General features: G+C 72.6%; 58 protein-coding genes and 3 tRNA genes (1 of these 61 cut by a window edge). 40 read left to right on the top strand and 21 right to left on the bottom strand.

The window, feature by feature from the left end; genetic code table 11:
- Together VK501_RS10875 and VK501_RS10870 are read right to left on the bottom strand one after the other, a co-directional pair.
- Positions 1-41 carry the 5' end (the start) of a hypothetical protein gene (locus VK501_RS10875; RefSeq protein ID WP_324337432.1) on the bottom strand. The gene continues 328 nt to the left of window position 1, outside the view, so only the first 41 of its 369 coding nucleotides appear in the window; it begins with the start codon at positions 39-41; its stop codon lies beyond the left edge, outside the window.
- 145 nt (positions 42-186) lie between these two features.
- The gene (locus VK501_RS10870) at positions 187-996 is read right to left on the bottom strand and encodes a prolipoprotein diacylglyceryl transferase (protein WP_324337431.1); all 810 of its coding nucleotides are present in this window, start codon (positions 994-996) and stop codon (positions 187-189) included.
- A 53-nt stretch (positions 997-1,049) separates the two neighbouring features.
- Here VK501_RS10870 and VK501_RS10865 point away from each other — a divergent pair, with 53 nt between their 5' ends.
- The 10 genes from VK501_RS10865 (at position 1,050) to VK501_RS10820 (ending at position 8,735) form a co-directional block, all read left to right on the top strand.
- Positions 1,050-2,333, top strand: a complete 1,284-nt coding sequence (locus VK501_RS10865; RefSeq protein WP_324337430.1) for an MFS transporter — start codon at positions 1,050-1,052, stop codon at positions 2,331-2,333.
- Between the two features lie 28 nt (positions 2,334-2,361).
- Complete coding sequence (locus VK501_RS10860) at positions 2,362-2,799, top strand: organic hydroperoxide resistance protein (protein ID WP_324337429.1); 438 nt, start codon at positions 2,362-2,364, stop codon at positions 2,797-2,799.
- Positions 2,777-2,983, top strand: a complete 207-nt coding sequence (locus VK501_RS10855; protein WP_324337428.1) for a hypothetical protein — start codon at positions 2,777-2,779, stop codon at positions 2,981-2,983. The genes VK501_RS10860 and VK501_RS10855 overlap by 23 nt, the downstream gene beginning before the upstream one ends.
- Before the next feature lie 72 nt (positions 2,984-3,055).
- Positions 3,056-3,301 (top strand): hypothetical protein, encoded by a 246-nt coding sequence (locus tag VK501_RS10850; RefSeq protein ID WP_324337427.1) that lies wholly within the window; start codon positions 3,056-3,058, stop codon positions 3,299-3,301.
- A gap of 92 nt (positions 3,302-3,393) precedes the next feature.
- Positions 3,394-3,546, top strand: coding sequence for a hypothetical protein (locus VK501_RS10845; RefSeq protein WP_324337426.1), 153 nt, complete (start codon positions 3,394-3,396; stop codon positions 3,544-3,546).
- A 70-nt stretch (positions 3,547-3,616) separates the two neighbouring features.
- Positions 3,617-4,048, top strand: coding sequence for a hypothetical protein (locus tag VK501_RS10840; protein ID WP_324337425.1), 432 nt, complete (start codon positions 3,617-3,619; stop codon positions 4,046-4,048).
- 286 nt (positions 4,049-4,334) lie between these two features.
- Complete coding sequence (locus VK501_RS10835) at positions 4,335-7,010, top strand: hypothetical protein (protein WP_324337424.1); 2,676 nt, start codon at positions 4,335-4,337, stop codon at positions 7,008-7,010.
- A gap of 4 nt (positions 7,011-7,014) precedes the next feature.
- The gene (locus tag VK501_RS10830) at positions 7,015-7,854 is read left to right on the top strand and encodes a hypothetical protein (protein WP_324337423.1); all 840 of its coding nucleotides are present in this window, start codon (positions 7,015-7,017) and stop codon (positions 7,852-7,854) included.
- 124 nt (positions 7,855-7,978) lie between these two features.
- Positions 7,979-8,362 (top strand): hypothetical protein, encoded by a 384-nt coding sequence (locus VK501_RS10825; protein ID WP_324337422.1) that lies wholly within the window; start codon positions 7,979-7,981, stop codon positions 8,360-8,362.
- 22 nt (positions 8,363-8,384) lie between these two features.
- A complete protein-coding gene (locus VK501_RS10820; RefSeq protein WP_324337421.1) occupies positions 8,385-8,735 on the top strand; it encodes a hypothetical protein in 351 nt (116 codons plus the stop codon).
- A gap of 10 nt (positions 8,736-8,745) precedes the next feature.
- On the opposite strand, the gene VK501_RS10815 is transcribed toward VK501_RS10820, so the two are convergent.
- Positions 8,746-8,943 (bottom strand): hypothetical protein, encoded by a 198-nt coding sequence (locus VK501_RS10815; RefSeq protein WP_324337420.1) that lies wholly within the window; start codon positions 8,941-8,943, stop codon positions 8,746-8,748.
- A gap of 104 nt (positions 8,944-9,047) precedes the next feature.
- On the opposite strand from VK501_RS10815, the gene VK501_RS10810 reads away from it, so the two are divergent.
- The 4 genes from VK501_RS10810 (at position 9,048) to VK501_RS10795 (ending at position 13,368) form a co-directional block, all read left to right on the top strand.
- The gene (locus tag VK501_RS10810) at positions 9,048-9,392 is read left to right on the top strand and encodes a hypothetical protein (protein ID WP_324337419.1); all 345 of its coding nucleotides are present in this window, start codon (positions 9,048-9,050) and stop codon (positions 9,390-9,392) included.
- 52 nt (positions 9,393-9,444) lie between these two features.
- Positions 9,445-10,863, top strand: a complete 1,419-nt coding sequence (locus VK501_RS10805; RefSeq protein WP_324337418.1) for an HD-GYP domain-containing protein — start codon at positions 9,445-9,447, stop codon at positions 10,861-10,863.
- Positions 10,864-11,052: 189 nt separating this feature from the next.
- Positions 11,053-12,882, top strand: a complete 1,830-nt coding sequence (locus tag VK501_RS10800) for a glycerol-3-phosphate dehydrogenase/oxidase (RefSeq protein ID WP_324337417.1) — start codon at positions 11,053-11,055, stop codon at positions 12,880-12,882.
- Positions 12,883-12,951: 69 nt separating this feature from the next.
- Positions 12,952-13,368, top strand: a complete 417-nt coding sequence (locus VK501_RS10795; RefSeq protein ID WP_324337416.1) for an HIT family protein — start codon at positions 12,952-12,954, stop codon at positions 13,366-13,368.
- On the opposite strand, the gene VK501_RS10790 is transcribed toward VK501_RS10795, so the two are convergent.
- From VK501_RS10790 to VK501_RS10775, 4 genes are read right to left on the bottom strand one after another with little or no spacing between them, the layout of a single operon-like run.
- Positions 13,365-13,955, bottom strand: a complete 591-nt coding sequence (locus VK501_RS10790; RefSeq protein ID WP_324337415.1) for a helix-turn-helix domain-containing protein — start codon at positions 13,953-13,955, stop codon at positions 13,365-13,367. The two genes, VK501_RS10795 and VK501_RS10790, sit on opposite strands and share 4 nt — an antisense overlap.
- A gap of 4 nt (positions 13,956-13,959) precedes the next feature.
- On the bottom strand, positions 13,960-15,222 hold the full coding sequence (locus VK501_RS10785; protein WP_324337414.1) for an acyl-CoA dehydrogenase family protein: 1,263 nt from the start codon (positions 15,220-15,222) through the stop codon (positions 13,960-13,962).
- A 54-nt stretch (positions 15,223-15,276) separates the two neighbouring features.
- Positions 15,277-15,948, bottom strand: a complete 672-nt coding sequence (trhA, locus tag VK501_RS10780) for a PAQR family membrane homeostasis protein TrhA (protein ID WP_324337413.1) — start codon at positions 15,946-15,948, stop codon at positions 15,277-15,279.
- Positions 15,949-15,961: 13 nt separating this feature from the next.
- Positions 15,962-17,296, bottom strand: coding sequence for a hypothetical protein (locus VK501_RS10775; RefSeq protein WP_324337412.1), 1,335 nt, complete (start codon positions 17,294-17,296; stop codon positions 15,962-15,964).
- Positions 17,297-17,326: 30 nt separating this feature from the next.
- Here VK501_RS10775 and VK501_RS10770 point away from each other — a divergent pair, with 30 nt between their 5' ends.
- A complete protein-coding gene (locus tag VK501_RS10770; RefSeq protein WP_324337411.1) occupies positions 17,327-17,503 on the top strand; it encodes a hypothetical protein in 177 nt (58 codons plus the stop codon).
- 12 nt (positions 17,504-17,515) lie between these two features.
- Here VK501_RS10770 and VK501_RS10765 read toward each other — a convergent pair whose 3' ends face one another.
- A complete protein-coding gene (locus tag VK501_RS10765) occupies positions 17,516-18,061 on the bottom strand; it encodes a YqgE/AlgH family protein (protein ID WP_324337410.1) in 546 nt (181 codons plus the stop codon).
- 432 nt (positions 18,062-18,493) lie between these two features.
- Here VK501_RS10765 and VK501_RS10760 point away from each other — a divergent pair, with 432 nt between their 5' ends.
- Complete coding sequence (locus VK501_RS10760) at positions 18,494-19,036, top strand: Crp/Fnr family transcriptional regulator (RefSeq protein WP_324337409.1); 543 nt, start codon at positions 18,494-18,496, stop codon at positions 19,034-19,036.
- A 46-nt stretch (positions 19,037-19,082) separates the two neighbouring features.
- Here VK501_RS10760 and VK501_RS10755 read toward each other — a convergent pair whose 3' ends face one another.
- Both VK501_RS10755 and VK501_RS10750 read right to left on the bottom strand, forming a co-directional pair.
- Positions 19,083-20,738 (bottom strand): MFS transporter, encoded by a 1,656-nt coding sequence (locus VK501_RS10755; RefSeq protein ID WP_324337408.1) that lies wholly within the window; start codon positions 20,736-20,738, stop codon positions 19,083-19,085.
- Positions 20,739-20,789: 51 nt separating this feature from the next.
- Positions 20,790-22,970, bottom strand: a complete 2,181-nt coding sequence (locus VK501_RS10750) for a DUF2339 domain-containing protein (protein WP_324337407.1) — start codon at positions 22,968-22,970, stop codon at positions 20,790-20,792.
- An 82-nt stretch (positions 22,971-23,052) separates the two neighbouring features.
- Here VK501_RS10750 and VK501_RS10745 point away from each other — a divergent pair, with 82 nt between their 5' ends.
- Positions 23,053-23,703 carry a TetR/AcrR family transcriptional regulator gene (locus VK501_RS10745; protein WP_324337406.1) on the top strand — a complete coding sequence of 217 codons (651 nt, stop codon included), beginning with the start codon at positions 23,053-23,055 and terminating at the stop codon, positions 23,701-23,703.
- Positions 23,704-23,714: 11 nt separating this feature from the next.
- Here the strand turns inward: VK501_RS10745 and VK501_RS10740 are convergent, their stop codons facing one another.
- Complete coding sequence (locus tag VK501_RS10740) at positions 23,715-25,001, bottom strand: TIM44-like domain-containing protein (protein ID WP_324337405.1); 1,287 nt, start codon at positions 24,999-25,001, stop codon at positions 23,715-23,717.
- Positions 25,002-25,061: 60 nt separating this feature from the next.
- Between VK501_RS10740 and VK501_RS10735 the strand changes: the two genes are divergently transcribed.
- On the top strand, positions 25,062-25,421 hold the full coding sequence (locus tag VK501_RS10735) for a hypothetical protein (RefSeq protein ID WP_324337404.1): 360 nt from the start codon (positions 25,062-25,064) through the stop codon (positions 25,419-25,421).
- Positions 25,422-25,439: 18 nt separating this feature from the next.
- Here VK501_RS10735 and VK501_RS10730 read toward each other — a convergent pair whose 3' ends face one another.
- A complete protein-coding gene (locus VK501_RS10730; RefSeq protein ID WP_324337403.1) occupies positions 25,440-26,087 on the bottom strand; it encodes a PilZ domain-containing protein in 648 nt (215 codons plus the stop codon).
- Positions 26,088-26,187: 100 nt separating this feature from the next.
- Here VK501_RS10730 and VK501_RS10725 point away from each other — a divergent pair, with 100 nt between their 5' ends.
- From VK501_RS10725 to VK501_RS10715, 3 genes are all read left to right on the top strand, one after another.
- Positions 26,188-26,418, top strand: coding sequence for a hypothetical protein (locus VK501_RS10725; RefSeq protein WP_324337402.1), 231 nt, complete (start codon positions 26,188-26,190; stop codon positions 26,416-26,418).
- Positions 26,419-26,604: 186 nt separating this feature from the next.
- Positions 26,605-27,390, top strand: coding sequence for a fumarylacetoacetate hydrolase family protein (locus VK501_RS10720; RefSeq protein WP_324337401.1), 786 nt, complete (start codon positions 26,605-26,607; stop codon positions 27,388-27,390).
- A gap of 55 nt (positions 27,391-27,445) precedes the next feature.
- Entirely contained in the window at positions 27,446-28,426 is a 981-nt protein-coding gene (locus VK501_RS10715) for a glycerophosphodiester phosphodiesterase family protein (protein WP_324337400.1), read from the top strand.
- Between the two features lie 543 nt (positions 28,427-28,969).
- Here the strand turns inward: VK501_RS10715 and VK501_RS10710 are convergent.
- A complete protein-coding gene (locus VK501_RS10710) occupies positions 28,970-29,551 on the bottom strand; it encodes an ATP-dependent Clp protease proteolytic subunit (RefSeq protein WP_324337399.1) in 582 nt (193 codons plus the stop codon).
- A 268-nt stretch (positions 29,552-29,819) separates the two neighbouring features.
- On the opposite strand from VK501_RS10710, the gene VK501_RS10705 reads away from it, so the two are divergent.
- Positions 29,820-33,758 carry an ATP-binding protein gene (locus tag VK501_RS10705; protein ID WP_324337398.1) on the top strand — a complete coding sequence of 1,313 codons (3,939 nt, stop codon included), beginning with the start codon at positions 29,820-29,822 and terminating at the stop codon, positions 33,756-33,758.
- Positions 33,759-33,850: 92 nt separating this feature from the next.
- On the opposite strand, the gene VK501_RS10700 is transcribed toward VK501_RS10705, so the two are convergent.
- From VK501_RS10700 to VK501_RS10690, 3 genes are read right to left on the bottom strand one after another with little or no spacing between them, the layout of a single operon-like run.
- A complete protein-coding gene (locus VK501_RS10700) occupies positions 33,851-34,411 on the bottom strand; it encodes a dihydrofolate reductase family protein (RefSeq protein WP_324337397.1) in 561 nt (186 codons plus the stop codon).
- 10 nt (positions 34,412-34,421) lie between these two features.
- Complete coding sequence (locus VK501_RS10695; protein WP_324337396.1) at positions 34,422-35,399, bottom strand: hypothetical protein; 978 nt, start codon at positions 35,397-35,399, stop codon at positions 34,422-34,424.
- A 13-nt stretch (positions 35,400-35,412) separates the two neighbouring features.
- Entirely contained in the window at positions 35,413-37,500 is a 2,088-nt protein-coding gene (locus VK501_RS10690; protein WP_324337395.1) for an NAD(P)-binding protein, read from the bottom strand.
- Between the two features lie 183 nt (positions 37,501-37,683).
- On the opposite strand from VK501_RS10690, the gene VK501_RS10685 reads away from it, so the two are divergent.
- From VK501_RS10685 to pgsA, 3 genes are all read left to right on the top strand, one after another.
- Entirely contained in the window at positions 37,684-38,121 is a 438-nt protein-coding gene (locus VK501_RS10685) for a universal stress protein (protein ID WP_324337394.1), read from the top strand.
- Between the two features lie 220 nt (positions 38,122-38,341).
- Positions 38,342-39,223 carry an EamA family transporter gene (locus VK501_RS10680; RefSeq protein WP_324337393.1) on the top strand — a complete coding sequence of 294 codons (882 nt, stop codon included), beginning with the start codon at positions 38,342-38,344 and terminating at the stop codon, positions 39,221-39,223.
- Positions 39,224-39,268: 45 nt separating this feature from the next.
- Complete coding sequence (gene pgsA, locus VK501_RS10675; RefSeq protein ID WP_324337392.1) at positions 39,269-39,847, top strand: CDP-diacylglycerol--glycerol-3-phosphate 3-phosphatidyltransferase; 579 nt, start codon at positions 39,269-39,271, stop codon at positions 39,845-39,847.
- On the opposite strand, the gene VK501_RS10670 is transcribed toward pgsA, so the two are convergent.
- A complete protein-coding gene (locus tag VK501_RS10670) occupies positions 39,844-42,339 on the bottom strand; it encodes a diguanylate cyclase domain-containing protein (RefSeq protein ID WP_324337391.1) in 2,496 nt (831 codons plus the stop codon). The two genes, pgsA and VK501_RS10670, sit on opposite strands and share 4 nt — an antisense overlap.
- A 145-nt stretch (positions 42,340-42,484) precedes the next feature.
- Complete coding sequence (gene mptA / locus VK501_RS10665; RefSeq protein ID WP_324337390.1) at positions 42,485-43,483, bottom strand: GTP cyclohydrolase MptA; 999 nt, start codon at positions 43,481-43,483, stop codon at positions 42,485-42,487.
- 258 nt (positions 43,484-43,741) lie between these two features.
- On the opposite strand from mptA, the gene rpoD reads away from it, so the two are divergent.
- Positions 43,742-44,866: an RNA polymerase sigma factor RpoD gene (gene rpoD, locus VK501_RS10660; protein WP_349260998.1), complete on the top strand. Its 1,125-nt coding sequence runs from the start codon at positions 43,742-43,744 to the stop codon at positions 44,864-44,866.
- 88 nt (positions 44,867-44,954) lie between these two features.
- Here the strand turns inward: rpoD and VK501_RS10655 are convergent, their stop codons facing one another.
- A complete protein-coding gene (locus VK501_RS10655; RefSeq protein ID WP_324337388.1) occupies positions 44,955-46,016 on the bottom strand; it encodes an RNA polymerase sigma factor in 1,062 nt (353 codons plus the stop codon).
- Between the two features lie 65 nt (positions 46,017-46,081).
- Here VK501_RS10655 and VK501_RS10650 point away from each other — a divergent pair.
- From VK501_RS10650 to VK501_RS10640, 3 genes are all read left to right on the top strand, one after another.
- Positions 46,082-46,163 (top strand) — tRNA-Tyr (locus tag VK501_RS10650).
- Between the two features lie 81 nt (positions 46,164-46,244).
- A complete protein-coding gene (locus VK501_RS10645; protein WP_324337387.1) occupies positions 46,245-47,177 on the top strand; it encodes a class I SAM-dependent methyltransferase in 933 nt (310 codons plus the stop codon).
- A 48-nt stretch (positions 47,178-47,225) separates the two neighbouring features.
- A complete protein-coding gene (locus VK501_RS10640) occupies positions 47,226-48,620 on the top strand; it encodes a sensor histidine kinase (protein WP_324337386.1) in 1,395 nt (464 codons plus the stop codon).
- A 96-nt stretch (positions 48,621-48,716) separates the two neighbouring features.
- Here the strand turns inward: VK501_RS10640 and VK501_RS10635 are convergent, their stop codons facing one another.
- Complete coding sequence (locus tag VK501_RS10635) at positions 48,717-49,070, bottom strand: hypothetical protein (protein WP_324337385.1); 354 nt, start codon at positions 49,068-49,070, stop codon at positions 48,717-48,719.
- A 123-nt stretch (positions 49,071-49,193) separates the two neighbouring features.
- On the opposite strand from VK501_RS10635, the gene VK501_RS10630 reads away from it, so the two are divergent.
- A complete protein-coding gene (locus VK501_RS10630; protein ID WP_324337384.1) occupies positions 49,194-49,889 on the top strand; it encodes a response regulator transcription factor in 696 nt (231 codons plus the stop codon).
- 26 nt (positions 49,890-49,915) lie between these two features.
- Here VK501_RS10630 and VK501_RS10625 read toward each other — a convergent pair whose 3' ends face one another.
- On the bottom strand, positions 49,916-50,323 hold the full coding sequence (locus VK501_RS10625) for a DUF202 domain-containing protein (RefSeq protein WP_324337383.1): 408 nt from the start codon (positions 50,321-50,323) through the stop codon (positions 49,916-49,918).
- 97 nt (positions 50,324-50,420) lie between these two features.
- Here VK501_RS10625 and VK501_RS10620 point away from each other — a divergent pair, with 97 nt between their 5' ends.
- The 10 genes from VK501_RS10620 to VK501_RS10575 all read left to right on the top strand — a co-directional run.
- Positions 50,421-51,032: an FKBP-type peptidyl-prolyl cis-trans isomerase gene (locus VK501_RS10620; protein ID WP_324337382.1), complete on the top strand. Its 612-nt coding sequence runs from the start codon at positions 50,421-50,423 to the stop codon at positions 51,030-51,032.
- A gap of 103 nt (positions 51,033-51,135) precedes the next feature.
- The gene (locus tag VK501_RS10615; protein WP_324337381.1) at positions 51,136-51,582 is read left to right on the top strand and encodes a hypothetical protein; all 447 of its coding nucleotides are present in this window, start codon (positions 51,136-51,138) and stop codon (positions 51,580-51,582) included.
- Between the two features lie 86 nt (positions 51,583-51,668).
- Positions 51,669-52,283, top strand: coding sequence for a response regulator transcription factor (locus VK501_RS10610; RefSeq protein WP_349260997.1), 615 nt, complete (start codon positions 51,669-51,671; stop codon positions 52,281-52,283).
- A 111-nt stretch (positions 52,284-52,394) separates the two neighbouring features.
- Positions 52,395-52,467 (top strand) — tRNA-Thr (locus VK501_RS10605).
- A gap of 104 nt (positions 52,468-52,571) precedes the next feature.
- Positions 52,572-53,012, top strand: a complete 441-nt coding sequence (locus VK501_RS10600) for a hypothetical protein (RefSeq protein ID WP_324337379.1) — start codon at positions 52,572-52,574, stop codon at positions 53,010-53,012.
- Positions 53,012-53,641 carry a hypothetical protein gene (locus VK501_RS10595; protein WP_324337378.1) on the top strand — a complete coding sequence of 210 codons (630 nt, stop codon included), beginning with the start codon at positions 53,012-53,014 and terminating at the stop codon, positions 53,639-53,641. Before VK501_RS10600 ends, VK501_RS10595 begins: the two co-directional genes overlap by 1 nt.
- Complete coding sequence (locus VK501_RS10590) at positions 53,641-54,177, top strand: tyrosine-type recombinase/integrase (protein WP_324337377.1); 537 nt, start codon at positions 53,641-53,643, stop codon at positions 54,175-54,177. The genes VK501_RS10595 and VK501_RS10590 overlap by 1 nt, the downstream gene beginning before the upstream one ends.
- Before the next feature lie 14 nt (positions 54,178-54,191).
- Complete coding sequence (locus VK501_RS10585; RefSeq protein WP_324337376.1) at positions 54,192-54,758, top strand: hypothetical protein; 567 nt, start codon at positions 54,192-54,194, stop codon at positions 54,756-54,758.
- A tRNA-Pro gene (locus VK501_RS10580) sits at positions 54,725-54,816 on the top strand. Before VK501_RS10585 ends, VK501_RS10580 begins: the two co-directional genes overlap by 34 nt.
- A gap of 88 nt (positions 54,817-54,904) precedes the next feature.
- On the top strand, positions 54,905-55,519 hold a 615-nt coding region (locus tag VK501_RS10575; protein WP_324337375.1), incomplete at its 3' end, for a DUF6444 domain-containing protein.

Raw genomic sequence — 55,519 nt, 5'->3', positions numbered from 1 at the left:
TCGACTCGAAGGGTGACGTCGAGGCAGAGCGTGAAGGGCACTGCGCGCGACCCTATTCGAGCCGCCTTCAGCCGTAAAGCGATCAGCGACTCTGCGTACCTTGGGGCCGCGAAGCGCCCAGAGTCCTGCAGCGCGCGTCACACGCGGGCGCCCCGGGGAACCTGGCCCTCTGGGCCAGTGTTCCCCCTAAACGGCGTGCAGCTGCTCGGGCGGGCCGACGCGGCCGCGCCGGGCCCGCTGCGCCTCGGGCAGCATCAGGCTGCCCTGGCGGCGCAGCACGACGGCGATCCACACGGCGCCGGCCACGAAGAGCGACAGCGCCTCCAGCTGCGCGGCGGTGAGGCCGATCAGCACGTCCTCGTTGCGGCGCAGGAACTCCACAAGGAACCGCTCCAGCCCGCTGCCGACCAGGTACAGCGCGAACAGCACGCCCGGGCGCACGCGGTCGCGCAGCTGCCAGAGCACGAAGGCCAGCAGGCCGATCGTGAACGTCTCGTAGATCGGCGTGGGGTGGACGGTCTCGCCGGGCGCGGTCGGCACGGTGCCGTTCGGGTAACCCATCGCCCACGGGCCGTCCCAGGCCTTGCCGTAGTCGCCGTCGCCCGAGACCTGGCAGCCGATGCGCCCGATCGCGTAGCCGAGCGCCAGGCATGGCCCGGCGAGATCGAGCAGGGCGAGTGAGATGAAGTCCTTGCGACGCGCCCACGCCAGCACGGCGACGACGCCCCCCAGCAGGCCGCCGTACCAGATGAGGCCGGAGCCGCCGAAGATGTCGCCGATGCTCAGGCTGTCGTGGTTCTGCAGCAGGTAGTAGCCGCGCGCGCCGACCAGCCCGCCGATGAGGGCGACGGTGACCATCTCGTAGGCCCAGTCGGCGGGCTTGCCCAGCTCCTTCAGCCGGCGGCCGGCCAGCAGGCCCCAGGCTGCGAAGTTGAGGGCGAAGAAGAGGCCGAACGTCTTGATCGACAGGCCGAGGAAGTGGATCTCGGGCTTCACGGCCGTCCACTGTACGGCGCGCGGGCGCGGGCCGTTACCGTGGCGGACCGCTCGTGCCGCCTCGCCTGTTCTCCCGCATCGCCGTCGACGTCACTCCGCTGCGGGAGTCGCGCGACCTGCGGCTGCTGATCGGGGGCGAGGTGATCACCGGCCTCGGCACGCAGGCCGCGCTCGTCGCACTGCCCTATCAGGTCTACGTCGAGACGAAGTCGGCGTTCCTGACGGGCCTGCTCGGCGCGGTCGAGCTCATCCCGCTGATGGCGATGGCGCTGCTGGGCGGCGCGCTGGCCGACCGCCACGACCGGCGCCGCCTGCTCCTCTTCGACCAGATCGGGCTCGTGATCGGCGCGAGCGCCCTCGCCGCTCTCGCCTTCGCGGGGTCGCCGCCGATCGCGCTGCTCTACGTGCTCGGCGCCATGATGGCCGGCTTCGGGGCGATCCAGAGCGTCACGACCGCGTCGATCGTGCCCAACCTCGTGGCGCCCGAGCGCCTGCGCTCGGCGCTGGCCCTGAACTACGGGCTGGGGACGCTGACGATGGTGGTCGGGCCGGCGATCGGGGGCCTGGTCATCGCCGGTCTCGGCCTCGGCGCGGCGTACCTGATCGACGCCGCCAGCTGCCTGGCGATCGTCGCCACCGTGTGGATGATGGCGGCCCAGCCGCCGCGCGGCGCGATCGCCGAGCACGAGCCCGTGCTGCGCGCCATCGGCGAGGGCCTGCGCTTCGTCCGCGGCAACCAGGCGCTGATGGGCTCGTTCGCGATCGACCTGGTGGCGATGACCTTCGGGATGCCGCGCGCGCTGTTCCCCGTGCTCGCGGTGAGCGTCTATCACGCTGGCGCGGCCGGGACGGGTCTGTTGTACGCCGCGGTGGCCGCCGGCGCGACGGTGGCCGCGTTGACCACCGGCTGGCTGGCCCACGCGCGCCGCCTCGGACGCATCGTCATCTTCGCGGTGCGGGTCTGGGGCGTGGCGGTCGCGGTCGCCGGGCTCGCCAGCTCGTTGTGGGTCGCGGCCGGGCTGCTGGCCGTCGCCGGCGCCGCCGACAGCATCAGCGCCGTCTGCCGGTCGTCGATCAACCAGTCGGTGACGCCCGATCACCTGCGCGGGCGGATGTCGTCGGTGTTCTCCGTCGTGGTGACCAGCGGCCCGCGCCTCGGCGACGTCGAGTCCGGGTCGGTCGCGGCGCTTGCCGGCGTGCGCTTCTCGGTCCTCTCCGGCGGCCTGGCGTGCCTGGCCGGCGTCGGGGTGATCATGCTCGCCTTCCCGGCGCTGCTGCGCTACGACCACGAGCAGGTCGCCGCGGCCGCGCCGCTTCCGTCCCCGGCCCCGGTCTGACCCCTGACCGCCCGCTATGGTCGAGCGCATGGCGAAGACCCTCTACACGGCACAGGCGCACGTCACCGGCGGACGCGACAAGGGCCACGGCAAGACCAGCGACGGCGAGCTCGAGGTCGACCTCCGGCTCCCGCCCGAGATGGGCGGCCAGGGCGGCGGCACGAACCCCGAGCAGCTCTTCGCGGTCGGCTATGCGGCGTGCTTCGAGGGGGCGCTCGGCGCCGTCGCGCGCCGCGCGAAGGTCGAGACCGGCGACGCCTCCATCGAGTCCTCCGTCTCGCTGCACCCCAACGAGAGCAAGGGCTTCGACCTCTCCGTCGAGCTCGCCGTGACGCTGCCGTCGGTCGACGGCGCGCAGGCGGTGGAGCTCGTCAAGGCGGCCCACCACGTGTGCCCGTACTCCAACGCGACGCGCGGGAACATCCCCGTGACGCTGACGGCCAATGGCCAGCCGGTCGAAGGCTGAGCCGGACCCCGCCTGCCCGTCGGGCGTCTGCGGCTCCGACGTCCCGCCGGTCGTCGGCTCCGTGCTCACGGGCACAGGCCTGACCATCGCCCAGGCAGCCGCCGCGCTGGAGCGTGGCGAAGAGCCGCCGCTGACCGACGTCCAGCGCCGGATCGTCGAGGAGCACGCGCTGCGGGGCGTGTGAGGGCGCGGCCGCTCGGCGGGCGGTCAGCGGTGCTTTGCAGTCGGGGCCGCTGTGTGCGAGGCTGGCGCGGCGATGGAGCACGCTCAGGCGACGACGGACGCCCGGACATGGTCGACCAAGCCGGCCTTCGTCGTGCTGGCCCTGGTCGCCGCCGTCCTGCTGCCGCTGATCTCGCTGGTGATCATCGTCCCGGGCCTCGTCCAGGCTGCGCGCCTGCGGCATGCCGGTGCGGTCGCCGGGTTCGGACTCGCCCTGGTCCTCTCGGTGGCGTTGGGCACCATGCTCCTGCTCGGCGCGTTCGCCGCCGGCCCGGCGTGACGGTGGCGGATGTCTGCGGTGTGACGAGAGCAGGTGACCACGACGGACGATGAACCGAGACCGACTGCCCGCCGGAGGAGGCCGTGCGGGAGATGCTCGCCGGCTTGGGTGACACGGCGCTCTCTGTCCGGTGTGAGGAGGAGCAGCCGGGCCGGTACTACTGCGTTGCGGAGCTCGAGGGCGGCGGCGTCTGGGAAGGATGGGTCGCTGCCGGCGCGTGGATCGACGACGACGCGATCGACTGAGGGGAGCGATCCGATGTCACGAGAGTCAGAGCAGCTCAGGCGTCACCTTGCGCGGGCGACGATCGTGCCTTTGGCGCTGGCATCAGCGCAGGAGGTGCGGCTGGGAGGTTGGGGTCCGGGAGGCCGGCCGGAACGGCTTCGATCTCTTGACCTGTACTGCCGATCAACGCGAGGGCATGCCGCAGTTGCGGTGTACGAGGAGGATGATTGCCTGCCCTTCGACGTGCAGGAGGCTCAGCTTCTCGACACGGCCGCTTCGCTGGACGCGGCGAGCGACAGCGAGCAGATGACGTCCGCTCGTCGCACGGTCGTCATCGACATCGACGGCGTTCCTCATCAGGCCGAAGCGTCGGTCCAGGGCGCGCTCGCCGCGGTCGTCATCCGCGGCGCGCCGCAGGCTGCGCTGGTGCTGATCGCCACCTCCGGGCTCGACGTGGGGGCGTTGCACCTGACGACCAAGTTCGACTTCGACACGGTGATCGTGAAGACGCTCGGCGCCTGAACAGGCTGCAATGCGCGGGCATCGGAAGTAAACCGGCGGGATCGTGATCAGGAGGCGATCATCACCGTAGATCAGTGCTGCTGTGCAATTTGGGTATTGACACGCGATACGGAACTGTGTTTGATGGTCCCGCTCTCCAGTGTGGTCCCGCCACTGGCGTTGTCGATGTGAACTAGCCAGTCGATCACGAGCCCGCCGGCTCACCCCTCGGGGTGGTCACGCGGCTTGCGCGTGCTCGGTCAGCCGCCTCGCTCACACGAGATCCCAGAAAGCACAGGTCATCCACATGTCGAATCCTGCTGTTTCGGGGCGTCACCAGCCCGGCGGACGTCGCGCACGGGGCTTCGCCCTCGTGCTGTTGGCGGCCGTGCTGGTTCTCGCCGACGGCTGGTCGCGGGCACATGCCGACGGGACCGCTGACATCGAGATCCACGAGCCGTCGGTGCTGGTCGGTAGCGCGCTGGCGGAGCTGAGCGCGGGCAGTGAGGCGGCACGGCGGAAGTTGGCGGTCGCGGAGGCGGCGTATCTGCGTCCAGAGGCGGTCGAGCGGCGGCGTGCGACGGCCGATGATTTCGCTGGTCTGGCCGATGACGCGGCGCTTCGTGTGTTTGCGGAGCATGAGGCGAGCGCGCTGGGGACGCCGGGGTGGGTCGACGACGAGCAGGTCGAGGAGCGGATGCCCGGCGTCGCGTCGATGACGGTGGCGGGCACGCACATCGCGCAGTTGGTCAACGACGATGGCAGCCGTGGGGCGATGGTGTCGACGATCCCCCTGGGCTTCGAGTCTGCGGACGGTGACGTCGAGCCGATCGACCTGAGCTTGCGATCGGCGGCGGACGGCCGCGCGGAGGTGGCCGACTCGCCGGTGGAGACGACGCTGCCGGACAGCAGTGGCGATGCGATCGTCGTCGGAGGCGGTGACGCGCGGCTGTCGCTGCGCAGCCGCGGGACAGATGATGTCGACGGGCAGCGCGCAGAGACGGGCGTGTTCTATGCCAACGTCGATGACGACACGGATCTGTTCGTCAAGCCGGTGGTCGGCGGCGTCGAGACGTTCACCATGCTGCGCTCGCCCGACAGTCCGGAGGAGCTGACGACGACCGTGCGTGGCGGGGAGGGTGCGTCGCATCTGGTCGCGCAGGGTGGCAGTGGCGGGGCGTTGATCCAGAACGACGAGAACGCCACGGTCGGGACGCTGAGCCCGGCCGCGGCCTGGGACGCCGAGCACCATCCCGTCGCGGTCGAAGCAGAGATCAACGGGCTCGACGTCACCTACCGCATTGCGCACCGGGGCAAGGACTACGCCTATCCGATCACCGTCGACCCGACCGCGGTGGATGCGTGTTGGCAATGGGTCATCGCCGGCGTGGGCTGTCAGGTCGACGACTGGGAGAACAGCGCCGGGAACGTGTACGGCAGCGGCATCGCCAACTGGGCCTTCGAGGGCCCCGCCGATGGAACGTACGCCCCATACGCCGGCTCGGCGTATCTCGGGACAGGGCTCTACGTCCGCAACATGCTGCACAACTACTACTCGCACAACGTGATCGGCGACTGGTACTACACCACGCCGTGGGGCACCAGGATCTACGGGGTCCAGTTCTTCAACATGTCTCAGGACAACCTCGCCGACAACACCACCTGCCTTCAGGCGGGAATCGTCGAAACCAACTTGCAGCTCGGCGCGCACACCAACTACTGGTGCGCCCAGCAGACGCTCGACGCCTGGGGCTGGTCATGCTCAGCACCCGACTGCAGCGGCTACGCCGGGACCGAGCAGAACAAGGTGTTCTTCGGTGCCCAAGCCCAGCGCACCGGTTGGAGTGACTACTGGTTCGATCACATGGGCGGCGTTGCGATGAACATCAGCGAACGGAACTCCCCCGACTTCATCCCCAACATCCGCTCCACCAACTTCCCGACCGACTGGCAGACCGACCCCAACCGCCGGATCGAGTTCAACGCCGGCGACCAAGGCCTCGGTCTCAAGCGCATCCAGGTCTGGTCACCGGAGAACCCGGGCTGGCACCCCCAGCTGTCCAACCCCAACGACCAGAACAACTACGACGCCACCAACTTCCTGTTCAACTGCACCGGCGGAATCCGCCTACCCTGCCCCAAGGACTACTGGTTCAGCATCGCACTCGCCGGCCTCCGGACGGGCTACAGCACGGTCAATGTCGCGGTCAGCGACGTCAACGGGAGGTCTCGCAACTTCAGCCAGGTGGTCGGCTACGGGACGTACAAGACGAGCTGGGACTACGGCGGAGCGAACGGCGCCGTCGACACCGCCGGCGAGGCCGCCGCGCTCGACGCAGCGATGACCGCGACCGACGCTACGGGCCGGTTGGTCCTGTGGAATGCCCTGACGCCTGCAGATCAGGGAAGGAACCCGAAGCTCACTCCGGCGATCTACGAGGATCCCATCGTCACCGACGCTGAAGGAGGCAACCCAATTGCGATCGCGAGTGACTCCAGCCCTTCGTCCGACTTCCGCGGCTGGTGCCAGGACCACGTCAGTGGGTTCGGCACCGGCTCTGGGAAGCGGCACCGGATTACGGTTTGGGACGCGAACATCGGTCTGAAGTCGTTCGTCATCGGCGTCGATCGTGCGTTCGTATTCGACTGCAGCGACAATCACTCGCGCGTCTACTTCAACACCTATCAGGACACGCGATCTTTCCCCGATCTCATCGACGGCTCGGCGTCGGTCCTGTATCAACTGTGGTATACGCGGTTCAACGGTCAGGACAAGGCGGTGGCGCCATTCGCCAATCTGCAGAACGGATACCTCACAAGATGCTGCAAGGCGGCGAAGGACCTCCCAATGGGCGAGATGTGGCCGTTGGCCGGCGGTTCCGCCGCCGGCAGGATGAAGGAGGCCCGTATCGAGCTTGGCCCGGACCCCCAAGTCCAGACGTACTTCAAGCCGAGGACCTATCGCGTCGCCGTCAGCTATTGAGCCCATGCGTCTGACTGCGTGCCTCATCGTCCTGACCTGCTGCCTGGGCAGCACGATCGGCTGTGGCGGGCCGAGCAGCGAGGCGGCCTCGACGACGTCAAGCCGCGCTGGCTCATCCGCACCGCCGGCGCCCGTGGACCAGGCGCGGAATGTCGTGGAGGGCATCTACGGCCCGTCGTTGCGTGCCTGGCGCAACGTCTTCGACCGACGTTGGGCGACGCGGACGCGGTCTCGCTGGTCGCTGCGGAAGGTTGGCCCCGATCACTTCGTGGCCACGCTGTCGATCGTGGCTCGAGGCCAGGTGCGGCTCCGCGCGCTCTGGGAGCTCAACGTGCCGCTGGATCGCCAGCGGGCGACCCGGCATGAGGACATCAGTGCCGAGTTCCCTGATCCGGTGCATCCAGCGGACGCGGAGGCGAGGCGCCTCGCGCGATTGCCGCTCGCCGAAACACCCCCGGGCGACACCTACCGCCTGCTAGCCCAGTTGATCGACCTCACGCGAGATCAAGAGACGCTCCAGGTGAGCGTCCACCCCACAGCTCAGTTCCCGGAAGAGTTGGTGACACGTTCGGGGTCCAACGATGACGCTCTGCTGCGCGGGCTGCGCGCAATTCAGGGGAGGAGCCTGCCGGTGCTCGCGGAGACGAGGCTCTCGGCCGCGACGCGATTCGTTCAGGAAACGGCGCGAGGATCGCAGGAGATGGAGCGGAAGCCGTTCCTTGCACTGCTCAAGAAGGAGCGCCCACTGGTGCTGCTGTCCTGGCGGTTCCAGCAGTTCCCTCATCAGGTCGGAGACTTCCTGCAAGCGTCGCTCGAGGAGGTGCGGATCCCTCGGACCGGCTGATGGCCCCCGCGCTCCCGCCGCGTGCTGACCCAGGGGCGGACTTATGAGGGATGGCTGCAAATGACCCAGGACACAGGACGATCAACTGGCCCGACCGGAATCTCGTCTACCGTTCGACGCGGGCATGCGTGAAGTGACGGCGCTCGCCCTTGCGGTGCTGGTTGTGGCTGCCGGCGCGGGGGTCGGCCTCGCAGCGATGTCGGTGCACAACGGCCGGAGCACCTGCGACCACGGATTCCGGACGCAGGATTGGCGTGATCGGTCAGAGTCGGGGACGAAGCAGATCAGGACCGGCAGGGCCATCGCGCGCTGTGACTGGCTCGATGGCTGGAGCAGGGCGCGCGTTACCAAGGCTCTCGGGCGCCCCGATGCCCGGTCTGGGAGGTCGTCCACCTGGATCCTTGGGGACAAGCCCGACGCCTTGGGCCCCACGCTCTGGGAGTTGCGGCTGAAGTTCGATCGGCACGGTCGCGTGACGTCGTCGGATGCGATCACCCGTCCCTACTGACGCGACCCGGACAGGGTGAGCTGTGTCGTCTCCTGACTCCCTCCACGGGCGGCACCTGGTCGTCACCGGCGTCGTCGGCCATCTCCGCTGCCGCGACGGGCGATTCGACGCGCGGTTCACCGGGCGGGCGGAGCTCGACGGCCGGCCCTTTCACGAATGGGACACGGGCTACTCGTTCGAGGACATAAACGTCCCACTCACGGGCGAGGTGGATCTCGACGGTGGCGTCGGCGACCTCGCCCTCGGTGACTACGGCGCGGACTGGGAGAAGGCCGGGGCCATCGTGACCCTGCCCCGGGACATCCGCTGGATCGCGGTCGACGAGCCGAGCGCTCAAGTGCTCGCCCGGCGACCGCCCGGCGACCGCGCCTGACGCCGCGCTGCTACTGCTGCGCCCCGCCCTCGGCCGGCGGCGACACCGTCGCCTCGTGCAGCGGTGGCCGGCCGGTGTACCAGTAGGTGAAGTGGTCGACGCGGGATCCGTCGGGCAGGCCCGAGAGCGCCAGGTCGACACGACGCGCCAGGGATCCCTCGTCCTCGTCGATGATCCGCACCACCGTGGGCTCGTCGCCATCGCTCATGGCGGGACGGTAGACGGCAGCGGCTGCACCGTCACGGGATTTCCTCCTGCTGTCGACGCACTTCCGACCGGCGGTCCAGCATCGCGGTCTGCGAACCTGACGGCGTGCTCGCCGACGCCGTGCCCTACACGGGCCACACGATCGAAGGCCGCCGCATCGTGGTGCAGGTGCGCGGCCGGGTCGTGGTCGGCGTGCGCGTGACGGTGTCGCGCTACCCGTGCGACACGTTCGGCGACGTCGGCCCGCTGCCGGTCAGCGAAAGCGGCCGTGCGGCGATCGCCAAGGACGGGCGCTTCCGCCTCGTCGCCGGCGAGCCGGCCCAGCGCGTGACGCTCACCGGGCTGCTGCGCAGCGACGGGCGCCTGAGCGGCACGCTGCGCGTCCGCGGCACGATCGCCACGGGCCAGCGCTGCGCGTCGGCGACGCTGCGCTACACCGCACATCCCTGAACCGGTGCCCGTTCGCTCAAGCTCCGCGGAGGCCAGCCGATCCCTTCGGGCAGTGGAACGTCTGCTTCGCAGCCGCCTGGGATCCAACCTGACGCTCATCGCCGCTAGCGCTGCGGTTCCGGCCGCCGCCATGCACTTCCTCGTCAGCGAGAACCGCGCGCCCGTCACCGCGACCCAGCACCTCTTCATCATGGCCATCGGCTCGACGATCGCGGCCCTGGCCAGCGGCACGCTGATGTGGGCCGGCTTCCGCCGCCGCGAGACCCGCGCGGTCGTCGCCGGTGGGGCGTTCGCGGCGATGACGCTCATCCTCGCCATCCACGGTCTCGCGACGCCCGGCGTGATCATCGGCCCCAACGGCGTCGTCGCCGTCGCGGGCGGCCTGGCGCTGCCCATCGGCGGCGCGATCCTCACCGTCGCCGCGCTGCCATCCCTGCGCGGGCCCCGCCACCTGCGCACGGTCGCCGTCGCGCTCGTCGCGGTCCTGGGGCTGATCGCCGCGCTGGGCATCGCCGGCTTCGCCTATCCCGCCGACGTCCCGGCCGTCCCGGGCTACGGCTCGTCGGCCGCCGTCGTCCTGCTGGTCGTCGGCGCGCTGTTCTTCGCGATCGTGGCCTCGCGCGCGGTGCGCACCTTCGCGCTGACGCGGCGCACCGGCGACCTCGTGGTCGTCGTCGGCATCGTGTGGCTCGGCATGGCGCTCGTGCCCGTCCTCGTGCTCGACCCGTTCACGTGGGTCTGGTGGACCGGCCACGCGCTGGAGCTCCTCGGCGTCACGCTCGTCGGCGTGCCGGTGGCGATGGACGTCCACCGCGGGCGCCCGTCGCATCCGCTGGTCGGCGATCTGCCCGCCGCCGAGCTCGTGGCCGAGGAGGAGGCGTTCCTCGGCGCCCGCGTGCGCGTGCTCATGACGCGCCTGGAGACCAAGGACCGCTCGACCGAGGAGCACACCCGACGCGTCGCCGAGTGGGCCGTCGCGATCGGCGAGGCGCTCGGCCTCTCCGCCGGCCGGCTGCACGACCTCGCGCTCGGCGGCCTGCTGCACGACATCGGCAAGCTGTCGATCCCCGACGCGATCCTCGGCAAGCCCGGCGCGCTGACCGACGCCGAGATGGCCGTCATCCGCTGCCACCCGGTCCTCGGCGACGACCTGCTCGTGGAGCTGGGCTACCCCGACCAGATCCGCCGCGTCGTCCGCGGCCACCACGAGCGCCTCGACGGCACCGGCTACCCCGACGGCCTGAGCGGCGACGAGCTCGACCTCGATACGCGCATCCTCGCCGTCGCCGACGTGTGGGACGCGCTGGTCTCGCCGCGCGTCTATCGCGGTGCGTGGACGCGTGAGCGCGCGATGGCGCTGCTCGTCGAGGAGTCCGGGACGGCGTTCGACGCGCGCTGCGTCGATGCCCTGCGCACGCTCACCGGCGTGGTCCCCGCGGCACCCGCGGCGCCGCTCGCCGACGCCGCCTGAGGTTTGGGAGAGTGAACGGCTCGGGCACGTGAGAAGCGTGTCCGGTCGACCACCCGTGGGAGACTCTGTCCTCCAAAGGACAGCGCCACGAGCCCTACATGAGCGACGATGAGCGGCACATCCCTACTCGCCGACTGGCGCCCGCCCTTCAACGGGCCGGACGCTGGGTGATCCCGGAATGACGTACTCATGAGCGACACCACGCACGGAGCCATCAACCCCGAGACCCGCGCCCGCGCTCTGGAGCGCATGCGGAGCGAGGAGTTCGACATCGCGATCGTCGGCGGCGGGGTGGTGGGCAGCGGGGTGGCGCTCGACGCCGTCAGCCGCGGGCTCAGCGTCGCGCTCGTGGAGGCCCGCGACCTCGCGTCGGGCACCTCCTCGCGATCGAGCAAGCTCATCCACGGCGGGCTGCGCTACCTCGAGCAGCTCGACTTCCCGCTCGTGCGCGAGGCGCTGCGCGAGCGAGCGCTGCTGCTCGACCGGCTCGCGCCGCACCTCGTGCACCCGCTGCCGTTCCTCGCGCTGCTCAACCACCGTGGCTGGGAGCGCCCGTACGTCGGCGCGGGCCTGGTGCTCTACGACACGATGGGCACCGCCTTCGGCCGGTCGCGCGGCGTGCCGTCGCAGAAGCACTTCACGCGCACCCAGACGCTGAAGAAGTTCCCCGCCTTGAAGAAGGACAGCTTCACCGGCGCGATCCAGTACTACGACGCGCAGGTCGACGACGCCCGCCACACGATGTTCCTCGCCCGCACCGCGGTCTCCTACGGCGCGCAGATCGCCACGCGCGCCCAGGCCGTCGGGTTCCTGCGCGAGGGCGAGCACGTCACGGGCGTCAAGGTCCGCGACCTGGAGGACCCCGACGGTCCGCCGATCGAGCTGCACGCCCGCCAGACGATCAACGCGACCGGCGTGTGGACCGACGAGACGCAGGACATGGTCGGCGCGCGCGGCCAGTTCCACGTCCGCGCGTCCAAGGGCGTGCACCTGCTGGTGCCGCGCGATCGCATCCACGGCGACACGGCCCTGACGATCCGCACCGAGACCAGCGTGCTGTTCGTCATCCCGTGGGGTCGCCACTGGATCATCGGGACGACCGACACCGACTGGACGCTCGACAAGGCCCACCCGGCGGCCAGCAAGAAGGACATCGACTACCTGCTGGAGCACGTCAACCGCTACCTCGTCACGCCGCTGGGCCACGACGACGTCGAGGGCGTCTACGCGGGCCTGCGGCCGCTGCTGGCCGGCGAGTCGGAGAGCACGAGCGCGCTGACGCGCGAGCACATCGTCGCGCACCCGGTCCCGGGGCTCGTCGCGGTGGCGGGCGGCAAGTACACCACCTACCGCGTGATGGCCGCCGACGCGGTTGACGCGGCGGTGCACGGGCTCGAGCACGACGTGCCCGAGTCGGTGACCGACCGCATCCCGCTGCTGGGCGCCGACGGCTACCTCGCGCGCTGGAACGCGCGCAACCGGATCGCCGACGAGTCGGGCATCCACGTCACGCGGATCGAGCACCTGCTCAACCGCTACGGGTCGCTCATCGACGAGCTCCTGGCGCTGATCGCCGAGGATCCCGAGCTGGGCAAGCCGCTGGAGGGCGCCGACGACTACCTCGCCGTGGAGATCGTCTACGCCGCCACGCACGAGGGCGCCACGCACCTCGAGGACGTGCTGACGCGGCGCACCCGGATCTCGATCGAGACGTGGGATCGCGGGCTCACCGCCGCCGAGACCGCCGTACAGCTGATGGCCGGCCCGCTGGGCTGGGACGAGTCGCACGCCCAGCGCGAGCTCGACCACTACCGCGCCCGGGTCGCCGCCGAGCGCGAGTCCCAGGAGCAGGACGACGACCTCGGCGCCGACGCCGCCCGGCTCGGCGCGGCCGACGTGGCGCCGACGCTGCCGGTGGAACGGCTCACGGATCGCAACACGCGGGCCGCGGCCGGCGCGGCGGGCGAGCCGCTCGCCGCGCAGGAGCACGCCGGAGAGCCGGTCGCGCCGCGCGGCTGACCGGCCGCCCGGGCTGCGTCGACCGGCGCGCGCGCCCTGCGTGCGCCGGTCCTGCGTAGGCTCCGCGCCGTGAAGCCGTGCATCTTCTGCCAGATCGTCGCCGGCGAGGTGCCCGCGGCCGTCGTCTACGAGGACGACGATCACGTCGGCTTCCTCGACGCGCGCCCGCTGTTCGCCGGTCACACGCTGCTCGTGCCGCGCACGCACGTCGTCACCCTGGCCGATCTCCCGCCCGCCGCGGTCGGGCCGTACTTCACGGTCGTGCAGCGCCTCAGCATCGCGGTCCCGCAGGCGATGGAGGCCGCCAGCACGTTCGTGGCGATGAACAACGTCGTCAGCCAGTCGGTCGCGCACCTGCACACCCACGTCGTCCCGCGCAACTTCAAGGACGGGCTGCGCGGGTTCTTCTGGCCGCGGACGACGTACGACGACGACGCCGAGCGCGACGCCGTCGCACTCCGCATCCGCGACGCGCTCGGCGACTAGTCGCTCTTCGGGATCCCGCGGACGACCACGCGGGCGAGGTAGGCCGCCAGCGCGTCGGGCTGCCACTGGCCGGGCTCCTCGAGCTGGACGCGGAAGCCGAGCTCGGCCAAGGCCACGAGCATGCGGCCGAGCAGCGCGGTCTCGCGATCGGGGAGCTTCGTCCAGGCGGCGAGCACCTCCGCCATGCGCTGCTCCCAGTGCTCGCGACCGCGCTCGATGCGGTTCTCGCCGTGGCGCTGGAGGTAGATGACGCGGAACGCGTCGGGGGCCGCCACGACCGCGCGCAGCAGGCCGGTCAGGCCGTAGCGGAGCAGGTCCTCCTTGTCGCCGGGTGCGCCGGGCGCCGGGACCGAGTCCTCGACCAGGTGCCACAGCTTGCGCTCCTCGCGGCGCATCAGCTCCTCGAACAGCTCCTCCTTCGAGGAGAAGCACGAGTACAGCACCGGCTTGGAGACGCCCGCCGCGTCGGCGATGGCCTGCATCGAGACGGCGTCGTAGCCGTCGGTCGCAAACAGCGGAAGGGCGGCGTCCAGGACGAGCGGGCGGCGCAGCTCGGGTCCCAGATGCGCCGCCCGCGCTCGGCCCATGGTCCTAGGAGATCCGCATCCCGGAGATGGCACGGGCGATGACCAGCTGCTGCATCTCGCTCGTGCCCTCGAAGATCGTGTAGATCTTCGAGTCGCGGTGCCAGCGCTCCACCGGGAACTCGCGCGTGTAGCCGTTGCCGCCCATGATCTGGATGGCGCGCTCGGTGGCCCAGACGGCGACCTCACCGGCCTTCAGCTTGCTCATCGAGCCCTCGGCGTTCTCGAACGGGATGCCGTTGCGGGCCATCCAGGAGGCGCGCCACACCAGCAGGCGGGCGGCGTCGATCTCCATCTTCATGTTGGCCAGGGCGAACGCGATCGCCTGGTTCTCGATGATCTTCTTGCCGAACTGCTCGCGCTCCTTGGCGTAGTCCTGGGAGTACTCGTACGCGGCGCGGGCGATGCCGAGCGCCTGCGCGCCGACGACGGGGCGCGTGGCCTCGAACGTCTGCATCGCGGCCTGGGTCTTGCCCTTCTTGCCCTCGCGGACGCGGGCGAGGCGCTCGTCGAGCTTGTCCTTGCCGCCGAGCAGGTTGGCGCCGGGGATGCGGCAGTCGTCGAGGTGGACGTCCGCGGTGTGCGACGCGCGCAGGCCGTGCTTCTTGACCTTGGAGCCCTGCTCGATGCCCTCGGTCGCGATCGGCACGATGAACGCGGCGTGGCCGCGGGAGCCGAGCTCCCGGTCGGTCTGGGCGATCACCACGTGGATGTCGGCGATGCCGCCGTTGGTGGCCCACGCCTTCTGACCGTTGAGGACCCACGTGTCGGAGGCCGCGTCGTACTTGGCCGTCGTGCGGATGTTCGAGACGTCGGAGCCGGCGTTGGGCTCCGAGGCGCAGAACGCGGCGACCTTGACGTCCTCGGGCGTGCCGTAGCACTGCGGGATCCACTCCATGACCTGATCCCAGGAGCCCTGGCCGGCGATCGCGGCGGCGGCGAGGCCGGTGCCCATGATCGCCATGCCGATGCCGGCGTCGCCCCAGAAGAGCTCCTCCTGGACGAGCGGCATCGTCAGCCCGGACGGGTCGGCCGCGAACTGCTGCAGCGACTCGAAGCCGTAGAGCCCGATCTTGGCGGCCTCCTGGATGACCGGCCACGGCGTCTCCTCGCGCTCGTCCCACTCGTGGGCGGCGGGGCGGACGACGCCCTCGGAGAATCCGTGGACCCAGTCGCGAACGTCCTTCTGCTCCTGGGTGAGAGCGAGGGAGAACGCCGGCTCGGCGGGCGTCTCGGCGGTGTCCTGCGTGGTCTCGGCGGTGCTGGCCATGGACCAAAGCTACCACGAAGTAGGAACGGATACGTTCAGTCGACGTCGCGCCGGTCAGGCGCTCGGGAAGACCCAGCCCGCCATCGCCACGAACTGCACCGCGGCCGCCGCGATGACCAGCGCGTGGAAGACCTCGTGGAAGCCGAACGTCGTCGGCCACGGGTTCGGCCGCTTCGTCGCGTAGACGACCGCGCCGATCGTGTAGAGCACGCCGCCCGCACCGAGCAGGATCAGCGGCGTCAGGTCGAGGTGCTCGATCATCTGCGGCAGCGCGAAGACCGACACCCAGCCCAGCGCGAGGTAGCACGCGGCGCTCAGGACACGGGGCGCGGTGATCCACGCGACGCTCAGGATCACGCCGCCGAGCGCCCCTGTCCACACCGCGGCCAGGATCACCCACCGCAGCGTGCCGTGCATCACCAGCAGCGCGACGGGCGTGTAGGACGCCGCGATGAACACGAAGATCGTGCTGTGGTCGATGCGGCGCAGGAGCGGGCGCCAGCGCGGGTCCCAACGCCAGCGGTGGTAGCTGCCCGAGGCCGCGAACAGCGCGCAGAGGCCGGCGCCGTAGACGATCGACGCCGCGCGCGGCGTCCCCGCCGGGGCCAGCACGGCGAGCGCGATCGCCGCCGCCAGCGCCACCCAGAAGGTGTACGCATGGGTCACGCCGCGCAGCAGCGGCTTGAGCTCGTCCTCGACGACGTGGGCGATGTCGCGGGTGGTCATGGGCCTCAGCGGTTCAGGTGGTGGTGTCGGGCAGATGGCGGCCGACGACGGCGACGACGATGCCTCGCGGCACCTCCGGATCGGAGCCGTCGCTCACATGAAGGTAGACGCGGGCGATGAACTGCGCGCCGGACCCGGACCCGAGGCCGATGTGCGGGCCGACCCAGAGCTTGCGCGAGGAGCCCTCCAGCGCGAACGAGTAGTCGTCCTCGTAGCGCTTGCGGGTCGTCTCGGCGATGTCGGGCTTCCACTGCGTGATGCCGTGCTCGGCGGCGGCCTGGCCGAGCGACTTGCCCATGTCGCCGGTGGCGTAGCGGCCGGCCAGCTCGTCGAGGTTGCGCAGCGTGCGCAGCACCAGCCCGGGCCGGCGGAACGGCGAGTCGGCGGCGGTCTCGAACGCCTTGGGCGCGAAGCGCAGGTGCTTGGCCTCGGCGGCGGCGCGCTCGACGGCCTCCAGGACCGTGGCCGGCGGCGTCTCGGGCTCGGCATCGACGGCGGCGGTGCCGACCTCGGCGTCGACGCGCGCCAGCAGCTGGGTCAGCTCGGCGATCGTGCGGCGGTCCTGCTCGCGCTCGGCGCGCAGCCGCTCCATGCGGTCGTGCAGCTCGTCGCGCGCCTGCTGGGTGGCGGCCTGGTCGGCCAGCGCGCGCTCCATCTCCTCCAGCAGCTCGAGCTCTGCCCCGCCCGCCCGCGCGTCGGCGCTGGCGGCGGCCGCGGCGCGCAGGCCGTCGGCCTCCGCCTGCAGGTCGGCGATCCGGGCGGCGAGCGCGTCGCGCTCGCGGCCGATGGCATCGCGGGCGGCCTCGGCCTCCTGGCGCGCGGTGTCGGCCTCGTCGCGCTTGGCGCGCGCGACCTCCTCGCGGCGCTTGAGCTCCGGGATCTTGCGGCCCTCGTCCTCGAGCTTGCGCGCCTGCTGCTCGAGCTCCTTCTCGCGGGCGCCGAGCTTCTCGTGCGCGGCGAGCGCCTTCTCGACGACGACGCCGAAGATCGCCTCGTCGATGCCCGACTCGTCGAGCATCTTGTCCCACGAGCCGAAGACCGCCTCGACCTCGCTCGGGGTCGGCCACCCCTGGTCGGGATCGAAGTCCTCGGGCTCGGGCGCGTAGCCCGTCAGGCCGGTGAAGCGCCAGACGGCGTGCATGATCTCGAGGCGGTCGAGCCCGGCCTGGGCCTCCGACCACCAGTTGGCATCGCCCTTCGGCGCTGGTCGCTCGTCGAGGCGCAGCCCGAGCTCCTCGAGGGCCTGCTCGGCGGCGCGGCGCGCGTAGTACTCCTGCCGCAACTGCGCGGTCGTGGGCTCGGCGCTCTTCTGCGGGCGCGCCGGGCGCGCGGGCTTCTTCTTCGCCACGCGGCGGACGCTAGCGGGTAACACTGGCCCATGGGCGCACGCCGAGACGATGACGACGACTGGGTCGGGACCCCTCCCGAGGGACATATCACCAGAGACCGGTCCGACCCGAGCCATTGGCTGCGCAACTGGCCGGCGCAGACGATCGTCTTCGGCCTCATCGGCCTCGGGATCGTCGTGGTGGTGCTGCTCGCGCTGCTGGCGTAACGGGTGGGCGCGCTAGTTGACCGACGGATCCGTCGGCATGCGCGCCAGCAGCCGGAACTGGCCGCCCTTGCGGTCGAGCACCCGGCCCCACAGGTCGACGGGTTCGGCCGCGAAGACGTCCTCGGGGTGCGCGGGGTCGACGATCCAGTCCTCGCGCTCCAGCTCGGCCTCCAGCTGGCCGGGGCCCCAGCCCGCGTAGCCGGCGAAGACGCGGCGGCGCGCGGTGACGATGTCGAGGCGCTCCAGGCCGGTGCGCTCGGATACCAGGCCGATGCCGCCGACCACGAGGAAGGCCGCCTCGGCCGGGTTCTCGAACTCGGCGAGCACGACGATCGACGCCGGCTGGACCGGACCGCCGACGAAGACGACCTCGGCGCTGTCGACCACGTCCTCCAGCTCCGGCACGGCCTCGGCGACCTCCGTCTCGCTGGGGCGGTTGAGGACGATCCCGAGCGCGCCATCCTCGTCGTGGTTGGCGATCGCGACGACGGCCCGGGCGAAGTTCGGGTCCGTCAGCGTCGGCGAGGCGACCAGCAGCTGTCCCTGCAGCGAGTCCATGGGGCCCTCCATGGTGCCAGGGTCGAGGTCGGCCATCGGATTCCCGGCTACCCGCCAAGGGCGGCGCGGTAGCGTGGTTGGCGCTTGACCGGCCGCCGTCGATGGTGTCTGCTGGGTGACAGCGATCGGTGAGCACCGGAAATCGGATCACGTCGGACGATTTTCCGGTCGATCCGACCCGACAATGGAGCTATCCGTCGATCGCCGGTGTTTGTCTCCGGTCAGACGGGGAAACCCGAGAGTCTGGTGTCCAGTCAGACAATGACCCAACGTCCACTGATCTCGATCCTCGATGCCGATCCCGAATTGGGAGCGGGACTCAGCGGGGATGCAAGAGATCTCGCCCGGAGGCACGCCGTCGCGGCGGTGCATGCTCTGCCGACCGGTCCCTTCGAGTTCCCCTCGCCCAATGGCGAGAGTGCCGCTCCTGCCGTGGGCCTGCTGGTCCTCGACGGGCTGATCACCCGTGACGTCGAGCTCGCCGGTCGGTCGACGACCGAGCTGCTCGGCCAGGGCGACATCATCCGCCCCTGGGATGACGAGGCCTCCCTGGACCCGCTGCCCGGCAGCGTCTCCTGGGCCGTGCTCGAGCCCGCGCGCGTCGCCGTGCTCGACCGGCGCTTCGCCGCCGTGGCGGGCCGATGGCCGACGATGCTCGACACGCTCATCGGCCGGACCGTGCGCCGCTCGCGCTCGCTCTCGGTGCAGCGCGCCATCGCCCAGGTGCCCCGCGTCGACGCTCGCGTGCTCGTGCTCCTCTGGCTGCTCGCCGACCGCTGGGGCCGCGTGTCCCCGCAGGGCGTGCGGGTGCCGCTCGCGCTGACGCACGAGACGATCGGCAAGCTCGTCGGCGCCCGCCGGCCCTCGGTCACCACGGCCCTCGGCGTGCTCACGCGCCGCGGCCTCGTGGAGCGGACCGACACCGGCTGGCTGCTGCACGGAGACCCGCAGGAGGCGCTGCCCGAGCTTCTGTAGCTCGGCGGCGACGCGGCGGCACGCCGCGGCGGGCTGGGCCTCGGGCTCAGCCCAGGAGGGCCTGAAGGACGTTCGAGAGGCTGCGCGGATCGACTCCGTGCTCCTGCTCGAACCGGCGGCGGTCGCGCTCGTCGGCCAGCGCGAGGACGAGCTCCTCGCGGGTCGACCCGGCACGGCACGCCGTGGTGTCGAGCGTCGACAGCACCGCGTCCTGCGCGGCGCCGAGCAGGCCGCCGGTGTGCGGGAGCGCCCGCGGCCGGCACGGATCGCGCAGCGCGACGGGCTTCGGCGCGACCGCGGCGTGCAGGCCGAGGTAGCCCAGCGGGAGGATCACCGCGGTCGCCGCCGCGAGCGCCAGGGCCTGCGGCCGGCTCGGCCGGCGACGGGGGAGGACCGCGAGCGCGGCGAGCAGCGCCAGCGCGCCGGTCACCAGGAACGCGGTGCGAAACGCCTCGCCGACGGCGAGCACCAGCGTGTCGTCGGCGCGCGTGGCGAGGTCGGCGTAGGCCGGGCGGTCCGCGGCGGCGATCTGCGTCCGGCCCGCGGCGAGCGCGCTGCGCAGCCCCGCGCGCGGCTGGTCGTCCTCCACGCCGGCGAGCAGGCTGGGCGCCAGGCGGATCTTGTCGGCGGGCGGCAGCCGCGCGTCGAGGACCACGGCGACGCCGCGCTCCCGCGCCCGGTCGGTCGACGAGGCCAGCTGGGCGCTGACGATCGGCGCCAGGATCAGCAGCGCGGCGACGATGCCGACGTGGCGCAGCGTCAGCAGGCGCGACGCGTCGCGCGCGTCGCGCTCGGGCAGCAGGTCGCCGCCGAGGGCGGGCAGCGCCAACCCCATGCCGAGGCCGGCGGCCGCCTGCGGCAGGACGGTCCACAGCAGCCGCGCGTCCGGCAGGAAGGCGAGCGCGAGCACGCCGGCGCCGACCAGCGCGCAGCCCGCCGCCGCGCGAGCGCGCGGCGCTCCGGGGATCCGCGAGCCGACCAGGGCGCCGGCTGGGATCACGCTCACCGCGACGGCCGCGCGCAGCGGCGACACGTCCCAGCCCGCGACGAGCAGCAGGACCAGGAGGAACAGGACGGAGGTGAGCGCGGCGGAGACGAGCGCCAGCGCGATCGCAGGGCCGGGTTGCGTGCGGGGCGCGTCGGCGGGGTCGACCGCGGGCACGGGCGCGGGGCGGGGCTCCTGCCAGGCGGCCAGCGCCGCGAGCGCCGCGACCGGCGCCTGCACGTAGAAGATGGCGCGCCAGGACAGCGCCTCGGTCAGCGCTCCGCCGAGCGCCGGTCCGACCGCCGCGGCGAGCACCGCGGTGCCGAGCCAGAGCCGGCGTCCGCGCGCGCCGGCCGCGCCCTGCGGCTCGAGCAGGCCGAACGCCGCCACGAGCGCGGCGGCGCCGCCGGCCGCCTGGACGGCGCGCGCGGCCAGCAGCATGCCGAGCGAGCCGCTGACGCTGCAGACCAGCGACGCCGCCGCAAACAGCATCAGCCCGGCCGCGGCCATCCGCGGCGCGCCGAGCCGGCGCTGGAGCAGCTCGGCGGGGATCAGCGCCACGACGATCACGGCGGCGTAGACGATCAGCACCGCGGCCACGCCCTCGACCGATGTGTTGAGCTCCCGCAGCAGCTCGGGCAGGGCCAGCGTGACGACCGAGGCGTCGGCGAGCGCAAGGCCCGCGGCGACGGCGAGCAGGATGTGGCGGAACCGCATCGAGGTGCGGAGTCTGCCCGGTCCGCTCGCCGCGGGTCGCGGAACCGTCGCTCAGGCCGCCACGTCCGCCGCGCGGCCGACCGCGGGGCGCTGGCGTTGCCACGCGAACGCGGCGCCGAGCAGCAGGAAGCCGAGCGCGAGGAACGAGCCTGCACGCGCGGCGCTGTCGAGCGTGGCGAGGTCGACGAGGAAGACCTTGCCGATCGTGACCAGCAGCAGGCCGAGGCCGGCGCGGCGCACGATCGCGCGGTCCAGCCGCAGGCCGGCCACGAGTGCGCTCGCGCCGGTCACGCCCCAGAGCGCCGACAGCGCGACCTGGCCGGCGTGGAGGTCGAACGGCGTGACGACGAGCTCGGAGGCCAGCAGGAGGACGGTCAGCGCAGCGCCGCCGTACAGCAGGCCGGTGACGATGCGCTCGTCGTCCTCGTCGGGTCCGCCCAGGCCGGTGCGGGCGCAGCGCGCCAGGGCGAGCGCGAGGGCGCCGAGCACCGCGGTCGCGCCCAGCGGGTCGTCGAGGCCGTCGACGATCGCGCTGGGCGGAGCGACGAGGATCAACGCCACGCTCGTCCCCATCGCGAGGTGCGCCCATGCCGCGCCGGTGGCGACCGCTTCGCCGCTGCGGCGCCAGACGAGCGCCAGCGCCGCGCCTTCGGCGGCCCACGCGATCGCCAGCGGCACCGGGGCGAGCACGATCGCCGAGAGCCATGCGACGGCGGCGAGCGCGGTGAGATCGAGCGCGGCGCGCATCTCGCGCGGCAGCGTCGCGACGCGTGCGCCGGCGAACGACGCGGCCGCGACCGAGGCCAGCGCCAGGGCGGCCGCGCCCGCGTCGACCGAGGCGCCGCCGCCGATCAGCGCGCCGGCCGGCGCGTCGACGGTCAGGGCGTGCGCCGCGGCGAGCAGGACGTGGCCGCCGAGGCCCGCGCGGACGAAGAGGTGGTCGGCTTTGCGCTCGGGCAGCGCGCGGGCCAGGACCGCGAACGCGAGCGCGCCGACGGCGTAGCCGACCGGCAGCGCGACGCCGCTGACCGCGGCGGCGAACGCCACGTCGGCCAGCACGACGCCGAGCGACAGCGCCAGCAGGCGTAGCTCGCGCGAGACGCGCGGCACCCGGCCGGTCGTCATCCCGACCCCGAGGTGGGCGGCGGCCAGGCCGGCGAGCCAGAGGTGCGCGACGGCACTCTGGTCGTGGCCGAGCGCGACGGCGCTGCCGGCGCCCGCGAGGAAGAGCGCGTCGAGCGTGAGCAGGAACGCCGAGGCGGGCCGCAGCCCGGGCGCGGCGGTGCGCAGCTCGAAGCCGACCGCCTGCACGACGGTGAGGACACCGAAGGCGCCGAGCGCCGCGAGCGCCGCGCCGGAGGACGGGTCGCGGACGAGCCAGAGGCCGAGCTGCGGGGCGGTGACGGCGAACGCGGCGAGCGCGATGCGGTCCCAGCGCTGGGCGATCAGGACCGCCGCGGCCGGCACGGCGCAGGCGAGCAGGAGCGCGATCGTCGCGCCGTCGTAGGTGGCGCCGGCCAGCGCGGGGGCCAGCAGGCCGCCGAGGATGCCGAGCGCGGCGACGGCCTGCGAGCGCCACCGGATCGCCAGGACCGTCGCGCCGGCGCCGACCGCCAGGGCGAGGGCGATGCCGGCCGTGGCGGGGAAGAGGTCGTAGGCGCGGGTCGCGACGACGATCGTCACGTCGAGCGCGCCGATGGCCGCACCGGCGGCGGCGAGGGCGGCCTCGGCCGGCCCGCCGCGCTCGCGCAGCCGGACGCCGAAGGCGAGCAGCCCGAGCGCGCCGGCGGCGGCGAGCACGCACCGCGCATCCTCGCCGAGCCAGCCCCGCGAGACGGCGATGGCCAGGAAGAACGCGACGCCGAGCAGCAGCGCCGCACCGCCGACCCATGCGAGCACGCGTCCGCCGAGGAGATCCTCGAGGGACGCGCCGGTGAGGGCCGCGGAGCGGGGGCGAGGGAGGGCCGTCGCCGTGGCGGGGGCGGGCACCGGCCGCTCCGGGGCTGGGGCGGGCGTCGGGCGCTCCGTGGCCGCGGCGTGGGCTGGCACCGGCCCCGCGGGCGCGCTCGCCGCCCAGTCGGGGTGCACCGCCGCAAGCGAGCGTGAGCCCGTCGTCGTCGTCGCCGTCGCCCTCGCCGGTTGCCGCACGGCGGCCTCGACGCGCGCCAGCCGCGCCTCGAGGTCGTCTGCGTGGCGTTCGATCTCGTCCATCCGCTGCTCGTCAACGACCATCTCTCGCTCCTTGTCGACCACTGGTCAACAGGACGGTAACGACTTATCGACCGGCGGTCAAGAGGAGCGGTAAGATGGAGTGGTGACCGACGCCCGCGGACCCGCCTACCGCCGCCTCGACGTCGACGAGCGGCGCGCGCAGCTGATCGCCCTCGGCGAGAAGCTCTTCACCAGCTCGGCCTACTCGGAGCTGTCGATGGCGCGGATCGCCCGCGAGGCCGGCATCTCCAAGGCGTTGTTGTACCACTACTTCCCGTCCAAGCAGGCCTACTTCCAGGCCACGCTGCAGGCCGCCGCCGAGGAGCTGCGCGCCCGCACCGAGCCCGACGCGACGCTCCCGCCGGCCCAACAGCTGGAGCGCAGCCTCGACGTCTACCTCGGCTGGATCGAGGAGCACCGCGAGGGCTACGAGAAGCTGCTGATCACCGTCGGCGAGGTCCCGGAGGTCCGGGCGATGGTCGAGGAGGTCCGCTCCAGCACGGCGACCCGGATCCTCGGCGGCATCGCCGGCGAGGGCGTGGCCGTGCCGCCCGGCGCGCGGACGGCCGTCCGCGGCTGGCTGTGGTTCATGGACGGCGCGTGCCTGGACTGGATCGCGCACCGCGACCTCTCCCGCGACGAGCTGCGCGGCCTCCTGCTCGGCACGCTCTTCGGCGCGCTGATGGCGTCGGGCAGCACGGAGGTCGTCCAAGCGCTCACGGCGGCGGCGGCGACGGCCGCCGCCGACGGCTGAGCCCGAGGTCCCTACGCCACGCGGGCGAGCCGCCACGGCGTGGCGGGGTCGTCGCCGAGGGCGAACGTCCAGCGCTGCACCGTCTCGCGGTCGCTGCTCTTGCTGCCGCCGAGCACGTCGGCGGTGTCGCGGTCCTCGACGTAGCGCCGGCCGCGGAGCGTCACGGTCGCCTCCATCGTCGCGGGCTCGGCGTGCGCGTCGATGCCGGAGATCGCCAGCTGCTGGACCCGCGCCCCGCGCACGACCACGCGCGTGCGGCCCGAGCCGTCGCCGCCGTACAGCAGCGCCCTGATGGCGTCGCGGTCGGCCAGCGCCTCCAGCGCGTCGTCGGCGCCGTCGACGGCCTCGACCCACGCCCCCACGGCGCGGCGCACCGCGACCTCCAGGACGTCGGGAGCGAAGCGGCCGTCGGCCAGCGCGAGGTCCAGCGCGGCGGCGCGCGCGTCGGCGTCGAGGATCGCCGGCGCGATCTCCGCGACGGCGACGCCGCCCGGCAGCGCGCCGGCGACGGCCGTCTCCACGAGCGCCTCGTCGCGGACGCGGTCGTCGCCCCAGGGCACGGCGATCAGCTCGTCGAGCAGGTGGTGGCGGCCCTCGGCCTCGGACTCGATCGACAGCAGCCGCCAGCGCTCGCCGGGCGGGTGCAGCGTCCACCACTCCTGCATCGTGGTCGACGGGTCGGTCTGGCCCTGGCGCATGATCGTGCGGCCGTGGGCGTCGACGACGTAGTCGAGCATCGTCGCGGTGATCCGCACCACGACGCGGTCCTCGTCCTCGCCCTCGCGGTTGACCAGGCCGACGTACTCGATGGCCGGGTCGCCCGTGGGCTCGCAGCGGTTGTGCCAGCCGCGGCGCCGGAAGTCCTCCAGGCGCCGGCGCCATTCGACCATGAGGTCGGGGCCGACGATCTCCTCGAGCCCCTCCACGTCGTTGGCCGACCAGCGGCGCTGGATCTCGTGGTAGAGCTCGGTCGCCGCGGCCCGGACGTTGTCGGGCTCGAAGTCCTCGTCGTCGGTCGCGGCCTCGGCGGCCGCCAGCTCCGTGGCGCGCACGCGCTGGGCGCGGCGACCGCGGTACTTGATCGACGCGATCGCGCCGGCCATGAGGAAGAGCAGGACGACGACCACGATCAGCCCGATGAAGACGACGGAGATCCCGCCGCCCCCGCCGCCGGCCACGAAGCCGCCGCCACCGCCGCCGCCGAAGGAGCGCCCACCGCCGCCACCTCCGCCGCCGCCGAAGCCGCCGCTGCCACTGCCGCCGCGGGCGAGGATGAGGCTGGACAACAGAAAGGACATCAGCCACCCAGGGTACGGGTACACGGATGGGACCAACGTCCCATCGGGAGGAGAGCCCCCATGAGCACCGGAGCCATCATCGCGATCGTCGTGATCGCGCTCATCGTCATCGCCCTGGTCGTCTTCGTCCTGCCGCGCTCGCGTGCGCGCCAGCGGGAGCGCCAGGTCATCCGTCGCCGTGAAGAGGTCGCCGGCGCGCACCACGAGGTCGCCCAGGAGCGCCTCGCCGACGCTGACCGCGCCGAGCGCGAGGCCCGCGCCGAGCGCGCCGAGGCCGAGCTGCACGAATCGCGTGCCTCGCTGCACGAGGAGGGCCTGGCCGACGACGACCTGGCCGCCGAGCACGAGCGCTTCGTCCGCGGTCGCGAATCCGCGACCAACGACGACACGAGCATCCGCGAGCGCGACACGACGGGCTGACGGGGACCGCGGAGGCCGTCAGACGGCGCGTGCTCGCAACTCGGCGAGCGCGCGCCGCTGACGCGCGAAGACGAAGCGGACGATCCGCTCGCGCTCGCGCTCGCTGAGGTTCTCGAGGCGCAGGCCGCGCAGACCGACGTCGTCGTCGGTGCGCACGACGCGGGCGATGAGGTCGATCAGGTCCTCCTCGTCGTCGAGCTCGAAGCGCAGCCGCAGCCGGTCGCCCGACTCCAGGGCCTCGGCACCGGCGACGAGCACGCCGCCGGCGCTGACGTTGCGCACGAAGCCGTTGAGCCAGCCGACCTGGAAGCCCTCGGGGATGATCGCCGCCGGCCGCACGAGGTCGATGCGCGCGTGGTCGCGGCGCTGCTCGGGCCGCGGCGGCGCCAGCGGGACCACGGCCTGCAGGAAGTGCAGGACGTCGTCGCGGACCTTGCCGTCGGGGCCCGGCACGGCCAGCAGCGTGCCGTCGACGCGCCCGTCGCCCGCGAGCGGGACGATCGTGGCCCTGCGCCGGTGCAGGAAGCGCAGCGGCATCGCGGGCGGCTGCAGCAGCGCCAGCTCTGCCGCGCCGGTGACCACGCGGGCCACCGCGGCCTCGACGGTGACGAGCCGGGGGACGAGCACGTGGACGCGCTCCTGCCGACCCCTGCGCAGCCCGATCATCTTCTCACCGGGGTCGACCGACGCACCTGGATCTTGAGGTCAGAACGCACGAGAAGGACCACTTGCGGTAGTGGTGTCCGCGGCGGGGTATCCTGTAGGTATGGCGAAGACGCAGCGAGAGCGAGATCAGGCAGCACGAGAGGCGAAGCTCGAGCGCATCCAGGATCAGGTCACGTCCGGAGATCTGACGATCCGCACGATGACCGACGCAGAGCGCGCCAAGTGGGCCAAGCATCGCGAGGAGACCGAGCAGACGGCCAGCCCGGCCGATCGTCGCCGCGCCGCCGCGGCTCAGCGTCGCCGGCAGCGCCGCGCCGCGCGCACGCCGTAGCACGCCTGCTGGCGCGGCCCTTGCCGCCGCGCCGCGCCGCGACGGTCGCCGAGGACGCGACTGAGCGCTCTCGCCCGATCGTCCGCAAACCGGCGTGACGCCCGCGCCGGAGCTGTCCGAGCTGCCGGCTCCGCCCCCGCTGCCCGTGGCGCGCCGTAGCGGTCGCGCGCTAGGCTCGGGCGCCTCATGAAGCTCGCGACGTTCCTGCTCCCCGGCGCCGGCGCGCCGCTGGCCGGCGAGGTCCGCGGCGACGCGGTCGTCGCGTTCGCCGACGGCTCCACGGTCCTCGATCGCCTCGCCTCCGGCGACCGCGCCCCCGCCACGGGGGCCGAGCACCGCCTGTCCTACGTCGAGCTGCTGGCGCCGGTGCCGCGGCCGCGGGCGATCTTCGGCGTCGGGCTCAACTACGCCCAGCACGCCAGGGAGACCGGCATGGAGCTGCCGGAGCAGCCGATCATCTTCATGAAGCTGCCCTCGAGCGCGGCGGCGCCCGGCGGCGACGTCCACTGCCCGGCGGTCGTGCAGCGGCTGGACTACGAGGGCGAGCTGGCCGTCGTGATGGGCGCCGCCGGCGCGGTCGCCGGCTACGCGGTGGCCGACGACGTGACCGCCCGCGACCTCCAGAAGCGCGAGCCGCAGTGGACGCGCGCCAAGGGCTTCGACGGCTCCTGCCCGTACGGCCCGTGGATCACGACGGCCGACGAGGTCGAGGATCCGCACGCGCTGTCGCTGCGCACATGGGTCAACGGCGAGCTGCGCCAGGACTCCTCGACGTCGGACCTGATCTTCGGCGTGCCGGCGATCGTCGCGTTCCTCTCGGAGACCTGCACGCTGGAGCCCGGCGACGTCATCCTCACCGGGACGCCCTCGGGCGTCGGCCAGGCGATGGATCCGCCGCAGTTCCTGCAGTCCGGCGACCGCGTGCGGATCGAGATCGAGGCGCTGGGCGCCATCGAGCATCGCGTGGCCTGAGCGTCCGCCGGGCGGCCGCGAGCCGCCGCCAGGCCATGTGACAGACTGCCGCGCGATGTCACGCGCACTCCCCACGGTCCTGTCCCTCCTCATGCTCGCCGTCGCGGCTCCCGCCGCCGGTGCGGCGACCAATCCGTGGCTGGAGAAGCAGCCGCTGAACATCGCCCACCAGGGCGGCGAGGACGAGTTCCCGTCGAACACGATGTACGCCTTCGAGCGGTCGCTGAAGGCCGGCGCCGACATGCTCGAGCTCGACGTCGGGGTGACCAAGGACGACCAGGTCGTGGTGATGCACGACACGACGCTGGACCGCACCACCAACGGCAGCGGCACGATCGCCTCGCACACGCTCGCGCAGGTCGAGAAGCTCGACGGGGCGTACTGGTTCCACGCCGCCGACGACGCCTACCGCCACGACCGCCCGGCCAAGTCCTACACCTTCCGCGGCGTCGCGACGGGCAAGAAGCGCGCGCCGAAGGGCTACACCGCCGCGGACTTCCGCGTGCCGACGCTGCGCGACGTGCTCAAGGCGTTCCCGAAGACCCCGATCAACATCGAGATCAAGGGCCGGACGAAGGCCGAGGCGGTCGCCGAGTACGAGCAGAACGCCGAGGTGCTGGCCAAGCTGCTCAAGGGCTCGCCCCGCCGCGACCTGATCGTGGTCTCGTTCAAGCAGGAGGCGGTCAACCGCTTCCACCAGCTCGCCCCGAAGATCCCGCTGGCGCCGGGCATCGGCGGCACCGCCGACTGGCTGCTGGGGGGCAAGTCGCCGGGCGAGAACGTCGTCGCCTTCCAGCTGCCGATCACCTACGAGCTCAACGGCACGGTCCTGAACATCACGACGGCCGCCAACGTGGCCCACGCACACCAGGACGGCTACGCCTGGCACACCTGGCTCAGCGACGACGGCGAGTCCCCGGCGACCTGGACGAAGCTCATCGACTGGTGCGTCGACGGCGTCATGACGGCCCGTCCCGTGGCGTTCGAGAAGCTCCTGAAGTCCCACAAGCGCCCGGCGAGCTGCGCGGGGGCGTAGGGGGCGCGGCGGGGCCTCCCGGACGTCCCAGGGCGTCGAGGGACGAACGAATCTCGCTGTACGAGATTCATTCGTCCCTCGACGTGTGGTGCGGGCGGGCGCGGCCGCCTCTGCGTCGTCCGCCGCCGTCCGGGCGGTCGGGGTGGGCCTGTTGGGCGCGGTGCGACCGCGCTGGACAGGCCCACCCTGGTGCGCGAACGCGCGCGGACGACCGATCCCGCCGGCGCCCCGGCTTGCGCTGGTTCTCGTCATCGCCACCGATCCGCGGGCGCGGAACGGAGAGCGCCGGAGCGGGACGCCACCCACGCCCGCGCCAACCAGCGTCGAGGGACGACTGAATCTCGCTGTACGAGATTCATTCGTCCCTCGACGGCCCGGCGGGCGCCCGCGCACGACCACCTCGCCGGGCAGGCCGGCGTGGCGCTGGCCGACGCCCCGATGGCCGAGCGCATCGTCCGCCTCGGCGACGGCGCCTTCGTCATCACCGACCGCGGCGCCGGCCGCCTGGCCGAGCTGGGCCTCGACATCGAGGCGATTGCCCCGCTAGTGCTTGTAGATCACCTTGTCGATGAGGCCGTACTCGACGGCCTCGTCGGGCTTGAAGAAGCGGTCGCGCTCCATGTCGCTGTGGACCTTGTCGAGCGGCTGGCCGGTGTGCTTGGCGTAGATCTCGTCGATGCGGTGGCGCGTCTTGATGATCTCGCGGGCGTGGATCTCGATGTCGGTCGACTGCCCCTCGAAGCCCGACGACGGCTGGTGGATCAGGATCCGGCTGTTGGGCAGCGAGAAGCGCTTGCCGTGGGCCCCGCCCATCAGCAGCAGCGAGCCCATCGACATGGCGATGCCGACGCAGATCGTCGACACCTGCGGCTTGATGAACTGCATCGTGTCGTAGATCGCCAGCCCGGCGTAGATCGAGCCGCCCGGCGAGTTGATGTAGATCGAGATGTCCTTGTCGGGGTCCGCCGACTCCAGATGCAGGAGCTGCGCGACGATCAGGTTCGCCACCTGATCGTCCACGGCGGTGCCGAGGAAGATGATCCGCTCGTTCAGGAGACGCGAGTAGATGTCGTACTCGCGCTCGCCGCGCGCGGTGCGCTCGATCACCATCGGGACCATGGGCATGGGGCTCACCCTAGCGTCTGGTGCCGTTCAGCTCGTTGCGCAGGGCCGTTCAGGGCCGCTGAACGGCGTTCGCCGCGACGTCACGCCCTGGGTGGGCAAGGACGACAGAAAGCGGCACGCGAGCGCGGCGGGGATGGCGCGCTCTGGAGCGTTTATCGACGGACCACGGACGGACGCCTCCGCCGGACATTCCAGGCCGCACCTCTCCCACGTTCCCCGGCTCCGTCATGATGCGGGCGTCGGACGGCCCTGTCACGGAGCCGGGGGCATGGGAGACCCAGACCACCCAGCGCAGCACACCACGATCCAGCTCTCCGCCGCCCTCGCGGGCGGTGCGGAGGCGCGCGGGCGCCAGATGGCGCTCATGCAGACGGTCGTGGCGGCGGCGGACGGCGCCCTCGAGGTGCGCGCGGAGCGCGACGGGCTGCACGTCGAGTTCGCCACGGCGCGCGACGCCGCGGCGTGCGCGATCGAGCTGCAGCAGCGCATCGAGGCCGACAACCGGACCGCTGCGCTGCCCGGCGTGCTGCGGATCGCCGCCGCGGTCGAGCCCGGTCGCGACGACCGCCTCTGCGCGCTGGCCGGCGCCGGCCAGATCCTGGTCGACGTCGGGCTGTGGGAGCGCCTGCGCGGCGGCGACTTCGACGTCGGCGAGCCGCGGCGCCTCGGCGGCCCCGACTCCGCCGCGGAGATCCGCTGGAACCCGCTTCCCGAGCCGGCCGTGCCGCTCCCGGCCCGCCTGGAGGTCGCACGGCCCGCGGTGTTCGTCGGACGTGCGCGCGAGCTGACCCAGCTCGAGCCGCTGCTGTCGCGCGCCGCCCACGGCGGGCGCCAGGTCGTCCTGCTCGGCGGCGAGCCCGGCATCGGCAAGTCGCGCCTGGCGCGCGAGCTGGCCGTCGCCGCGCACGCGCGCGGGGCCACGGTCCTGCAGGGCCGGTGCGACGAGGACCTCCGCATGCCCTACCAGCCGTTCGTCGAGGCGCTCTCGCACCTCGTCGAGCACGCGGCCGACGCGGTCCTGGAGCGCCACGTCTCCGAGCACGGCGGCGAGCTCGGCCGCCTCGTCGGCGCGTTCGACCGCCGCCTGCCGGGCGCGCCGCCGCCCCAGGTCGCCGACGGCGACACCGAGCGCTACCTGCTCTTCAGCGCGGTCGCCGGCCTGCTGAACGCCGAGCAGTCCCAGCGCCCGGTCGTCCTGTTCCTCGACGACGTGCAGTGGGCCGACACGCCGACGCTGCTGCTCCTGCGCCACCTCGCGGCCGCCGACCTGCGGCTGCGCCTGACGATCGTCGCGACGTTCCGCTCGACCGAGCTCGACGACGAGCACCCGCTGGCCAAGCTCCTGGCCGACCTGCACCGCGAGCCCGACGTCACGCGCCTGGAGCTGGCCGGCCTGGAGGCGCAGGCCGTCGCGGAGCTCGCGCGCGACGCGACCGGCCACGAGCTCGACAGCGCGGGCCTCGACGCCGCGCACACCCTGCAGCGCCGCACGTCGGGCAACGCGTTCTTCGTCACCGAGATCCTGCGCCACCACGGCGCCGACCTCCTCGCCGCACCCGTGCCCGCCAGCGTGCGCGACGTCCTCGAGCGCCGCCTGCAGCGCCTCGGCGACTCCGTGCGCGAGCCGCTCGCCGCAGCGGCGGTCATCGGCCAGGAGTTCGACCTCGAGCTGATCGGGCGCATGCTGCAGGACGGCGGCGGGGTGGACGATGTCGTCGCCGCGATCGACCGCGCCGCCGACGCCGCGCTCGTCGTCGCGCCGCGCCGCCCAGGCGACCGCTACGCCTTCGCGCACGGCCTGATCGTCACCACGCTGTACGAGGGCCTCGGCCCGGGGCGCCGCGCGCGGTTGCACTGGCACGCGGCGACCGCGCTGGAGGAGCTGTACGGCGACGGGGCCGATGGTGCTCCACATCCCCGCGTCGCCGAGCTGGCGCGCCACTGGCTCAACGCCGAGCCCGCCGACCTGCAGGCCGCGCTGCGCTACACGCTGCTGGCCGGCGCGCACGCCGTCGCCCAGCTCGCGCCCGACGACGGCGTGCGCTGGTACCGGCAGGGCCTGGAGCTGCACGGCCAGCTCGACGGGGCGGAGGACATCACGCGCTTCGAGCTGCTCGTCGGACTGGGCGACGCGCAGCGCCAGGCCGGCGACCCGGAGTTCCGCGGCACGCTGCTGGAGGCCGCCGCGCTGGCGCGGCGCCTGGAGGACGGGCCGCGCCTCGTGCGCGCGGTGCTGGCCAACAGCCGTGGGTTCGTCAGCGCCTCGGGCGTCGTCGACGACGAGCGCCTGCATGCGCTGGAGGACGCGCTCACGGCGGTCGGCGAGGACGACTCCCCCGACCGCGCGGTGCTGCTGGCGACGCTTGCCGCGGAGCTGTCCTTCTCGCCCGCCGACCGCCAGCGGCGCGTCGCCCTGAGCGACGAGGCCGTCGGGCTCGCCCGCCGCCTGGACGATCCCGCCGCGCTGAGCCGCGTGCTGAGCCTGCGGTTCGTGACGCTGTGGATGCCCGACACGCTCGGCGAGCGCGTGGCCAACAGCGACGAGAACGTCGCGGCCGCGCGCCGCACCGGCGACCCGGTCGCCGAGTTCCACGCCGTGCACTGGCGCGCCGCGGCGTTCGTCGAGGCCGCGCGCCTGGCCGACGCGTGGCGCGACGTCGAGCACGAGGCGTCGCTGGCCGACCGCCTCGGCCAGCCGACGATGCGCTGGCTGGCCACCTACGACCGCGCGAACCTCGAGGTCGTCGCCGGCCGCCTGACCGAAGCAGAGCAGCACGCCCAGGAGGCGCTGCAGATCGCGACCGCCAGCGCGCAGCCCGACGCCCTGTCGTTCTTCACCAGCCAGCTGACGAACATCCGCTACGAGCAGGGCAGGCTCGCTGAGCTCCAGCCGCTGATCGCCCAGGTCGTCTCCGACAACCCGGGCATCCCGGCGTTCCGGGCCGTGCTCGCGCTCGCGTGCTGCGAGGGCGATCTCGACGACGAGGCGCGCCGCCTGCTCGGCCACGAGAACGCCTCGAAGTTCGGCGAGCTGCCGCCCGACGTCACGTGGCTGCCGGGCCTGGTCATCTACGCGGAGGTCGCCGCGCACCTGCAGGACCGCGCCTCGGCGACGGTGCTCTACGACCTGCTGCTGCCATGGGCCGGCCAGGTCGTGTTCAGCGGCGTCAGCGCGTGGGGCACGGTCGACCACCATCTCGGCGCGGTGGCCGGCGTCATCGGCGCGTACGCCGAGGCCGAGGAGCACCTGCACCGGGCCGCCGACCTCAACGCCGCGCTCCGCGCGCCGATCTGGATCGCGCGGACCGAGCTGGCGACCGCGCGCCTGCTCCTGCAGCGCGACGGGCCGAACGACCGCGAGCGCGGCCGCGCCCTGCTGGAGCGCGCCGCGGCGGCCTCCCAGCGCCTAGGCTCGGCGACCCTCGCCCGCCGCGCGGCGGGCCTGCTCGGCTACGAGCGCGCGCTCAACGCGCTGCCGGCCATGCCGGTGGGCGGCGGCAACGGGCGCGGTCTGGGCTCGGCGGCCGACCGCGCACCGCAGGGCGACCGCGACGCGGCGGCGCCCGCTTCCGCCGCCGCAAAGGCCGCGCCGTCGTCGGGCGGCACGAGCGCGACGCTGCGCCTGGAGGGCGAGATCTGGACGGTGACCGGCGCCGGCGCGGTCGTGCGGCTCAAGGACCGCAAGGGCCTGCAGTACCTCGCGACGCTCCTGGAGCGGCCTGACGTGGAGGTGCACGCGATCGACCTCGTCGGCGGGCCGATCGACGCGGGCGCCCGCGGCGCTGCGGCCACCGCCGACCGCGGCGAGACGGTGCTCAGCGACGGCGGCGACGCGGGCGAGCTGCTCGACGGCGAGGCCAAGAACGCCTATCGCGAGCGCGTCGCCGAGCTGCGCGAGGATCTCGACGAGGCCGACCGCTTCCACGACGTCGAGCGCGCCGCGCGCCTGCGCGAGGAGCTCGACTTCATCGGCGCCGAGCTGGCCCGCGCCGTCGGCCTCGGCGGCCGCGACCGCAAGGCCGGCAGCGCCGCCGAGCGCGCCCGCGTGAACGTCACGCGCGCCATCCGTGGCGCCGTCCGCGCGATCGCCGAGCACGACGCGCGACTCGGGCATCACCTCGAGCGCTCCGTGCGCACCGGCGTGTTCTGCGTCTACCAGCCGGGCCCGGGCGGGCCCGACTCTTGGCGGTTGAGGGTGGAGCGCTAGGAGACTGTGTCGCTATCGCGACTGGGGACCCACCTCCGGCGGCGACGGCTGGCCAGCGTGGGCCTCGGCCTCGCTGGCCGCCTACGGCACCCCTAGTCGCCGTTCTCGACGTCGTACCGCAGGAACACCACGCCGTTGCCGAACCGGCGCTCCGCGCGCAGCGCCAGCCCCAGCCGCATGCCCTCCGGCAGCGCCCGCGTCCCGCCGCCCACGACCACGGGTGACAGGAACAGCTGGAGCTCGTCAACCAGCCCCGCGCGGAGCGCCTCGGCGGCCAGCTCCGGGCCACCGACCGAGAGGTCGCGGCCCGCCGCGGCCTTCAGCGCGCGGACCGCGTCGGGGTCGAACTCCGGCTCGATGCGCGTGCGGGCGCTGCAGGGCGCCTCCAGCGTCCTCGAGTACACCACCTTGTCCGCGGCGCGCCAGATCTGGGCGAAGTCGCGTGCGACCGGCGTCGGGTCGTCGATGGTCTCCCACGCGACGAGCACGTCGTACATGCGGCGGCCGTAGAGGTACGTGCCGATCGGCCGCTCGAGGTCGTTGACGAAGGCGTGGACCTCTTCGTCGGGGACCGACCAGTCGAACTTGCCGTCCGCGTCGGCGACGTAGCCGTCCAGCGAGGAGATGGCCGAGAAGATCAGGCGTCCGGGCATGGTTCCGTGCTCACCCGTCGGTCGTCCCGGGCGCGCTCCAGCGCACCTGGCCGGCTTCGATGAGGAAGTCGAAGTGCATGCGCATCGCGAGCGTCACGCGCTGTTGGGGCACGATCCCGAGCTCGTCGTGCAGCGGGTGGCTGTCGAGCTGCTGGATCGTGCAGTCGTAGTCGTGCTTGAGCTGGGTCACCGTGATGTTCTTGGTGATCGCCGGCGCGACGACGACCTGCTGGATGTCGGCCCGGCGCCCGTCGGCGGTCGCGCGGATCTGCTTCAAGAACACCTGGTTGACCTTGTGGTCGTGCAGCGCCTTGCCGAACTCGACGGCGAAGTGCAGGCCCAGCTCCACCTGCGGCTCCTCGAAGAGCATGTCCTTGATCCACTCGCCGACGGTGAGGATGTCGCCGAGGGCCAGCTCGGCCTCCGACAGCTCGTCGCCGACGGGCGCCAACTCCAGCAGGCGACGGCGCTCCGGGTGCTCGTCGCCGCCGAAGTCCATGCCGAACACGTCGAGCGTGAACGGCGTGGACGCGTCGGTGGCGCCGGCGGGCATCTCCGACCAGCCCATCGTCTTGGGGTAGCCGTAGTCCTCGCGGCCCGACAGCAGCGAGATCGGGTTGTCCAACATCATGGCCGCGCAGAACATCCCGAAGTCCTGGGCCTTGAGCTCGCCGTCGTCGTCCTTGACGCGCGCGACCGGGATCCAGAAGCCCACCTGCGGCTCGCGCACCGCGCCCATGGAGTGCCACGGCTCGAGGGTCGGGCGGATCGCGCCGACGACGCCGAACGTCACGATCACGTTGTCGCCGAGCGGCCGGTAGTCCATCGCGCCGCCGGTCGGCGTCCGGAACACCTTCTGGCACAGCGCGTCGAGCTTGGCGTGGTCGGCCTTCAGGCCGAACACGTACAACGTGGTGTCGTCGCACTGCAGCGGGCCGGGCGCGGAGGCCAGCCCTCCGAACTCGACGTACGGCGGCTTCTGCGTCACGTGGTGTGCTCCATCAGTCGGATTCCAGCCAGCCTTCGGTGCCCGGCACGACGGCGGGGCTCCCACTCAGGAACTGCGCTGCGAGCCTGCCAGAGGTGACGGCGGCTTCGACGCTGCCGCCGCAGATCCCGTTGCGCGTCCAGTCGCCCGCCAGCGCGAGGTTGGTCGCGCCCGACTCGCTGGGCCGCAGCCGGAACTCGATCGAGCCGGGAGGCGTGAGCACGTAGCGCTCGCTGCCGAAGATGTTCGCGCGCCAGTACTGCGCGGCCAGGCGCGCCTCGCCGTCGCGGTCGCTCGGGTCGAAGAGCAGGCGCCAGTCGTAGCCGCCGTCGGCGGTCCTCGCGCCGGGCCAGAGGACCGTCGCGTGGTGGCGCAGGTGCTCGAGGCCGGCGGCGCGGGCGCGCTCGTCGGCCTGCTCCTGGGTCTCGCCGGCGATCTCGCGCATCGTGCCGCAGAAGTACGAGATCGACCGCACGCCGGCGCTCGCCGGCCAGCCCTCGCGCGGGAGCAGGTGGCTCATGTCGCAGAGCGTGTCCAGCGGCTCGACGTAGCCGCCGGAGACCATGCCGTCGGGCCGGAACCCCAGCTGCTCGCGGTCGGCCGTCATCCACACCTGCAACGCCTGCGTGGAGACCGTCGTGGCGTGGTCGAGCATCGCCGCGAAGCGCTCGTGTCGGGCGCGGAGGTCGCCCGACACCGGCTCGAGGGAGCCGACCGACATCGCCAGCACCACGTCGTCGAAGTGCTCGCCGACGCGCAGCTCGAGGTCGGTCGCGCCGGGCGCGGACGCGCACGCCTCGAAGGCGACGCGCTGCTCGCGGAGCGCGTGGCCGTCGGCCAGCTGGTCCCACAGCGGCTCGTGCGGCCAGCTCGCCAGCCCGCCGGGGTCGACGAGCAGCGGCCGGTACTCGCCGTCGGGCCGGGCCTGCTGGCGGATCGTCAGCCGCTCGACGAGTTTGCCGTCGGGCGAGAGGCCGATGCCGGTGACCTCGTGGAAGAACTCGAAGCGTACGCCGCGGGCGCGCAGGGCCTCGTACATCGGCGCGAAGATCGCGTCGCCCATCCCGGCCTGCATCTTCCACATCAGCGAGCCGCGGTACCCGAGGCACATGCGCAGCATCGCCTGCAGCGCCTTGCCGGCCGCCAGGCACGGCTGGTCGCGATCGCCGTCGCGGTAGGCGAAGCACAGCTGGTAGAACGCGCGCAGGATCGGCGACTGCGCCAGCGTCTCGGGCTTGGCGTCGTGGCGGGCCAGCCAGGCGGTGAACTCCTCGCCGTTGACCTGCGCGAAGCCGCCCTGGTCGAGGTCGTCGAGCTCGTCGACGAGGATGCCGCGGAAGACCGTGGAGGTGAGGTCGAAGGTCATGGCATAAGGGTCGCCGTCGGTGATCTTCCACACGACGTCTCGCAGCAGCCGCAGGAAGCGGCAGACGATCGGCTCCTCGCCGTCCTCCTCGTCGGCGCCGAGGTGCAGGATCGGGCGGGCGAAGCGCAGGAAGCCCTCGAAGAGGTCGCCGAGGTCGAGGTGGTCGTCGTCGCCGCCGAGGAACTGCTCGAGCGCCAGCAGGAACCCGTCGACGAACTTGTCGAGCGTCTTGAGCCGCAGCGAGGCGTGATCCGGCGGCTCGACGACGCGGAGCAGGTGGATCGCGTCGCGCATCAGCGAGTGCAGCGTCGGCGGCTCCGACGCGATGCCGGGAACGCCCTCGTTGGTGGGGAAGTGGAAGTGGCGCGCGATCCACTCGTCGTCGTCGGTGTCGTCGAGCAGGACGACCTCGTTGGTGCCGTGGAACGCGTCCTGCCACGTGCGCAGCGGTGCGCCGGCCGGCCGGTCGAGCTCCTCGTAGGCGCGCCGGATGACGTCGAACGCGTTCTCGTAGAACCCGAACCACACGTGCAGCCCGTGCTCCTCGATGCGCTGGGCGCCGGCTTCGAGGCGGCGGCCGCTGGCCCCCTTGCCGCCGCAGCGCCAGCCGAGCTGGTGCACGGTCACCTCGTAACGCTCGCGCAGCTCCGGCGTGGCGGTGAGCTCGAACGCGGCGGTCAGTCCGCCCGCCCCGCCGCCGAGGATCGCCACACGCCGTCGTTCACTGGACCCCATGAGGTCGGCGACCGTAGTCGACTCCGGCGCCGGAAACAACCACTCGGAGGTTCGGACCATAGGCGGGTGCACCGGCGAGGGGCCCGCGTCCGGTCCCGTTCGCCCACTCGACGAACGTCGTTCCGTCGCGACGAACGCCTAGGGGGTGCACGGAGCCGCAGAACCATGCTGGAGAGCGCAACCATGACCACGAACATCGTCGTACCCGCAGACGGCTCGCCCGCCGCTGAGGCGGCAGCCTGGTACGCCGGCGCCGTGGCGGAGGCGCGTGGCGGCACGGTTCACGTCGTGGCGGCATGGGAGCCGCCGGGCGCCCGCGCACAGGAGCTGGCACGGACGCTGGGTCGTCGGGCCGAGGTGGACGCCGTTCTGGCGGACGTCCAGGGGGCACTCAGTGCTGCAGGCCTGACGGTCAACGGCCACGTCCGCCGGTGCGGGCTGGTCGCGGCCCTGTGCGCGGTCGCCAGCGAGCACGACGCCGAGCTCATCGTGGTGCCCGCGGGATGGACCTCGCTGGCCCGCGAGCTGCGCTGGCGCGCCTCGTGCCGCGTCGACATGCTCGTCGTGGACTCCGGCCGGCACCCGGGCTTCCGCCCGTTCCCGGTCGCGATGGCGCGGTAGCGCCACCCCGCACCACGCGCCCGCCGCCGGCGGTCGTCGCCGAGCGGATGAGGATGTCGCCCGGCGACGAGCGCCGGTGGCGGGAGCGGGGTGCATCGTGGTGGCGTGCGCCCTCCAGCGCGTGCGGCACGGCGCGCGGGAGGCCGGAGAAGAAGTCCTCGTCGGCGGCGATCACCGCCGCGAGGCTCCTTCCGGAATCGTCGCGCTACGGTGCCCGGCAGTGACGACCGCCACGGCGCAGGGGCTTCCCGGCCTCGGTCGCGTTCCCCCGATTGGGCTCGTGCTCACCGGGGTGACGTCGATCCAGTTCGGCGCGGCCCTCGCCGCGACGATGTTCGACGACCTCGGCGCGGCCGGCACGTCGGTGCTGCGCCTGGCGTTCGCGGCGCTGGTGCTGATGGTCCTGTGGCGCCCGCGGGTGCGCGGGCGCGGGACGCAGGAGCTGCGGCTGGCCGCGCTCTTCGGCCTGACGCTTGGGGCGATGAACCTGTTCTTCTACGAGGCGCTGGACCGCATCCCGCTCGGCGTGGCGGTGACGATGGAGTTCGCCGGCCCGCTCGGCGTGGCCGTCGCGACGTCGCGCCGCCGCCTCGACCTGGTGTGGGCCGCCCTGGCGGCGCTCGGCATCGTCCTGCTCTCCAACCCGTTCGGGGGCGACGGCCTGGATCCGGTCGGCGTCGCGCTCATCCTCGCCGCCGCCGCGTGCTGGGCGGCCTACATCCTGATCGCACAGCGCGCCACGCACGTCTTCGACGGCAGCGAGGGCCTGGCGCTGGCGATGGTCGTCGCGGCGCTCGTCCCGGTGATCCCCGGCGTCGCCGAGGCGGGCACGGCGCTGCTGAAGCCCGAGCTGCTCGCCATGGGCGCGGCGGTCGCGCTGCTCAGCAGCGTCATCCCGTACAGCCTGGAGACCGAGGCGCTGCGCCGCCTGCCGGCGAACGTCTTCGGCGTGCTCATGAGCCTCGAGCCCGCCGTGGCCGCGCTGGCCGGCTTCCTGATCCTGAGCCAGGCGCTGAGCGCCCGCGACCTGGTGGCGATCGCGCTCGTCGTGGCCGCCAGCGTGGGCGTCTCGCGGACCGCTCCGGCCGCCGCCGAGGCCTGACGGCGAGTCGTTCGGGCGCGGTCGGGGATACTGCCCTCACAACTGGTGCTTCCCCTCAACCTGCCCAATGTCCTCACCGTGGTGCGGATCCTCCTCGTGCCCGTGTTGGTCGTGGCCCTGCTGGGCGAGACGGGCAACGACCTGCTGGCGGCGATCGTCTTCGCTCTCGCGTCGGCCACCGACGCGATCGACGGCTACCTCGCCCGCGCCCGCAACTCGATCACGACGTTCGGCAAGCTCATGGACCCGATCGCCGACAAGCTGCTGGTCGTCGGCGCGCTGTTCGCGCTCGTGTCGCTCGACCGCCTGCAGGCGTGGATCGCGATGGTCATCGTCACGCGCGAGCTGGCGGTCACGGTCACGCGCATGGCGGCCACCGCACAGGGCGTGATCATCCCGGCCGCCGGCTGGGGCAAGATCAAGACGGTGTTCCAGGTCGCGGCGATCTTCTTCCTGATCGCCTTCGACCCGACGCCCCTGTGGGTCGACCTGCTCGTCTACGTCGCGGTCGCGGTCACCGTGATCTCGGGGATCGACTACTTCTTCGGGCTGCGCCGCATGCTGCGCGAGGCCGAGGAGCGCCGGCACCGCGCCAGCGTGCCCGAAGGCGAGGTCGAAGGCTAGGCGGTGACGGCGGGCGGCGAGCCGGCGCCCTCGCCGGTGAGCGCCCGCAGCGCGTCGCGGGCCTCGAGGCGCTCCAGCGCGGCGACGGCGTCGGGGTGGAACTGTGCGCCGGCGTGGCGGCGCACCTCGGCCAGCGCGGCCTCGAGGGTCATCGGCGCGCTGTAGACCCGCGCGCCGGTCATGGCGTCCCAGCCGTCGGCGAGGGCGAGCAGCCACGCGCCCTCGGTGATCTGGTCCTCGATCAGGCCGTCGGGGTAGCCGCGGCCGTCGTGGCGCTCGTGGTGGCCGCGGACCCACGCGACCTGCTCGACGTCGAGGACGCCGGCGACGATCCGCGCGCCGAGGTCGGCGTGGCGCTTGATGACGTCGTACTCCTCGTCGGTCAGCCGTCCGGGCTTGCTCAGCACGGCATCCGGCACGCCGATCTTGCCGACGTCGTGGACGAGCGCCGCGTCGTGCAGGCGCGCGACGTCGGCCGGACCCCAGCCCGCCTCGCCGGCCAGCTCGGAGGCGAGCGCGGCGACGCGCTCGGAGTGGCGGATCGTCGCCGGGTCCTTGGCGTCGATCGCCTTGGCCAGCGCGCCGAGCGCGGCCAGCGCGCGAGCGTGCTCCAGGCGGTCGGCGCGCTCGTCGGCCGACAGCTCCTCGACGACCTGGGGGCTGTAGGGGATGCACGCGTCGCGGCCGTGCGCCTTGGCCCAGTAGAGCGCGCCGTCGGCGAGGCGCAGCAGATCCTCGGGCTCGGTGGCCTGCGTGAGGTCGCACACCCCGGCCGACAGCGTCATGACGCCGGCGTGCTGGAACGGCGCGGCGGCGACCGCGCGGCGCACGCGCTCGGCGGCGGCGTGCGCGGCGTCGCCGCCGACGCCCGGCATGAGCAGCGCGAGCTCGTCGCCGCCGATGCGCGCGACGATCTCGCCGGTGCGCGACGCGGCGGCCATGCGGCGGGCGGTCTCGGCCAGGACGGCGTCGCCGCCGACGTGGCCGAGCGCGTCGTTGACCTGCTTGAAGCGGTCGATGTCGAAGACGGCGAGGGCCAGCTCGCGGCCGTGGCGCTGCGCGGAGGCGACCTCCTCGCGCAGCCGCTCGTGGAAGGCGCGGTGGTTGACGAGGCCGGTGAGCTGGTCGGTCGTGGCCTGCGCGACCAGTCGCGCCCGGGCGTCGGCGTTGGCGATGGCCATGCCCATCAGCTCGGCGAAGCGCTGCAGGCGCAGCTCGGCGTCGGCGGGCAGGTCGTCGTCCCGCGTGGTGCAGACGATCAGCGCCCCCCACAGGCGTGCGTCCGTGACGATCGGCGCTGCGACGCGCTGCGTGTAGGGCGGCATCGTCAGCTGCGCCGCGCCACGCTCGTCGAAGCGCTCGGCGACGCCGGTGCGGCGCAGCCGGTCGATGGCGCTGCCGGGCGCGATGCGCGAGAGCGGAGGCAGCGGCGGCGTGTCGACGCCGTCGGCCCGGCCCTGGCCGAGGCAGCGCACGACGTCCGAGCCGGGCTGGAACGAGACGACGACGCCCACGTCGAGCGCCATGAGGCCGGCGACCTCGCGACCGGCCTGCTCGGCCACGTCGTGCGGCGTCGCGCCGCCGGCGACGGCGGTCGCGACGCGCCGCAGCGCCGCGGCCTCCTCGGACAGGCGGCGGTGGTCGTCGAGCATCTGGCGCCGGTCGGTCGTCAGCGCCGAGAGCAGGTAGAGGCAGGCGGAGATCATCACCGCGAACGTCTGTGCGTGCAGCACGTCGGCGTCGCCGCCCACGGCGAGGGGGCCGGCGCCGTCGGCCGTCAGGCGCACGGCGATGATCGTCAGGCCCGCCGAGGTGAGCGACACGGTCAGCGTCGAGGCGCGCAGGACGAGCCAGACACCGATCGGGATCAGCAGCCAGATCTGGCCCTGCGGGTGGCGGAAGACGAGCTCGGCGGTCCCGAGCATCGTCGCGGCCGCGAGGACGTCCTCGGCGACGCTCAACGGTCGCAGCCGAGGCAGTTGGCGCCCGACGGCGAGCAGGATCGGCGTCACCAGCAGGATGCCGGTCACGTCGCCCAGCATCCAGCGCAGGACGGCGGTCCCCCAGTCGGGCCCGAGCATCTCGCCCTGCAGCCACAGGGTGGACTGCCCGATCACGGCGCTGGCGGCCGCGCCGGCGAACAGCGCGACGATCGCGGCGAAGCGCCGCACGTCGCCACGCTGGACGGGGCGCACGAAGCGGTCGATCAGCAGGACGCAGACGACGGCCTCGACGGTGGGCGCGATCGAGCCGCCGATCGCCGCGACCAAGCCGTGGTCGCCCGTCACCTTGGCCGCGAAGGCGCCCAGCAGGACGCCCGGCCAGAGGCCGATGCCACCCCGCAGCAGGGCCGCGAGCGCGATGCCCGCGGCCGGCCACACCGCGACCACGCCGCTGCGCAGCGGCGTCGCGAGCGCCAGGCGCGTCGCGAGCGCGTAGAGGACCGCCACGCCGATCACGCGCAGCAGGCCCCGTGGGAGACGGGACGTCACCTCCCGGGCGTCGGCACCTGCGGGCCCGCCTTGAGGCGCGGGGTCAGGCCGAGAGCGCTCGGGGAACACTGGCCCAGAGGGCCAGGTTCCCTTGCGGGTGTTCGCCCAGGGGGCGAAACCCGCGGCGGATCAGGGACCCACGCTCCTACGCGCGCCCGTCCAGCCACTCGCGCATGCTCGTGTGCCGCTCTGCGTGCACGCCGGAGTCCAGCTCCCGCGTCAGCTCGCTCAGCACGCCGAAGCGCTCGGCCACGACGTTGTGCTGATGGATCGTCTCCAGGTTCTCCTGGCGCGCGGAGACGAAGGCACGCGGATCCAGCTCGGGCAGCTGGTCGGCGACGCCCTTGATCATCTCGCGCACGCAGTCCTCGACGAACCGCGGCCGGCGGTGGGCCTTCTCGACGACGGCGCCCTCGTCGGAGCGCTTCATCATCTCGTAGATCTCCGAGGACATCGAGTCCTCGACGATCCGCAGCAACGTGGAGGCGTCGATGTCGGTCGTGCAGTCCTCGGGGCAGCCGATGTAGAGCGTCCCGAGGCCCCGCTGGTTGTGCGTCGCCACGGGGACGTGCTCGAAGATCCGCTCGATCTGGTCGTCGTCGAAGCCGTCCGCGGTCAGACGATGCCGTGCCGCTCCGGCAACCAGCTGCTGGGCGCACGGGCACGCGGTGATGCCCTGGGCGGCGACGCCGACGAGCCGGCGCGTGCCGGTCTCGGTCGCCACGGCGGTCCCGAAGAGCGTGTAGAGCTCCTGCGTCTGGATGCCGCTGACCGGCGCCGGCTTGTTCTCGGGGTAGCGCGCGGCGATCGTCACCTCGGCCCGCTTGGCGTCCTGTCGCTCGCGCACGACCTCGGCGATCCGCTGGGCCAGTTCTTCGGCCCGGAATGCGGAGCTTCCGAGGATCACTTCGCCGATGACGTCGTTGACGGTCTCCTCGAAGCGCGACATATGGGCGCCCTTCTGCTGCGGTCCGAGGTCGATGAAGCACTCGAGCTTGGCCCAGTAGAGCTCCTCTCGACCCTCACGCGAGATGCGGATGACCTTCTCGACGCCGGTGACCCCGACGCGGGACAAGGACACGTGCACGGTGGGTCGCTGAGCCTGGACGTCCGGGGAGGCTTGCGGGCTGAAGGTCGGCTGCATGACCCGACTCAGCCTATCGGCCCCACTTTTTGGGATTCCCAGCTCGTCGTAACCTGTGCTAACAATCCCGTCGTCGGCTACGAGTCCCTCGAAGAGGAATCCATGGCTCAGCCTCCTGCGGCGGTCTCCGTCGCACTTGCACCTCGGGGTGCGTTCCGAATTTGAAGTGGGGAAGAGAGAGGGGTCCCGGCACGGATGTGCCCCGACCCGGGAACGACGTCCACAAGGATTGGGTTGAGCACCAAGACCGACGTTCTGCTGGCTGACGAGGCACCGATCGCGGAGCTGGACGAGCTCCGCACGCTCATCCAAGAAGGGCATGAGCGCGGGTTCCTCACGATCGAGCAGATCACCACCACGCTCGAAGAGGTCGAAGTCACCAAGGAGCAGCTCTCCGAGCTGCACCAGCACCTCGACGAGCAGGGCATCTCGATCGTCACGGCCGACGGCAAGCCCGTCACGTCCGAGAGCGGTCGCGCGGAGGCTGCGGCGCTGGAGCGCCAGTCGCCCACGCCGGCCGAGACCCGCAAGAAGCCCGAGATCGACCTCACGGTCGAGCCGAGCCTCGACTCGCTGCGCCTGTACCTGCGCTCGATCGGCCGCGTCGCGCTGCTGACCGCCGAGCAGGAGGTGTCGCTGGCCAAGCGCATCGAGCGCGGCGACATGGGCGCCAAGCAGCAGATGGTCGAGGCCAACCTCCGCCTCGTCGTCTCGATCGCCAAGGGCTACCTGGGCCGCGGCCTGACATTCCTGGACCTGATCCAGGAGGGCTCGCTGGGCCTCATCCGCGCCGTCGAGAAGTTCGACTACCGCCGCGGATACAAGTTCTCCACGTACGCCACGTGGTGGATCCGCCAGGCCGTGACACGTGCGATCGCCGACAAGGGCCGCACCATCCGGATCCCGGTGCACATGGTCGAGAAGCTCAACAAGGTCGTGCACGTCGAGCGCCAGCTCGTGCAGTCGCTCGGCCGCGAGCCGTCGCCCGAGGAGATCGCCGGCGAGCTCGACTGCACGGCGCGCGAGGTGCGCGACATCCTGCGGATGAGCCAGCAGCCGATCTCGCTCGAGAAGCCGATCGGCGACGAGGAGGAGTCCGAGCTGGGCGACTTCGTCGAGGATCAGACCGCCGAGTCGCCGTTCGAGCTGGCGGCGGAGAACTTGCGCAAGGAGAACGTGCATCGCGCCCTGGCGGCCCTGCCGCAGCGCGAGCGCGAGGTGATCGAGATGCGTTTCGGCCTGACCGGTGGCCGACCGCGTACCCTTGAGGAGGTCGGCCGCGCGTTCAACGTCACGCGCGAGCGGATCCGTCAGATCGAGAACCACACCTTGAAAAAGCTCGAGTCGCTCCCCGAGGCCCAGCGCCTTAGGGACGCCTCGTAGTCCGGGGAATTTTCCCGGAGGAGGAGAGGGGTCAGAGGGGCGCGCTGGGGAGCGCGCCCCTCACTTATCTGGAGGGCCGCGCGCGGGCTCAGCCGGCGTGCGGCCGGCGGAAGGCGGCCATCGCGAGCGCCTGCTTGCAGTCGCCGTACTCGGCGCCCTGGCCGGCGCGCTCCAGCGCGCTGGTGATCAGCGAGTACGGGTAGGTGCCGTCGATGGCGCCGTCGTAGCAGTCCTGGTGCAGCGCCTGGCTCGTCGCGGCGGCCGCCGCGACGGCGTGGTGGTCGGCGGCCGCGTCGTGGGCCGAGGGCGTCTGCGGGCTGCTCGCCTGCGGCGGCGCGGCCTGGGTCGCGCGGACGTGCGCCACCTGCGCCGCCGCGGGGCGCTGCGCGGTCTGACGCTCGACGGGCGCCTTCTCGGCCGGCCCGGCGATCATCGGCAGCGAGCCGGCGACGACGACGGCGGCGCAGGCGACCTTCGGCGTGGCGGTGGCGGCGACGGGCTCCCAGAAGCTGGTGGCGCGCTCGAGCAGGCGACCGATCAGCGGCAACGGCAGCCAGCCGGCGACGCGGCGTCCGTCGCGGGCCTGCTTCAGGCCCTGGCGGGCGCGCACGAGCAGCGACTTCACGGCGGGGACGGTGACGTCGAGCTCGTCGGCGATGTCGGCGTAGCTGCGGCCCTCGAGCTCGCGGAGGACGAGCGCGGAGCGCTGCGTGTCGGGCAGGCGGCCGACGTCGGCGACCAGGCCGCGCACGCCCATGCTGCGCTCGACGGCCGCCTGGGCGTCTTCGGCGGCCGGATGGGCGTGGTCGGCGAGCTCGACGACGGGGTGGCGCCGCCGGGCCGCGGTCAGGTCCAGCGCGCAGTTGCGCGTGATGCGGTGCAGCCACGCGCCGGGCGCCTCGGGCCGGCTGCCGTTGCGCAGCGCGCGCACGGCCCGGACCATCGCCTCCTGCACCACGTCCTCGGCATCCGCGGTGCCGCCGCCGACGAAGCCGCGGGCGAAGCGAACGAGCCGCCGGCGGTACCGCGCGTCGAGCGCGGAGAACGCGTCGTCGCTGCCGGCGGCGACCAGCCCGACGAGCGTGTCGTCGGCCATGGCGGCCAGCATCGTCGGCGGCAGCGCCGGGGGAGGGGCATCGAGGGCGGCCATCGAGGAGTAGACGGTAGGACGAGGCGGAAGGTTGCGGCGCAGGTCGCTAAACTTCGCCGCCGCTTGGCGGGATACCCGAGCGGTCAAAGGGGCCTGACTGTAAATCAGGTGGCTACGCCTTCGAAGGTTCGAATCCTTCTCCCGCCACTGTCGTCGTCGCGCTGGTTGCGACAACGACCGGATGGCGGGCGCATCGGCCGGCGACCGTGTACTACTAGGCTGCCGGACATGGATACTCCTCCACTGCCCCCGATGAGCCTCGCGGAACGTGTCGGATCGCTCGCCGACGCAGACGACCCTTGGACGACGTTCGATCTTCACGGAGCCGGCGCGCGCGCCGCGATCGAAGCAGCGCTCGGCGAGGACTGGACGTGGGAGGGCAAGGCGGTGCTGGACTTCGGCGCCGGCATCGGGCGCACGCTGCGCCACTTCGTGCCCGAGCTGGAGATCGCCGACTTCCATGCCTGCGACATCGACGTCGAGAGCGTCCAGTGGCTGCAGCAGAACTTCCCCGCGGTCCAGTCGTTCACCAACGAGGAGATGCCGCCGATCGATCGGCCGGCTGAGACGTTCGACGTGATCTACGCGGTCTCCGTCTTCACCCATCTCCTGGACTCGTGGGCGGAGTGGCTGCTGGAGATGCGCCGGCTGCTCAAGCCCGGCGGTGTGCTGGTCGCGTCGTTCATGACCGCGGCAGACTACGACTGGCTTCCCGGCACGCCGTACGACGATGAACGCATGGGCATGTTCGGCTGGGCTGCGGGCCAGCCCTGGGACAAGGGCGGGCCGATGGTCATGCACTCGCCCTGGTGGATCACCGAGCACTGGGGCCGGGCGATGGATGTGGTCCGGTTCGTTCCGAGCGGGGAGGGCGACCCGTGGTTCATCCATGGCCTCGCGGTGCTCCGGCACCCCGGCACCCCGGCCCCCGCGGTGACCGATCTCGCGCCGCCCGGTGATGATCCGCGGGAGGCGGCGGCGTTGTCGCACAACCTCGACTTCGTGCAGCGCGAGGCCGGTCGCCTGCGGTTCGACCTGGAGTGGCTGCTGGACGAGAAGACACGCTTGGAGCGCGAGGCTGCCGCCCGGACCACCCCCGGGAACGACGAAGCGTCCCGGCCGGGCGGCGCGCTCGGCGTGCTGCGCCGACTTCGGCGGTGACGGGCGCGCCCTCATCGGGCGCTCATCTGGCTGCCCTACGGTTGCGCGGTGGCCCGTGCTCACACGGTGCTCGCGCGCGTGCCCACGCGCGTGCGCGTCACCCTCGCCTTCGTCGTCGTCATGGCGGTTCTCCTGGGCGCGCTGGGCATCTTCCTCTATTGGCAGCTCGGTGCGACGCTCAACGCGACCATCGACAGTGGCCTGCGCTCGCGCGCCGGCGACGTCAGCGCGCTGATCCAGCAGGCCGACTCCGGGCTGGCGCAGGCGGGCCGCAGCCCGTTGACCGAGCAGGGCGAGGGCTTCGCCCAGATCCTGGATCCCCGGGGCGCCGTCGTCGACGCCTCCCCGCCGTTGCGCCACCAGGCGCTGCTCAGCCATGCCGAGCTGGCCCGCGCCGCGCGCGGAACGTTGGTCGTCGAGCACGCCACCTCGCCGATCGAGCCCGATCGGGTCCGGCTGCTGGCCACGCCGGTGCAGGCCCAGGGACGGCGCCTCGTCGCCGTGGTCGGCGCGTCGCTGGAGAGCAAGGAGGAGGCGCAGCGCAACCTGCGCCGGCTGCTGCTCATCGGCGGGCCGGTGGCGCTGCTGCTCGCCTCGCTGGCGGGCTACGGCGCGGCGGCAGGAGCCCTGCGGCCCGTGGAGCTCATGCGCCGTCGCGCGCAGGAGATCCACGCCGGCCGGCCGGGGCGGCGGCTGCCGGTGCCGCCGTCGCGCGACGAGGTCGGCCGCCTCGGCGAGACGCTCAACGACATGCTCGACCGGCTCGAGGACGCGTTCATGCGCGAGCGCCGGTTCGTCAGCGACGCGAGCCACGAGCTGCGCACGCCGCTCGCGATCCTGCGCGCCGAGCTGGAGCTCGCGCTCCGCGACGCCGACGACGTCGAGGGCTTCCGAGCGGCGGTCGGGTCGGCGGTCGAGGAGACCGACCGGCTCGTCCAGCTGGCCGAGGACCTGCTCGTCCTCGCGCGCTCCGACCAGGGGCGGCTTCCCGTCCGGCGCGAGGACGTGCCGGCGTCGCACCTGCTGGACGCCGTCTCCCGGCGCTACGGCAGCCGAGCCGATCAGCACGGCGTGTTGCTGACGGCCGTCGCGGCGGACGGCCTCGTGCTCGACGCCGACCGGCTGCGGCTGGAGCAGGCGCTCGGCAACCTGGTGGACAACGCCCTGCGCCACGGCGCCACGGCCGTCACCGTCGACGCCATGCCGGGAGAGGACGGCGGCGTCGAGCTGCACGTGCGCGACGACGGGCACGGCTTCCCGGAGGGGTTCGAGGGCCGTGCGTTCGAGCGCTTCAGCCGCGCCGATCTCGGACGCACGGGCGGCGGCGCCGGCCTCGGCCTGGCGATCGTGCAGGCGATCGCGCGCGCCCACGGCGGTCGGGCGCACGCCCGCAACCGGGCGGGCGGCGGCGCGGACGTGTGGATCGCCCTGCCGCCGCCCTAGCTCCGCCGGCCAGGAGCGTGGGTCCCCAACCCGCCGCGGGTTTTGCCCCCGGGCGAAGACCCGCAAGGGAACCTGGCCCTCTGGGCCAGTGTTCCCCTAGTTCTGGCCCTGCTGCTGCGTGTCGGCGTTGGCGTTGCCGGTGGCCTCGTCGGCGTGGCCGCCGGGGCCGTCGCTGTCGGTGGCCGACTCGGTGCCGGGCGCCTCGTTGGCGTCGGGCGCCTCGTTGGCATCGGCCTTGTCGTTGGCGTCGGCCTTGTCGTTGGCGTCGGCCGGGTCGTTGGCCGACTCGGGAGCGTCGGCCGGCGTGGTCGACGGTGCGGGAGTGGCCGCCGCGGGCGGCGTCGTGCTGGACGCGTTGTTCTGCGCGACGGCGATGCCGCCGACGCCGAGCGCCGCGAGCACGGCCGCCAGGCTGGCGGTCACGGTCTTGTGGTGGAACTTCTCGAACATCGGCGTTGCTCCTTGGTGGGGGGATGGGACGCCCCGGACCATAGGAACGGCCGATGAGCTGGACGTGAGGCCGGCTCGGCGACCCTCATGCAGCGCTCATGTGCCGGCGCGACACTGCTTGGCGTGCGCGTGCTGGTCGTCGAGGACGAGGTCAAGATGGCGGGCCTGATCCGGCGCGGGCTGCGCGCCGACGGCATGGCGGCCGACGTGGCGATCCGCGGTGAGGACGCTCTGTGGATGGCCGGATCCACCGACTACGACGTGATCGTCCTCGACGTGATGCTGCCCGATCTGGACGGCTTCAAGGTCTGCCGGCGGCTGCGCGCCGACGGGGTCTGGGCGCCGGTGCTGATGCTGACCGCGCGCGACGCGATCGAGGATCGTGTGCAGGGCCTGGACAACGGCGCCGACGACTACCTCGTCAAGCCGTTCTCGTTCGCCGAGCTGTCGGCGCGGCTGCGGGCGCTGGCGCGTCGCGGGCCCATCGAGCAGCCCACGGTGCTCCGGGCGGGCGACCTGCACCTGGATCCTGCGGCGCGCCGGGTCTGGCGCGGCGACAGCGACATCTCGCTGTCGCCCAAAGAGCTGGCGCTGCTGGAGACGTTCATGCGGCGGCCCGGGCAGATCCTCGATCGCTTCCAGCTGCTGGAGCACGCCTGGGACTACGAGTACGAGAACCGCTCCAACGTGATCGACGTGTACGTGCGCTACCTCCGGGAGAAGGTGGACCGGCCCTTCGGCGTCGACTCCATCGAGACCGTGCGCGGCGCCGGCTACCGCCTGCGCCCCGACGGTGGGCGCGGTCCGGGGCCCGGCTGACGGGGCACGTACCGGCTGCGCATCCACTAGATGTCGAGGACGACGGCCAGGGCCGTGAGGATGCCGAGGGCGATCGTGAGGCCGCCGATGAGGCCCATCGCCCCCTGGTCGGGCGAGACCCACCGGCCCTCGTGGATGGCGCGGTCGACCTCGCGACCGCGCCGCAGGCCGTAGGCCACGATCAGCACGCCCAGCACGCCGTAGCCGGCGCCGAGGGTCACGAACGGCCAGGACGCGCCGCCGTGGCCGAGGTCGGGGATCACCTTCCCGACCGCGAGGGCGACGGCGGTCGCCGTCAGGCCCGTGCGCAGCCACGCGAGCACCGTCCGCTCGCTCGCCAGCCACGTGCGCCGCGAGGCGTCGCCGTCCTGGTCGAACCGTTGCGGCTGGGGGCTGGGCGGTGGTGATTGCGCCTCGGGCGGCTCCCTCGACATGGGCGGGACGCTACCGGCCGCGCGTCCGTCGCCTGCCGGCTGGCCGTGCTCGGTGCATCGCGGCTTAAGAAATTGCGGCTAGAGTGCGCGACTGCCCATGACCAGAACCCGCCACATCGCACTCTCGCTGAGCGTTCTGTCCCTCGCCGCAGGCGTCGCCGCCGGCTGCGGCGGCGGCAGCGCCGACGGCTTCCGGAAGGACGGCTCCAAGATCGACGGCGATCCGTCGACCACGCTCCCCGCGGAGCTCGCGTCGACGAAGTCGACCGTCAAGCAGCGCGCGCCCGGCGCGCCGCTGCCCGTCCAGACGAACGTCACGGGCGTCAGCACCGACCTCTCCGCCAAGCCGAAGACGCCCAAGGCCACGGGCACCGCGCCCAAGGATCTGCAGGCGTCCGACGTCGTCACCGGGACCGGCGCCGCCGCCAAGGACGGCGACAAGGTCAGCGTGCAGTACGTGGGCACGCTCTTCGACACCGGCAAGCAGTTCGACGCCTCGTGGGACCGCGGCAAGAAGCCGTTCGACTTCACGATCGGCCAGGGCCAGGTCATCGCCGGCTGGGATCAGGGCGTCCCCGGCATGAAGGTCGGCGGCCGCCGCGTCCTCGTGATCCCCGCCGACCTCGCCTACGGCGCGGCCGGCTCGCCGCCCACGATCCCGGCCAACGCGCCGCTGGTGTTCGTGGTCGACCTGAAGAAGATCGGCTAGGCCGGCTCCGCGCTCTGCGGCACCCGCGCGCCCGTCCCTGCAGGGCTGGCGCGCGGACCGTCGCGGTGGGACCATGGACCCCACCGCGATCAAAGGAGTTCCCTTGCCCACGGAGTCCTCCCCTACGCGCGTGCTGGTGGTCGCCCACCGCACCGCAGCAACCCCGGCGCTGCTCGATGCCGTGCGCGCGCGAGCGGCCCGCGGCCCGAGCCGGTTCACGCTCCTGGTGCCCAACGTGGCCCACGGCCTGCATCGCGTCGTCGACGCGGAGGACCAGGACGACGACGAGGCCATGGCGGTGCTCGAGCTGGCGCTGCCGCTCCTCGAGGACGCGGCGGGCGCGCCCGTCGAGGGCATGATCGGAGATCCCGAGCCACTGAACGCGGTGCAGGACGCGGTGAACCTGCACGGGTTCGACGAGATCATCATCTCCACGCTGCCCAAGCGGGTGTCGCGGTGGATGCGCCTGGACCTGCCGCACAAGGTCGGCGGGCTCGGCCTGCCGGTGACGACGGTGACGGCCAAGGAGCGGGAGGTCGCGGGCGCCTGACGGTTCCCGGCGTCCTGGACGGACTCGAAAGGTTTCCCTCCCGTCCGTACAATCGCCCCGTGCCGTTCGGGAGGGCGGCGGAGCGAATGAACAACGGCACAAGGGTCAGGGTGTACGTCGCTGATGACCATCCCGTCTTCCGGGACGGCGTCGTCCTCGCGCTGAAGCGGCGCCCGGACTTCGAGGTCGTCGGCGAGGCCGACGACGGGCGCACCGCGCTCGACGAGATCCGCGTGCTGGCACCGGACGTCGCGCTGCTGGACGTCAAGATGCCTGGCCTCGACGGCCACGCCGTGCTGCGCGCGATCCAGCGCGACGACCTGCCGACGCGCGTCGTGCTGCTCTCGGCGACCGTCCTGCCGCCCGAGGCGCGCGAGGGGCTCGCCGCGGGCGCGCTGGCGTACCTGTCCAAGGAGGTCAACCGCGACGCGATCTGCGACGCGGTCGCGGCCGCCGCACGCGGCGATCGGCTGCAGCTCGACGTCCCCGAGCCGATCTGGGAACGTCCGCTGCTCAGCCCGCGCGAGCTCGAGGTCCTGCGCCTCACCGCCGGTGGGCAGTCCGCACCGTCGATCGGGCGCGAGCTGCACCTGAGCCCCGAGACGGTCAAGACGCACCTGAAGAACGTGTACGAGAAGCTCGGCGTGTCCGACCGCGCGGCCGCCGTCGCCGAGGGCATGCGGCGCGGGCTGGTCGAGTAGCGCGCGGGGGGCGTCTCCCCGGCGGCGACTCCTGCTCCGCGCGCCCGCCGGCCTCAGCACGTCCTGCCAAGCGGCAGGCGACGGCGGCGCTGGCTACACTGCCGTGACCTCGCCCTCTTAGCTCAGTCGGTAGAGCGCTTCCATGGTAAGGAAGAGGTCGTCGGTTCGAATCCGACAGAGGGCTTCATCGGGTCGCCCTGCTACGGCGGGGATTTTTGTCTCCAGGGGTCTGCAAACCACGACCTCGCGCCTCGTTTGTGGGGCGTTTTTGGGGCGTTGTGGGGCGCCATGCGCCCCACCAGCCCAGAGCTCGACGACCTTTTCCTCGAATTGGGGCGAGGGGTATCGGGCGTCTCGCGCGACGTAGAGGGCGACCAGCTCATGGCGCCCGCGTACGCGACACCGTTCGACGATCTCGAGCCCTTCACGGTCCTGCGGCCGGAGGAGATCGGTCGGCGTCTCGGCGTGACCGCCCGTTCGGTGCGGCGGGCGATCGCACGCGGCGAGCTGAAGGCCAGCCGGGCGTGCGGACTGCTACTAGTGCTCGCGGCGGATGCGGCGGAGTGGTGGACGGCGAAGGCCGTCGTGCGCGTCGAGCCCGAGCGCTCGGAGAGTCGACCGCCGCCGAGGCCAGCGCCTCAGGCGGTGTCGAGTCCACTCCGCTCGTCGCGCTTGGCTCGTGGGTCTGCGGACCGGCTGCCGTTGCCGCCGCGGGGAGGCGGTGCCTGATGGCGCGCAAGACGGTCCCGGCCGGCATCGAGGTGCGGCGCGCTGAGCGCAGAGACGGCCCGGTGCGCGAGACCTTCAGCGTGCGGTACGCCGATCCTGGGGGAACTCGACGACGGCGAACGTTCGACTCGCTGGAGGACGCGATCGACTTCCAGGCCAAGCATCGCAGCGCGAAGCGTTGGCGGCCCGACGAACTGCGCCAAGAGCAGGGTGGCCGGCAGACCCTCGGTGAGTTCTTCGACGAGTGGTGGATCACGCACGCGATGGTCGAGCTGAAGCGCTCGACGTTGGCGGTGTATCGCAGCCTCTGGCATGCGCACGCCGAGCCCCGGCTTGGGGCGGTGGCACTCCGTGACATCGACGCTCGCCGGGTTGTCGCCTTCCGCGGTGAGTTGCTCGCGGCCGGCGTCGGGGTGCACTCCGTCGTCAAGACCCTCTCCATGCTGCAGCGGGTCTTCCGGGATGCCGTCGAGTACGGCGACGTCGCGTTCAATCCATTCAAGGCGGTGAAGAAGCCGACGAAGGGTCCGTCGCGTGAGGCGCAGCCGCTGACGCCGCTGCAGGTCGAACGACTTGCCCTGACATCAGTGCGCGCGGGTACGGGATGTCGTCGGTATTGGTCCGGTTGATGGCCTACACAGGTCTTCGCCCGCAGGAAGCTCTAGCCCTGCACTGGTACGCCGTGCGCGAGCGCACGTTGTTGGTGGAGTTGGCCAATGCCGATGGTGAGCTCGATCGGCTCAAGAATCGAAAACGCTCACGGAAGCGCAGTCGGACCGTCGACCTGATGACGCCGGTGATCGATGATCTGAAGGCGTGGCGGGGCGACCATGGCGATCCGACTGATGGAGACCTGCTCTTTCCTCACGAGGTTTTCGGTGGACTGTGGCTCGAGGAGCACTACACGACCTGGCGGCGGCGCATCTACGTCCCGTCCGCCGAGAACGTCGGGCTTCCGACGCCGCGACCGTACGACCTGCGTCATACGTGCGCGTCGCTGCTCATCGCCGAGAAGAAGCTGTCGATCGTCGAGATCTCCGAGCAGCTCGGCGATAAGACCTCGACCGTGCTCGACGTCTACACGCACGTGATGCGCGAGTGGCGACACCGGTCAGGGATCAACATCGAGAAGGAGATCCGACGCGCGCGAGCGCGAGTCGGCTGAGAGGAGAAGAGGTGATGGAGGACCCGGTCGAGGTCCGGATGCGGATCGAACGGATGATGGCTCGGCTCGCACGGCGCGATGACTACGGCGAGCTGCTGGCTCGCGGAGATGTGGTGCGCAGACGCAACGAGGTCGACTCACCCGAGGGTTGGCGCAAGACTTTGCGACGCCAGGCTCGCGCGGACCGGATCAGGATCAGAACTGGTTCCGACGAGCGGTTCGTCTGGGCCCTGCTCGTCGACGGCGACACCGATCATCGTCGATTGGAGACCGACCGTTACACCGAGGTGCTCCGGGCGGCTGTACCGCAGATGATCGTGCTTCGGCACGAGCCTGCCGTTGTCGCACGTGACGGAGAGAATCCTTGTTCCGATGTGAACGCTGCTCGGCGCTCGGTTTCGCCGATGCCCTCACTGGATTCTTGGGCGGCCGACTCGTCGAGGATGAGTGTCCGCACGAGGAAGCGCCAGCCACGACGACGCTCGGCTTCCTGTACGGGTCGAGAGCTCTTCGGTGAGGACCTGTGGGCAGACGACCCGGAGCCAAGCGGTCGAGTTGGGGCGCTCTGGAACCCGGGCTAGGCAGACGCCCGCCCGGCTGGGGGCCGGGCGGTCGCAGGTTCAAATCCTGTCTCCCCGATGAAGCAGAAAGGCCCGCAAATGAGGGCCTTTTCGTAGGCGTTCAGTTGGGTTGGGGGACATAACGCCGGGTTGTCGAACCTTGTGGTGTGGAGCGGGCCGAGGCCGAGGCGATCTATGGGCAGGGCCGCGACGCTGTTGTCGAGGTGCTGCTTGCACTGTCGGCGCAGAACGAACGCCTTGAGGCGCAGGTCGCCGAGCTGACGGCGAAGGTCGTCGCTCAGGATGAGCGGATCGCGTCGTTGGAGCGGCAGTTGGGGCGCTCGTCGCGCAACTCCTCGCAGCCGCCGAGCGCCGACCCGCCGAGCGCGCCGCCGCGGCGCGGCAAGGATCCATCGGGCCGCATGCAGGGCGCCCAGCCGGGGCATGAGGGCAAGGGCCGCCCGTTGTTGCCGGCGTGGGCGGTCGACGAGATCGTTGAGCACTGGCCGACCGAGTGCGGTTGCGGGCACGTGTTCTTGGAGGCTGACCGGGTCGCCGTGGGTCAGCCGGCGCGTCGTCAGGTCGAGGAGCTGCCGGTGATGGCCGTCAGGGTCACCGAGCACCAGTGCCAGCGTGTCGTCTGTCCAGGCTGCGGCGCCCGGCAGACCGGGCTGCTGCCCGACACGGCTGCGGCGAGCGCGTTCGGACCCAGGTTGCAGGCCGCGGTCGTGACCTTGTCGGTGCGCAACCGCATCAGCCGCCGCGACGTCGTCGAGCTCTGC

This window comes from Baekduia sp. (assembly GCF_035318805.1).
Lineage (GTDB): Bacteria > Actinomycetota > Thermoleophilia > Solirubrobacterales > Solirubrobacteraceae > Baekduia.
The sequence above is the reverse complement of the archived record's forward strand: the minus strand, read 5'-3'. Positions and strand labels throughout refer to the sequence as shown.

Bases quoted from the DNA above. Each gene is read 5' to 3' on its own strand.
- VK501_RS10860 (WP_324337429.1), top strand. From the start codon at position 2,362: ATGGCGAAGACCCTCTACACGGCACAGGCGCACGTCACCGGCGGACGC.
- VK501_RS10855 (WP_324337428.1), top strand. From the start codon at position 2,777: ATGGCCAGCCGGTCGAAGGCTGAGCCGGACCCCGCCTGCCCGTCGGGC.
- VK501_RS10850 (WP_324337427.1), top strand. From the start codon at position 3,056: ATGGAGCACGCTCAGGCGACGACGGACGCCCGGACATGGTCGACCAAG.
- VK501_RS10845 (WP_324337426.1), top strand. From the start codon at position 3,394: ATGCTCGCCGGCTTGGGTGACACGGCGCTCTCTGTCCGGTGTGAGGAG.
- VK501_RS10835 (WP_324337424.1), top strand. From the start codon at position 4,335: ATGTCGAATCCTGCTGTTTCGGGGCGTCACCAGCCCGGCGGACGTCGC.
- VK501_RS10830 (WP_324337423.1), top strand. From the start codon at position 7,015: ATGCGTCTGACTGCGTGCCTCATCGTCCTGACCTGCTGCCTGGGCAGC.
- VK501_RS10825 (WP_324337422.1), top strand. From the start codon at position 7,979: ATGCGTGAAGTGACGGCGCTCGCCCTTGCGGTGCTGGTTGTGGCTGCC.
- VK501_RS10815 (WP_324337420.1), bottom strand. From the start codon at position 8,943: ATGAGCGATGGCGACGAGCCCACGGTGGTGCGGATCATCGACGAGGAC.
- VK501_RS10800 (WP_324337417.1), top strand. From the start codon at position 11,053: ATGAGCGACACCACGCACGGAGCCATCAACCCCGAGACCCGCGCCCGC.
- VK501_RS10790 (WP_324337415.1), bottom strand. From the start codon at position 13,955: ATGGGCCGAGCGCGGGCGGCGCATCTGGGACCCGAGCTGCGCCGCCCG.
- VK501_RS10785 (WP_324337414.1), bottom strand. From the start codon at position 15,222: ATGGCCAGCACCGCCGAGACCACGCAGGACACCGCCGAGACGCCCGCC.
- trhA (WP_324337413.1), bottom strand. From the start codon at position 15,948: ATGACCACCCGCGACATCGCCCACGTCGTCGAGGACGAGCTCAAGCCG.
- VK501_RS10770 (WP_324337411.1), top strand. From the start codon at position 17,327: ATGGGCGCACGCCGAGACGATGACGACGACTGGGTCGGGACCCCTCCC.
- VK501_RS10765 (WP_324337410.1), bottom strand. From the start codon at position 18,061: ATGGACTCGCTGCAGGGACAGCTGCTGGTCGCCTCGCCGACGCTGACG.
- VK501_RS10755 (WP_324337408.1), bottom strand. From the start codon at position 20,738: ATGCGGTTCCGCCACATCCTGCTCGCCGTCGCCGCGGGCCTTGCGCTC.
- VK501_RS10750 (WP_324337407.1), bottom strand. From the start codon at position 22,970: ATGGTCGTTGACGAGCAGCGGATGGACGAGATCGAACGCCACGCAGAC.
- VK501_RS10740 (WP_324337405.1), bottom strand. From the start codon at position 25,001: ATGTCCTTTCTGTTGTCCAGCCTCATCCTCGCCCGCGGCGGCAGTGGC.
- VK501_RS10735 (WP_324337404.1), top strand. From the start codon at position 25,062: ATGAGCACCGGAGCCATCATCGCGATCGTCGTGATCGCGCTCATCGTC.
- VK501_RS10730 (WP_324337403.1), bottom strand. From the start codon at position 26,087: ATGATCGGGCTGCGCAGGGGTCGGCAGGAGCGCGTCCACGTGCTCGTC.
- VK501_RS10725 (WP_324337402.1), top strand. From the start codon at position 26,188: ATGGCGAAGACGCAGCGAGAGCGAGATCAGGCAGCACGAGAGGCGAAG.
- VK501_RS10720 (WP_324337401.1), top strand. From the start codon at position 26,605: ATGAAGCTCGCGACGTTCCTGCTCCCCGGCGCCGGCGCGCCGCTGGCC.
- VK501_RS10715 (WP_324337400.1), top strand. From the start codon at position 27,446: ATGTCACGCGCACTCCCCACGGTCCTGTCCCTCCTCATGCTCGCCGTC.
- VK501_RS10710 (WP_324337399.1), bottom strand. From the start codon at position 29,551: ATGCCCATGGTCCCGATGGTGATCGAGCGCACCGCGCGCGGCGAGCGC.
- VK501_RS10705 (WP_324337398.1), top strand. From the start codon at position 29,820: ATGGGAGACCCAGACCACCCAGCGCAGCACACCACGATCCAGCTCTCC.
- VK501_RS10700 (WP_324337397.1), bottom strand. From the start codon at position 34,411: ATGCCCGGACGCCTGATCTTCTCGGCCATCTCCTCGCTGGACGGCTAC.
- VK501_RS10690 (WP_324337395.1), bottom strand. From the start codon at position 37,500: ATGGGGTCCAGTGAACGACGGCGTGTGGCGATCCTCGGCGGCGGGGCG.
- VK501_RS10685 (WP_324337394.1), top strand. From the start codon at position 37,684: ATGACCACGAACATCGTCGTACCCGCAGACGGCTCGCCCGCCGCTGAG.
- mptA (WP_324337390.1), bottom strand. From the start codon at position 43,483: ATGCAGCCGACCTTCAGCCCGCAAGCCTCCCCGGACGTCCAGGCTCAG.
- VK501_RS10655 (WP_324337388.1), bottom strand. From the start codon at position 46,016: ATGGCCGCCCTCGATGCCCCTCCCCCGGCGCTGCCGCCGACGATGCTG.
- VK501_RS10645 (WP_324337387.1), top strand. From the start codon at position 46,245: ATGGATACTCCTCCACTGCCCCCGATGAGCCTCGCGGAACGTGTCGGA.
- VK501_RS10635 (WP_324337385.1), bottom strand. From the start codon at position 49,070: ATGTTCGAGAAGTTCCACCACAAGACCGTGACCGCCAGCCTGGCGGCC.
- VK501_RS10625 (WP_324337383.1), bottom strand. From the start codon at position 50,323: ATGTCGAGGGAGCCGCCCGAGGCGCAATCACCACCGCCCAGCCCCCAG.
- VK501_RS10620 (WP_324337382.1), top strand. From the start codon at position 50,421: ATGACCAGAACCCGCCACATCGCACTCTCGCTGAGCGTTCTGTCCCTC.
- VK501_RS10610 (WP_349260997.1), top strand. From the start codon at position 51,669: ATGAACAACGGCACAAGGGTCAGGGTGTACGTCGCTGATGACCATCCC.
- VK501_RS10600 (WP_324337379.1), top strand. From the start codon at position 52,572: ATGCGCCCCACCAGCCCAGAGCTCGACGACCTTTTCCTCGAATTGGGG.
- VK501_RS10595 (WP_324337378.1), top strand. From the start codon at position 53,012: ATGGCGCGCAAGACGGTCCCGGCCGGCATCGAGGTGCGGCGCGCTGAG.
- VK501_RS10590 (WP_324337377.1), top strand. From the start codon at position 53,641: ATGGCCTACACAGGTCTTCGCCCGCAGGAAGCTCTAGCCCTGCACTGG.
- VK501_RS10585 (WP_324337376.1), top strand. From the start codon at position 54,192: ATGGAGGACCCGGTCGAGGTCCGGATGCGGATCGAACGGATGATGGCT.